The sequence below is a fragment of the Roseibium aquae genome (genome assembly GCF_008711285.1).
Lineage (GTDB): Bacteria > Pseudomonadota > Alphaproteobacteria > Rhizobiales > Stappiaceae > Roseibium > Roseibium aquae.
On sequence record NZ_VXDC01000010.1, the window covers coordinates 114,639 to 157,715 of the forward strand.

Annotated in this window: 44 protein-coding genes (1 of these 44 cut by a window edge); 21 read left to right on the forward strand and 23 right to left on the reverse strand. The window is 64.3% G+C overall.

Features of this window, described 5'->3' with window-relative positions:
* On the reverse strand, positions 1 to 1,210 hold the 5' portion of the coding sequence (locus F0184_RS20595) for an ABC transporter substrate-binding protein (protein WP_172972136.1). It extends 398 nt beyond the left edge of the window; only the first 1,210 of its 1,608 coding nucleotides appear in the window; the start codon lies at positions 1,208 to 1,210; its stop codon lies beyond the left edge, outside the window.
* A 126-nt stretch (positions 1,211 to 1,336) separates the two neighbouring features.
* Between F0184_RS20595 and F0184_RS16255 the strand changes: the two genes are divergently transcribed.
* A complete protein-coding gene (locus F0184_RS16255) occupies positions 1,337 to 2,236 on the forward strand; it encodes a LysR family transcriptional regulator (RefSeq protein ID WP_150497256.1) in 900 nt (299 codons plus the stop codon).
* A 363-nt stretch (positions 2,237 to 2,599) separates the two neighbouring features.
* On the opposite strand, the gene F0184_RS16260 is transcribed toward F0184_RS16255, so the two are convergent.
* The gene (locus F0184_RS16260; RefSeq protein ID WP_172972137.1) at positions 2,600 to 3,160 is read right to left on the reverse strand and encodes a TetR/AcrR family transcriptional regulator; all 561 of its coding nucleotides are present in this window, start codon (positions 3,158 to 3,160) and stop codon (positions 2,600 to 2,602) included.
* Between the two features lie 134 nt (positions 3,161 to 3,294).
* Here F0184_RS16260 and F0184_RS16265 point away from each other — a divergent pair, with 134 nt between their 5' ends.
* Together F0184_RS16265 and F0184_RS16270 are read left to right on the forward strand one after the other, a co-directional pair.
* Positions 3,295 to 4,173 carry an SDR family oxidoreductase gene (locus F0184_RS16265; RefSeq protein ID WP_150497258.1) on the forward strand — a complete coding sequence of 293 codons (879 nt, stop codon included), beginning with the start codon at positions 3,295 to 3,297 and terminating at the stop codon, positions 4,171 to 4,173.
* Between the two features lie 40 nt (positions 4,174 to 4,213).
* Positions 4,214 to 5,095 carry a nuclear transport factor 2 family protein gene (locus tag F0184_RS16270; RefSeq protein ID WP_150497259.1) on the forward strand — a complete coding sequence of 294 codons (882 nt, stop codon included), beginning with the start codon at positions 4,214 to 4,216 and terminating at the stop codon, positions 5,093 to 5,095.
* Positions 5,096 to 5,250: 155 nt separating this feature from the next.
* Here the strand turns inward: F0184_RS16270 and F0184_RS16275 are convergent, their stop codons facing one another.
* Entirely contained in the window at positions 5,251 to 6,201 is a 951-nt protein-coding gene (locus tag F0184_RS16275) for an AraC family transcriptional regulator (protein WP_150497260.1), read from the reverse strand.
* Positions 6,202 to 6,286: 85 nt separating this feature from the next.
* Here F0184_RS16275 and F0184_RS16280 point away from each other — a divergent pair, with 85 nt between their 5' ends.
* Positions 6,287 to 7,177, forward strand: a complete 891-nt coding sequence (locus F0184_RS16280; protein WP_150497261.1) for an alpha/beta hydrolase — start codon at positions 6,287 to 6,289, stop codon at positions 7,175 to 7,177.
* A gap of 379 nt (positions 7,178 to 7,556) precedes the next feature.
* Here the strand turns inward: F0184_RS16280 and F0184_RS16285 are convergent, their stop codons facing one another.
* A complete protein-coding gene (locus F0184_RS16285; RefSeq protein WP_150497262.1) occupies positions 7,557 to 8,240 on the reverse strand; it encodes a LuxR C-terminal-related transcriptional regulator in 684 nt (227 codons plus the stop codon).
* A gap of 132 nt (positions 8,241 to 8,372) precedes the next feature.
* Between F0184_RS16285 and F0184_RS16290 the strand changes: the two genes are divergently transcribed.
* From F0184_RS16290 to F0184_RS16300, 3 genes are read left to right on the forward strand one after another with little or no spacing between them, the layout of a single operon-like run.
* A complete protein-coding gene (locus F0184_RS16290; protein WP_172972138.1) occupies positions 8,373 to 11,072 on the forward strand; it encodes a vWA domain-containing protein in 2,700 nt (899 codons plus the stop codon).
* 3 nt (positions 11,073 to 11,075) lie between these two features.
* Entirely contained in the window at positions 11,076 to 11,942 is an 867-nt protein-coding gene (locus F0184_RS16295; protein ID WP_150497264.1) for a hypothetical protein, read from the forward strand.
* A gap of 25 nt (positions 11,943 to 11,967) precedes the next feature.
* Entirely contained in the window at positions 11,968 to 12,861 is an 894-nt protein-coding gene (locus F0184_RS16300) for a hypothetical protein (protein WP_150497265.1), read from the forward strand.
* 62 nt (positions 12,862 to 12,923) lie between these two features.
* On the opposite strand, the gene F0184_RS20925 is transcribed toward F0184_RS16300, so the two are convergent.
* Positions 12,924 to 13,397, reverse strand: coding sequence for a complement C1q domain-containing protein (locus F0184_RS20925; protein ID WP_244299251.1), 474 nt, complete (start codon positions 13,395 to 13,397; stop codon positions 12,924 to 12,926).
* Positions 13,398 to 13,446: 49 nt separating this feature from the next.
* Between F0184_RS20925 and F0184_RS16310 the strand changes: the two genes are divergently transcribed.
* Entirely contained in the window at positions 13,447 to 14,457 is a 1,011-nt protein-coding gene (locus tag F0184_RS16310; protein ID WP_150497266.1) for an OmpA family protein, read from the forward strand.
* Positions 14,454 to 14,933, forward strand: a complete 480-nt coding sequence (locus tag F0184_RS16315) for a hypothetical protein (RefSeq protein WP_150497267.1) — start codon at positions 14,454 to 14,456, stop codon at positions 14,931 to 14,933. The genes F0184_RS16310 and F0184_RS16315 overlap by 4 nt, the downstream gene beginning before the upstream one ends.
* A 412-nt stretch (positions 14,934 to 15,345) precedes the next feature.
* Here F0184_RS16315 and F0184_RS16320 read toward each other — a convergent pair whose 3' ends face one another.
* Both F0184_RS16320 and F0184_RS20600 read right to left on the reverse strand, forming a co-directional pair.
* Positions 15,346 to 23,769, reverse strand: coding sequence for a glycoside hydrolase family 94 protein (locus tag F0184_RS16320; RefSeq protein ID WP_150497268.1), 8,424 nt, complete (start codon positions 23,767 to 23,769; stop codon positions 15,346 to 15,348).
* Positions 23,770 to 23,783: 14 nt separating this feature from the next.
* Positions 23,784 to 23,960: a hypothetical protein gene (locus F0184_RS20600; RefSeq protein WP_172972139.1), complete on the reverse strand. Its 177-nt coding sequence runs from the start codon at positions 23,958 to 23,960 to the stop codon at positions 23,784 to 23,786.
* Positions 23,961 to 24,204: 244 nt separating this feature from the next.
* On the opposite strand from F0184_RS20600, the gene F0184_RS20605 reads away from it, so the two are divergent.
* Positions 24,205 to 24,471: a hypothetical protein gene (locus tag F0184_RS20605; protein WP_172972140.1), complete on the forward strand. Its 267-nt coding sequence runs from the start codon at positions 24,205 to 24,207 to the stop codon at positions 24,469 to 24,471.
* A gap of 107 nt (positions 24,472 to 24,578) precedes the next feature.
* The gene (locus tag F0184_RS16330; protein WP_150497269.1) at positions 24,579 to 25,310 is read left to right on the forward strand and encodes a Crp/Fnr family transcriptional regulator; all 732 of its coding nucleotides are present in this window, start codon (positions 24,579 to 24,581) and stop codon (positions 25,308 to 25,310) included.
* Here F0184_RS16330 and F0184_RS16335 read toward each other — a convergent pair whose 3' ends face one another.
* The 5 genes from F0184_RS16335 to F0184_RS16355 form a co-directional block, all read right to left on the reverse strand.
* Positions 25,311 to 26,084 (reverse strand): SDR family NAD(P)-dependent oxidoreductase, encoded by a 774-nt coding sequence (locus tag F0184_RS16335; protein ID WP_150497270.1) that lies wholly within the window; start codon positions 26,082 to 26,084, stop codon positions 25,311 to 25,313.
* Positions 26,085 to 26,251: 167 nt separating this feature from the next.
* Entirely contained in the window at positions 26,252 to 27,250 is a 999-nt protein-coding gene (gene arcC, locus F0184_RS16340) for a carbamate kinase (protein ID WP_150497271.1), read from the reverse strand.
* A gap of 1 nt (position 27,251) precedes the next feature.
* Entirely contained in the window at positions 27,252 to 28,253 is a 1,002-nt protein-coding gene (gene argF / locus F0184_RS16345) for an ornithine carbamoyltransferase (protein WP_150497272.1), read from the reverse strand.
* 30 nt (positions 28,254 to 28,283) lie between these two features.
* Positions 28,284 to 29,507, reverse strand: coding sequence for an arginine deiminase (locus F0184_RS16350; protein ID WP_150497273.1), 1,224 nt, complete (start codon positions 29,505 to 29,507; stop codon positions 28,284 to 28,286).
* Positions 29,504 to 30,832: a YfcC family protein gene (locus F0184_RS16355; protein WP_244299252.1), complete on the reverse strand. Its 1,329-nt coding sequence runs from the start codon at positions 30,830 to 30,832 to the stop codon at positions 29,504 to 29,506. Before F0184_RS16355 ends, F0184_RS16350 begins: the two co-directional genes overlap by 4 nt.
* Between F0184_RS16355 and F0184_RS20930 the strand changes: the two genes are divergently transcribed.
* Together F0184_RS20930 and F0184_RS16360 are read left to right on the forward strand one after the other, a co-directional pair.
* A complete protein-coding gene (locus F0184_RS20930; protein ID WP_244299254.1) occupies positions 30,785 to 31,123 on the forward strand; it encodes a hypothetical protein in 339 nt (112 codons plus the stop codon). The genes F0184_RS16355 and F0184_RS20930 overlap by 48 nt on opposite strands.
* Complete coding sequence (locus F0184_RS16360) at positions 31,116 to 31,925, forward strand: F0F1 ATP synthase subunit gamma (protein ID WP_150497275.1); 810 nt, start codon at positions 31,116 to 31,118, stop codon at positions 31,923 to 31,925. The genes F0184_RS20930 and F0184_RS16360 overlap by 8 nt, the downstream gene beginning before the upstream one ends.
* Positions 31,926 to 32,009: 84 nt before the next feature.
* Here the strand turns inward: F0184_RS16360 and F0184_RS16365 are convergent, their stop codons facing one another.
* From F0184_RS16365 to atpD, 8 genes are read right to left on the reverse strand one after another with little or no spacing between them, the layout of a single operon-like run.
* A complete protein-coding gene (locus F0184_RS16365) occupies positions 32,010 to 33,371 on the reverse strand; it encodes a F0F1 ATP synthase subunit alpha (RefSeq protein WP_150497276.1) in 1,362 nt (453 codons plus the stop codon).
* Entirely contained in the window at positions 33,361 to 34,110 is a 750-nt protein-coding gene (locus F0184_RS16370) for a F0F1 ATP synthase subunit B (protein ID WP_150497277.1), read from the reverse strand. Before F0184_RS16370 ends, F0184_RS16365 begins: the two co-directional genes overlap by 11 nt.
* Positions 34,107 to 34,352 (reverse strand): F0F1 ATP synthase subunit C, encoded by a 246-nt coding sequence (locus F0184_RS16375; RefSeq protein ID WP_150497278.1) that lies wholly within the window; start codon positions 34,350 to 34,352, stop codon positions 34,107 to 34,109. The genes F0184_RS16370 and F0184_RS16375 overlap by 4 nt, the downstream gene beginning before the upstream one ends.
* Positions 34,353 to 35,057 (reverse strand): F0F1 ATP synthase subunit A, encoded by a 705-nt coding sequence (locus F0184_RS16380; protein ID WP_150497279.1) that lies wholly within the window; start codon positions 35,055 to 35,057, stop codon positions 34,353 to 34,355.
* Positions 35,057 to 35,323: an N-ATPase subunit AtpR gene (locus F0184_RS16385; protein WP_150497280.1), complete on the reverse strand. Its 267-nt coding sequence runs from the start codon at positions 35,321 to 35,323 to the stop codon at positions 35,057 to 35,059. The genes F0184_RS16380 and F0184_RS16385 overlap by 1 nt, the downstream gene beginning before the upstream one ends.
* Positions 35,320 to 35,616 (reverse strand): AtpZ/AtpI family protein, encoded by a 297-nt coding sequence (locus F0184_RS16390; protein WP_150497281.1) that lies wholly within the window; start codon positions 35,614 to 35,616, stop codon positions 35,320 to 35,322. Before F0184_RS16390 ends, F0184_RS16385 begins: the two co-directional genes overlap by 4 nt.
* Positions 35,613 to 36,032 carry a F0F1 ATP synthase subunit epsilon gene (locus tag F0184_RS16395; protein WP_244299256.1) on the reverse strand — a complete coding sequence of 140 codons (420 nt, stop codon included), beginning with the start codon at positions 36,030 to 36,032 and terminating at the stop codon, positions 35,613 to 35,615. The genes F0184_RS16390 and F0184_RS16395 overlap by 4 nt, the downstream gene beginning before the upstream one ends.
* Positions 36,029 to 37,432, reverse strand: coding sequence for a F0F1 ATP synthase subunit beta (gene atpD / locus F0184_RS16400; RefSeq protein WP_150497282.1), 1,404 nt, complete (start codon positions 37,430 to 37,432; stop codon positions 36,029 to 36,031). The genes F0184_RS16395 and atpD overlap by 4 nt, the downstream gene beginning before the upstream one ends.
* Positions 37,433 to 37,611: 179 nt before the next feature.
* Here atpD and F0184_RS16405 point away from each other — a divergent pair, with 179 nt between their 5' ends.
* Both F0184_RS16405 and F0184_RS16410 read left to right on the forward strand, forming a co-directional pair.
* Positions 37,612 to 38,031 (forward strand): cupin domain-containing protein, encoded by a 420-nt coding sequence (locus F0184_RS16405; protein ID WP_150497283.1) that lies wholly within the window; start codon positions 37,612 to 37,614, stop codon positions 38,029 to 38,031.
* A gap of 72 nt (positions 38,032 to 38,103) precedes the next feature.
* Positions 38,104 to 39,678 carry an oleate hydratase gene (locus F0184_RS16410; RefSeq protein WP_150497284.1) on the forward strand — a complete coding sequence of 525 codons (1,575 nt, stop codon included), beginning with the start codon at positions 38,104 to 38,106 and terminating at the stop codon, positions 39,676 to 39,678.
* Between the two features lie 169 nt (positions 39,679 to 39,847).
* On the opposite strand, the gene F0184_RS16415 is transcribed toward F0184_RS16410, so the two are convergent.
* A complete protein-coding gene (locus F0184_RS16415) occupies positions 39,848 to 40,108 on the reverse strand; it encodes a hypothetical protein (protein ID WP_150497285.1) in 261 nt (86 codons plus the stop codon).
* A gap of 301 nt (positions 40,109 to 40,409) precedes the next feature.
* On the opposite strand from F0184_RS16415, the gene F0184_RS16420 reads away from it, so the two are divergent.
* The 5 genes from F0184_RS16420 (at position 40,410) to F0184_RS16435 (ending at position 41,822) form a co-directional block, all read left to right on the forward strand.
* A complete protein-coding gene (locus F0184_RS16420) occupies positions 40,410 to 40,598 on the forward strand; it encodes a hypothetical protein (RefSeq protein WP_150497286.1) in 189 nt (62 codons plus the stop codon).
* Between the two features lie 115 nt (positions 40,599 to 40,713).
* On the forward strand, positions 40,714 to 40,983 hold the full coding sequence (locus F0184_RS20695) for an SHOCT domain-containing protein (protein WP_206668362.1): 270 nt from the start codon (positions 40,714 to 40,716) through the stop codon (positions 40,981 to 40,983).
* Positions 40,984 to 41,145: 162 nt separating this feature from the next.
* Positions 41,146 to 41,319 (forward strand): CsbD family protein, encoded by a 174-nt coding sequence (locus F0184_RS16430; RefSeq protein WP_150497287.1) that lies wholly within the window; start codon positions 41,146 to 41,148, stop codon positions 41,317 to 41,319.
* Positions 41,320 to 41,436: 117 nt separating this feature from the next.
* Positions 41,437 to 41,577, forward strand: coding sequence for a hypothetical protein (locus F0184_RS20610; RefSeq protein WP_172972141.1), 141 nt, complete (start codon positions 41,437 to 41,439; stop codon positions 41,575 to 41,577).
* Positions 41,578 to 41,657: 80 nt separating this feature from the next.
* On the forward strand, positions 41,658 to 41,822 hold the full coding sequence (locus tag F0184_RS16435; protein WP_150497288.1) for a DUF3309 family protein: 165 nt from the start codon (positions 41,658 to 41,660) through the stop codon (positions 41,820 to 41,822).
* Positions 41,823 to 41,866: 44 nt separating this feature from the next.
* On the opposite strand, the gene F0184_RS20785 is transcribed toward F0184_RS16435, so the two are convergent.
* Entirely contained in the window at positions 41,867 to 42,013 is a 147-nt protein-coding gene (locus F0184_RS20785; protein WP_244299258.1) for a hypothetical protein, read from the reverse strand.
* A gap of 108 nt (positions 42,014 to 42,121) precedes the next feature.
* Positions 42,122 to 42,574, reverse strand: a complete 453-nt coding sequence (locus F0184_RS20790; protein WP_208998519.1) for a Crp/Fnr family transcriptional regulator — start codon at positions 42,572 to 42,574, stop codon at positions 42,122 to 42,124.
* A gap of 152 nt (positions 42,575 to 42,726) precedes the next feature.
* Here F0184_RS20790 and F0184_RS16445 point away from each other — a divergent pair, with 152 nt between their 5' ends.
* Positions 42,727 to 42,957: a hypothetical protein gene (locus F0184_RS16445; protein ID WP_150497289.1), complete on the forward strand. Its 231-nt coding sequence runs from the start codon at positions 42,727 to 42,729 to the stop codon at positions 42,955 to 42,957.
* Positions 42,958 to 43,077 lie beyond the last annotated feature (120 nt).

Consider the following 43,077-nt stretch of genomic DNA (forward strand, 5'->3'; position numbering starts at 1 on the left):
GCCCGAGGCTTTCCTGGATCAGCAGGGCCGTTGGCTCCATCCAGCTGGCCAGGTCGAGACTGATCGACATCTGCACCGGGAAACCGGCGGAAAAGCTGGACGCCGCCAAATGGGCCCGGGCTTTCTCCATATCCGTGACATAGGGAAAAGGGCGCGGCCAGGCGGTATCGGTGATCTCTGTCCCGCCCCCCCACATCGGAGCGCCACGGCCATAGGCGGCAGACTGGAAGATCGCCTCGTAGGGCATCGCGTAGGCGATGGCCTTGCGCACCTCGGGATCCTGGAAGGGCTCGAACCGCGTGTTGAGACAGGCGCAATGAATGCAGTTCTCGATCGGCGTCGAGAACACGTCAACGGTGCCCACCAATTCGGAGGCGTCGCGGTCCGGGATGTCGAAAGACACCTGCACGTCGCCCCGTTCGATCAGGGCACGGCGGGTCGAATTGTTTGGCACCTCGCGCATGATGACGCGCCGGATCTCCGGCAGCGGCCCTCCGACCCAGGCGTCGTTGCGGTCATAGACAATCTGCTGGCCCTGATCCCAGCGCGTAACGGTATAGGCGCCTGATCCAGCCGTGTTGGTGTGCAGGTATTCGGTCGCCCACGGGTCTGCCTCGGTCGCGTTGGCCTTCGCGACAGCGGAATTGATGATGAAAGGCACCGGAACGGCAAGGTTGGGCAGCGACAGCTTCGACGGATAGTCAAGCCGCAGAACGAAGGTGCGATCGTCCACCGCTTCGAACTGGTCCGGCCGGAAGAACCCGCCCGCGCGCATCTGGGTCGAGGGGAAGCCTCCGACCGATACCGCGCGGTCGAACGACCATTTCACATCAGCCGCGGTCACGGGGCTGCCATCGGTGAAGGTGGCGCCGGGCTTCAGTGTGAAGGTGAAGACAAGACCATCGTCGGAAATGACCCAGCTCTCTGCCAGTTCCGGGACGATGGTGTCGTAGTCATAGGACATTTCGCCGGTCGGCAACTGGCGCGACCCGAAGCCGACAAGCCGGTCATAGCAGTTGATCGCAACCTGATAGCTGGCCCGGTTGGTGCCCGTCCGATGCAGATCGAGGCTGTTGATCGTCTGGCCCGAGGCCACGACCATGGTGTCCAGCCCTTGCGCGGCCGCTTGCGTGGCCCAGGCGAAGGGTGTCATCGCCGCACCGCCGGCGGCTGCGGTCAGTTTCAGGAAATCTCTTCGGTTGGTGGTCATCGGTGGCAGCCCTCTCGGCGTCGGTCATTGATCCCGACCGGCAGGATGGCAGCTTGCGGGCAGTTCGAAAAATGCTATGTTTTCACCGATCTGGTGCATTCAACGCACCAGTCAGGAAAAGCCGCGATGCAGCACCTGGAGACATTCCGCCTGATTGAGGCGATCGCGCGCGCCGGCTCCATCCGCAAGGCGGCGGAGGATTCGAACATCACGGCTTCGGCCCTGAACCGGCGGCTGGCCCGGTTCGAGCGGGAATTCGGGTCGCAGATCTTCGAACGGCTGCCGCGCGGTGTGCGGCTGAACGCGGCAGGAGAACTTGTGCTGCAGCATTTCAGGGCGCAGCTCTCGGACCTGGCGCGGGTGCAAAGCCAGGTCGCCGACCTGCGGGGGGTGCGCCGGGGCCATGTCACCATCGCCTGTTCCCAAGCCCTCCTGCCGTTTTTCCTGCCGCAGCAGATCGCCGCCTACCGCACGGCCCATCCCGGTGTCACCTTCGCCGTCAACGTGCGCGATCGCGAGCAGGCGGAGGCGGAACTGGTCAGTTTCCGCAGCGATCTCGCCCTTGTCTTCGAGCCGCGCGTGCTGGTCGATTTCACTGTGCTTCACGCCGTCCCGCAGCCGGTCTGCGCATTGTTCGCCCCGGACCATCCCCTGGCCGGCCGGCCGGAATTGCGGCTGCGCGATTGTCTCGATCATCCGCATATCGCGCCGGCGCAGAAATATGGCGTGCGGGGGTTGCTGGATACGGCCGCCAAAGCCATCGGGCGGCGCGTGACCCCGGTGGTCGAAACCGAATCCTTCGAGCTGATCCGCTACTACGTGGTGCATGAAAGGGCCATCGGCTTCCAGATCCCGATTGGCCTGTCCTCGCAAGACAAGAGCCTGATTTTCCGGCCGATCTCCGGCCGTGACATGCCGCCGGGAAACCTGCTTCTAGGGCAGATGCGGGGGCGCGTGCTTTCAGTGGCGACATCGCGCTTCGCCGATCAGGTCGCCCTCGCTCTCGCCAACATGCCGAACGTGTGAGGGCGGTCGGTGCGTGGAACGGTTGAGAGCGCTCCGACCGCAACGGCAGGCCGCACACCGGCCGCTAGAACAAAGGCCAAGTCGGGCACCATGTTCGAGTGATGGTTGAGCCCTGTTTCAGGAGAGATCGAAAGCGTGTGGGGAAAACGTGTGTGGACGTTCAGGATCGGCGCTGACTAAATAATTGATTTTTTAAATATCAAGAGCTCGCGCAGAAGTGGCGGATGGGATGGGTCCGGGATCGGACGTTCTCCATCTCAGACTGAAGAATGAAAGGAACTTTCTCGTCGTCCTGCCCGCCTTTGCTGATGGCGTGGCGCGTGTCACCTCCGTCATCCGTAAGGGCCCCTCATCCCGAGTCCATCATCCCCGCTCGAAGACCGACAGCGCCAGTGTCAGCATCTCGCGGATGCGGGCTTTGTCTTCGCCCGAGGCGCGTTGGGTAATAGCCAGCGCGATCTGCTCGCCGAGGTACTTGGCCCCGGCCTCGACCGATAGCCCGTCGGGCCACTCCCCAGCATCGCGGGCAGCTTGCAGGAATCCCGCATAAGCCGCCTGCGCGGCGGCGTCGATCTCCTCCACCCGCGCCCGCGTTTCGGGCCCCAGCCGGTGCTTGCCCGCGCGCATCTTGTAGAACAGGCAGCCAGTTTCCATCCGGGGATCGTCGCTGGCGAAGTCGATCAGCGCGGCAAGCGTCTGGTGCAGCCCATGCCCGCCGTGCAGCACCACAAACACTTCCGACAGCACCAGTTCGGCATAGCGGTCGAGCACTGCGCGCGACAGCCCGTCCTCGCTCCCGAACTCGCGGTAGAGCGAGGGCTTGGAGATGCCCGCCATCTGGCAGATCGCGTTGACCGACACGTCGGCCGGATCGCTGTGCCAGTAGGCGCGCATCGCACCGTCGAGCACCCTCTCGGCGTTCATCGTTCGTGGCCTGCCACGGGTGGGTTTGGGATCATCACAATTCATTTTCGGACCATGCGGTATTTTATTCTTGACGAAGCGTACATAATATTCGTACCAGTCGGTAACACAACGCGCAATCAGGAGGGTCACCCATGCAGGAAACAAGACGGTCGATCGTCGTTACAGGCGCGAACAGCGGCTTTGGCGCGGCGGCCGTGCGGGCCTTTGCAGACCGTGGCGACCGCGTCTGGGGCACGATGCGCGACACGGGCGGCCGTAACGCCGCCAAGAAGGCCGAGCTTGAGGGCTATTCGCCGCGCATCACCATCGCCGAAATGGACGTCACGAGCGACGCCTCGGTGGCCGAGGGGTTTGCCACCATTCTGGCCGAAGGCACCGTCGACATCCTGATCAACAACGCGGGCATCATGTATATCGGCATGACCGAGGCCTATTCCGTCGCGCAGGCTGCGGAACAGATGGACACCAATTATTTTGGGGCTATCCGCGCGATGCAGGCGGTGCTGCCGTCGATGCGTGCCGCAGGTTCGGGCCTCATCATCAACACCAGTTCGATTGCCGGGCGGGTCTCGGTTCCCTTCTTCGGCACCTATTGCGCCACGAAACACGCGCTTGAGGCCTACAGCCAAAGCCTGCGTTACGAGGTGGCCCCCTTCGGCATCGACGTGTCGCTGGTCGAGCCGGGCCCGTTCCCCTCGAACCTGCTCGCCGCCGGCAAGCCGCCCGCCCGCGCGGATGTGCTGGCATCCTATGGCGACCTTGGGCAGGTGCCTGATGCCATGGTCGCAGGTTTTGCCCAGATGCTGGCCAGCGATCAGGCGCCCGACCCGCAACTGGTGGTCGATGCCTATCTGTCACTGGCCGATGCCGCGCCGGGCAAGCGCCCGACCCGCACGGTCGTCGGCATCACATGGGGCGTCGATGAGGTAAACGCCTTCACCCAGCCGCGCCAAGACGCGCTTTTGAAAGAGATGCAGCTCGACACCGTGCTCGGCGGCGTTGACGCCTGACCAACCCCCATTCCCACCCCCTGAAAAAGGAACCAATCCAATGAAAAAGACCCTTACTGCTGCCGCAGCCACCGCTTTGCTTGCCACCGGTGCCCTTGCCGATGACACCGCGTCCATCAAGCCGATTGTCGGCGCGTTTCTGGGCGCTGTCCTGCAAGGGGACGTCGACACGATGCGGGAATTGGCCAACCCGGATTACATCCAGCACAACCCCTTCATCCCGACAGGGCTTGAGCCCTTCATCGGCCTTCTGCCCGTGCTGGCCGAGGCGGGCACGACCGCCGAGAACATTCGCATGTTCGAAGACGGCAACTATGTCTTCATGCACAATATCTGGCGCAATGCCGCGCCGTTTGGTGCGGATACGATGGTGTCCTTTGACATCATCCGCGTGGACGAGAACGGCAAAGTCGCCGAACACTGGGATGCATTGCAGCCCCTCGTCACGGAAACCGCCGGCGGCAGAACCCAGACCGACGGCCCGACCGAAGTGACCGATCTGGACCAGACCGAGGCGAACAAGGCTCTGGCCGTCGCTTTGGTCCAAGATGTGCTGATGGGCAAGAACCCGGCCAGGATCACCGAGTACATCAGCGCGGAGAGCTATGCCCAGCATAACCCGAATATCGCGGACGGGCTCGAGGGGATCATCGCGGCGGTTGAAACGCTGACCGCGCAGAACAACATGTTCCAATACACCGAGATCCACGCGGTGTTGGGCGAGGGCAACTTCGTCCTGACCGTCAGCGAAGGCCAGTGGAACGGCACGACGAACGCCTTCTACGACCTGTTCCGGATGGAAGACGGCATGATCGTCGAGCATTGGGATGTAATTCAGCCCGTCCCGACCGAGGGCTTGGCCAACACAAATGGTATGTTCACCGGGTTTGAGGGCGTCGGCCCGGAGTCGATCGGGAAATAACTGCGGCGAAACCAGAATGCCCCGGCGCGCCCGCGCCGGGTCTTAACGTGCGCCAATCCCGCTGGAAAGCTCTGCACCTTATTCGATCCCGGTCGCGTTTGATGGCGGAGGCGACGGGACCGGGATCGGACGTTCTCCACTCTTCAATGCCTTCACTATCGGGAGCGGGCCACCCGCCAGGCCGAGGGAGATGCGCCGAACCTGCTTTGGAATGCGCGGCTGAAGGCCTCCTGAGAGGCGTAGCCGACCGTTGCGGCGATTCCGTCGATCGTGGCGGTCGAATGCTGGAGCGCCTCTGCAGCCCGATCCAGACGCCAGTGCCGAAGATAGCTCCCAGGCTGTTGGCCCATGACCTGACGGAATCGCTCCACGAAGCTCGATTTCGACATGCCCGCCAGGGTCGCCAGCCGCTCGTTTGTCCAGTCCTGTGCCGGGTCCTGGTGAATGGCCGCAACGGCGCGCGCGATCCGGTCGTCTTTCGCGGCCGCGAGCCAGCCGGGAAGGCTGTTGGCGGACTGCGCCCACCTTCGCAGGATCTGGATGAGAAGGAGGTCGAGGAGCCGCGAGACCATCACCGCCGCGCCCGGCCGGCCGGCCGCGTTTTCCTGCAGGATCAAGTCGCAGACCAGGTCGAGCCATTCGATGGGGTGGTCCTTCAGATCGCTGAGGACGATGACGGGCGGCAGCGGCTGGAGAACCCTGGTGGCAAGATCGCTATCGAAACTGAAACTCCCCCAGAACGCCTTCGTGGACGTCTCGGAAGGGCCCGCCTCCGTCACGCTCATGTCCGCATCGAGAAACTCGTCGATGCTCCGCGCGACGCCCCCTCCGTTCAGATCGACCCGGTGCGCATCGCCACGCAAGAGCAAAGCCAGTTCATTCGCGCGAAGTGTGACCGGATCTGCTGACCCGGCCCGGATGACGATTTCGCCGCTCTGAACATGGTGTAGGCAGGGCATGCGCGCGGGAAACATCAGGCTCTGCGGCCGCCTAGGTGCAAGCACAGCGGCGCGGTCCCCCCGCGCCCGCACGATGCTCAGCACCGCGGACAGCGGGTCCGCACCGCCATTTGGTGTTCTTGCTAGATCTTCCGCTCTTTCGATCATGGTGAGTCTCCTGCGGACAAAGCATCTATCGGATCATCGAAACAAGGAAGTGTCTCACTTCCAAGACATCAGAAGGAGAAACCCAATGACCGACGCAAACACCCTGTCCCGCCGCGAACAGACCGAAATCGACGCGGCCAATGCCAGCGGACGCCAACCCGTCCTTTTCGTCCATGGGCTGTGGCTACTCGCGGGCTCCTGGCAGCGTTGGGCCGAAATGTTCGACGCCGCCGGCTACGCCCCCATCGCCGCGGATTGGCCGGGCGACCCGGCCACGCCAGAGGCCGCACGGGCCAACCCCGAGGCTCTGGCGGGCAACTCCATCGGCACGATCCTGTCGCATCTGGAAACCATCGTCGGCGCCCTGGACCGCAAGCCGATCTTGATTGGCCATTCGATGGGCGGGCTCCTGGTGCAGATGCTCGCCGCCAAGGTCGGCGCGCCCGCCACGGTAGCTATCTCGCCCGCGCCGTTCCGCGGGGTGCTGCCGCTGCCGCTGGCCGCGCTGCGCTCGGGCTTCCCGGTCCTGTCGAACCCGCTGAACGCCCGCCGGGCCAAGCAACTGACCCCAGCGCAATTCCGCTATGGCTTTGCCAACACGCTGGACGACGCCGAGGCGACCCGTCTCTACGCGGAGCATCACGTGCCGGCGCCGGGTCGGCCGCTGTTCCAGTCCGGGCTGGCCAACGTCAATCCCTGGACCGAGGCGCGCGTGCCGCGCCGCGCCGAAAACCGCGGTCCGCTGCTGATCGTCGCCGCGGAGAAGGACCACACGGTTCCCGCAGCCATGAGCCGTGCGGCCTATCGCATCCAGAAGCGCAATCCCTCGACGACAGAGCTCGTGTCCCTGCCGCAGGCCGGACATTCGCTCATCATCGACAGCGGATGGGAGTCCGTCGCACGGAAGGCGCTCGACTTCATCGCAGCCCAAACTGGCGCCAGGGGCGTCTTTCCCCTGCGCGCCGTCGCATCGTAGGCGCTGATGCACAGACCAGCCGGGGCGGGACATATACCCGCCCCCGCCCACCCTGTCGCTTCCCGTGACATGGATTTGCGCTTTCGCATTCAGACGGCTGCGGACCAAAACTCCGCACCCAGCGACCCAAGTCCTCCCTCGACAAACTGGCATCCTTGCTCCCCGCGCAGGACCGCAAACCAAGCGAACTACGAGTGCAAAGGAGCCATGAACCAAGATGTTTCAATGGACGGTTAAGTTGAGTTTCGGGTCTTCGTTGCCAATATCGGCAAAGGTTCGATCCGGGTCGCGTTGGCGGAGGGGACGGGACCGAAATTCAACCTTCTCCGCTTTTCTTCCCCGGAGGATTTAGGCCCCATTCGGCCCTGAGACCCCATCATTAACCCGTGATGCGATAGAGCATAAGCGCCTGATCTCGTGTGAGCGCGCCGAGCTTGGTCCGGGCGTTCTTCATGTGCAGTTCCACCGTCACCTCGGCAATGCCAAGCTCACCCGCGATGGCCTTGGTGCGAAGCCCCTCGGCAAGCAGGTCCATGACTTGGCGTTCGCGTTTGGTCAGCCGCGCCGTCGCGGCGTTTTGCAACCTTCCACGAAGTGCCATCAGGGCCAGCCGCAGCTCAACCGACTTGTCCTGTCTGATCCTGTCGACCTCAACGCGGTTCAGCGAAGAGCCCAGATTCCAGCCTTCGCATCCCAAACTGTCTCTGCGCACCACCAAGGAAAAACCGGCCCGAAATTCGACATCTGCCGCCGCCCAGATGACCTTCCGCTCGTCTGGGACCAGGTAATGATGGTCACGCATGTAGTCAATGCCCGTGGAAACCGAGCCGGTCGCTGCCAGACAATATTTCGGGAAAGGATCATGGCGGGCCAGTCCCTCGTCGCGGTAGTGCCGCTCGAAAGCCGCCCCGAGGGTTGTGCGCGTCGTCACGTGCCCATTGGCGATGGACAGATGCAACACCTTGTCGAAGCCCCGGGCCGACAGCCAATCCGTCGCGACCGACCATAAAAGGTCTGGGTCTGTCTGCGTCGCAATCCTGTCAAGAAAATCCTCTGTCCTCATCAGCCGATGAAACACTAGAAACCTATGGCTTTCCACATATTGTTTCAGATTACCCCGCAGCTATGCTCGCCGGGCGCGGCATTGAGGTTTTTGCACATGTTTTCAAGATTTACGGCGGCTTTCCTCTGTCTGGTGGCGATCACGAATGCGGCAATAGCCCAGGATCGCAGCACCGTTCTGGTCCTCGATGGTTCGGGGTCGATGTGGGCGCAACTGCCCGAGGGTCGGTCCCGGATCGAAGTTGCGCGGGATGTTCTGGATGATTTCCTATCGGCGCGCGATCCGGCCGCGCCGCTCGGCATGATTGCCTATGGTCACAACCGGAAAGGCGATTGCAGCGACATCGAAACCATCGCGCCCACGGGGCCGCAGGACGGTCGCGCCCTCGGTCAGCGCCTACGCACGCTGATGCCGCGCGGCAAAACCCCGCTTGCCGATGCCCTGCGCCGCGCCGCGGCCGAAATCCCGGCTACCGCTGAAGAGGCCGATATCGTTCTGGTGACGGACGGGCTGGAAACCTGCGGCGGCGACCCCTGCGCCGTGGCGGCCGAGCTGGCGGCCCAGGGCATTCCGGTCCGCGCCCATGTCGTGGGCTTTGGCCTGACAGAGGGCGAAGTGCGCCAGATCGCCTGCATCGCCGACCAGACGGGCGGCCTCGTGCTGGCGCCCCAGTCCGGCGCCGCGCTGTCCGACGCCCTGCTGCGCACCACATCGGCGCCGGTCGACGCGCCCGCTTTGCCTGGCAGCGCCACAATCAACCTGACGATCCGCGCCGATATCGCTGGACGTCCCGACGCCGTGACCTTCCGCGCGGTCAGCGAGGCCATGGGCGAGACGCGCGAGCTGGGCAGGCTCGACTTCGCCACGGCGGGTTATCTGCCCGTCGAACTGGCCGGGGGCAACTGGCTGATCACGGCCGATGCCGGGAACGACGGCAATGGCGAGATCGTGGCGCGCATCGTCGCGGGCGAGAACACGACAATCTATGTGCCCTTCCGCGGGCTTCTGCCCAGCCTCGACATGCCGGCGCCGACGGGGGCGTTCCGGGCCGGGGTCAATGGTCTGATGCCCTATCGCATCACCGAGGAAGGTCTGGCGACGGGCGGCGGCGACTTTGTCTTCTCGCTGCTGCCGGTCGATGCGGCGGATACCGCTGACCGGCGGATCGACTATGCCACGCAAGACAGCCGCAAAGGCAGCCATGTCGGCACGTTCCGCACGCCCGCAGAGCCCGGCGACTACTTGCTGATATTCCACCGCAACGCGCAGATGCCCATCGACGAGGTGATGGAGCGCTTTGTAATCACAGTCGAAACCCGCCCTGAGGTCAGCCTGATCGCGCCGCCCGCCGTCGCGCCGGGCGCAAGGGTGCCTGTAACTGTCACGGGCGGCATGGGCAATTCCGACCGAATCGAGATCTGGAAGGGCGGCGCGCTCTATTCCTGGGACCAGAGCATCTACATTCAGGAATTCTTCGACAACAACTATGGTCTGGCGAAACCGCTGCTCGCCCCGTCCGAGCCCGGTGAATACGAGATTGTCTATGTCTTCTCGGAGCTAGACGGCGAAGCCGCGATGGCCGCCCGGTTGCCGCTGAGCGTGGGCGAGGTGCCCGAACTGGACGAGGCTTCCGTGGCACCCGAGGGCAGCGGTGGTCTTCAGCAGGCAGGCACCGATCCGGCCGAGGCGGGGCTGGGCGAGGACGTGGCCTTTGCCTGCCCTGCGGATAACGGCGTGCCCTGCTTTTTCGATGACCCCGCAACCGGGCTTGTCTTTGCCCTGCCGCCCGGCTGGATCACCGATCAGCCGACGCGCGAGGCCATGACGGCGGGCGGCAAGCCAGGCCTGGTGCGGGTGAATTTTTTCAGCACGAGCGATCCGGTCGAGACGATCACGCTGAACCCGCATCAATGGACGACGATGAACGGCCCGTGCATCGACATCCAGCCCGGCGCGCTCTGCCGCTTTAAAAGCGACAGCCCCGAGATGGCCCGCGCGATTGAGGTCCTCAGCCGCGGCATCCGCGACATGGGCCCGCCTGCGACCACCATCGCGCCCCCGCAAGCTGACGCGCAAGCTGGATCGGGTGACGGACATGGCGAAGACCCCGGCGCCGCCCGCGCCTGGAGCGACCACCCCTTCCGTTGCCTTCCCGGCGACAAGACGCAGGACATCTGCGACATGAAGGACGAGATCACGGGCCTGAGCTTCCTATTGCCCGAGAACTGGGTAGCCGAGGTCTTGGCCACGCCGGACGGTCCGCGCGCCGATTTCTTCGAGGTCGCCGGGGATGCCCGCTCGATCCATCTGAACCCGATCGACTGGCCCACGCCAGACAGCGGCTGCTTTTTCAGCCGCGCCGGCGAGCTTTGCACCGATATGGCGCTGATGGACGACACCCTGAACAATGCGATCAAGGTCCTGCGGCGCTATCTGCGCACCGGCGACGTGCTGCGCAATTGCGGCGAAGAGACCTGCCCCTATGCACTTCCCTGGCGGGGCTTTTCGGGCATGCTTCCGAACAAATGGGGGGTCGAGATGCCGCGCCTCCGACCCGATGGCCTGCTGTCGAGCTGGTATTACAGCTTTACGCCCGACCTCGACCTGCGGCTCATCGGGCTGAACCAGCCAGGCGGGGACAATTGCGTCATGGCCTTCGAGGGGGCCGAGCTTTGTGAATTCACGCCCTATGTCTCGACCCAGGAATTCGACGCGATCCGAAGCACGCTGCGCATCGTGCCGCCGCGCGCGCCTGGCGATTTCGGAACTCCAGCGCGCAAGGTCGATTTCAAGGATATCGACCGCGTCATCTCGATCATCAGGGAGAATTGAGCAATGAGACAGCTTCTCCTGGCCGCTGCGGCCTGTCTGGCTGCCACCACCGACGCCTTCGCCTGCAACACGCCGAACATCCTGATAGGCAAGGACGGCACCGCGGAATATGTCTCGCCCGAGACCGACCGGCGCGACGAGCTTGAGGTACTGGTCGGCGATGCCCCGTCGCCGGACTCGATGCTTGTCTTTGACGCCCGCGATGGAAACGCAATGTGGGTCGACAAAGCCGACCTCTCCCGGGTCGGCGTCGGCTTCAACACGCTGGACGGAACCCTGACCTATTCCGGGCCAGACGAGTGCCGCCCGCCCGAGCTTCCGATCAAGCTTCCCGAGGGCAATCCGATCCCCGACGCCCCCGAGCTTTTCCCTGACGGCGACCCGGACAAGCAGCCCATCGAGCTGTTCCCCGACGACGCGAACGAAGCCGGGCCCCGCAGCGGCCTCTGGCGGGCCGAGAGCGGCCCGTCCGAAATGGAGGGCTGCCCGGCGATGATGCGGAACGCCTTCCCCGGATCGCCGGGCGCGCTGCCGGGAATGACCAGCGAGGCCCGGCGCCTCGAGTTCAGCCGCCCGTTCCACCCCGACGCGCTCGAATTGTCGCGGACCGCGGGCGTCCGCTGGGCAGCGGATGGGGCCAACAGATGGGTGACAACCGATCTGGGGGCCGATGCTCTGCGGCAAATCCCACAAGGACAGGGCGACGGGTCGAAAATCGTCTGGACCCTGACAATGATCTCGCCCGAAGAGATCTCGTTCCGGCGGGTCATCGAAATTGTCCTGCCCGTCGAGGCCGCAGCCCTGATGGGCGTTTCGCCTGACGGATGCCGGGTCATGGGAACAGACCGCTGGCTCAGGGTCGGAGACTGACCGCAAACGGAAAGGGAAACCATCCATGATCACCAGATCGATTCTCTTGATGGCGTTGCTCGCGGGCGCCGCCCGGGCCGAGCCGGTGCTGCCCTGCCCTGGCACCTATGACGCCCGCTGGGGAAATGTCACCCTTGCTGCCGATGGCACAATGGTGCTGGCCGGCACGCCCGGCAGTTCGCGGATCACGCTCAGCCTGAACAGCTGCGACAGCGCAGACATCAGCGGCGACGGGCAATCCCTGACGCTAACCCGGCAAGGCCCGGATCACTTTCGCGGCGAGCTTGCCGGCGGCGGCGCGAACCGGCAGTTCGACTTTCAGTTCCTCGGCCCCGGTCAGGCCAGCAGTATCATGAATGCAGAGGGCGGCGGGCTGACGGGCCGGCGCGGCATGTCGCTGCTTCTTGTCGAACCGGGAGATCTTGACGATAAGGGCTGCTTCGATGCCCCCCCGGTGCCGACTTCCCTTCCTCGCGAGGCCGTCGCCGCCGAACTCTGGGCCAAGGAGCAAGGGCTTGTCCCCGCGCCCGGCCACGGGGCGCAGGATTACATCGACGCGCGGACCAGCTTTGATGCGCGGCGGGATGGCGTAGCGCATCGCGTCAGCTTTGATCTTGGCATCAATGGGGAAATCCTGCCCTCGAGCGGAGCAAAGGACCGCTGGCTCGCCCATTGCGACCCCGAGCTGTTCCTGAATCCGCCGCGCCAGATGCTGAATTTCAAGATCTTCGAACTGGCGCCGGGGGTCAGCGTGTTCGCCCAGATCATCGACATCCAGACCGGGCAGATCACGGCGCAGGCCGAAGGCCAGGCCGATGACACCGACGCCGCCGCGGTTGCCGCCGCAATGGCGCGGGCCAGTGCCGGTCTGGACAAGGCCAGCATCGGCCCGATGAGCGATAGGTTCTCGCGCCGTTAGATCCTGCGTATGCGCACGAAGCCCTCGGATCGGGGGGTGTCATCGGATCCTCCTTCCGCCGCTCAGCCGACCTTGCAGCCCCAGAAGGAGGTGTGACCGGCGGTGAAGTAGCCGTCCGCGACCCGGAAATACCCCTGCAGCTCGACGGTATCGCCTCCCGTCAGCGGCACCATCGTCTGCAGCCAGATCGCGGTGGCGAGCGAGACATGGGTGGCGGAGATTTCGCCGAGGTATCCGCGGATTTCGGTGGTGCCGTTCAGCACGAGCCAGCCACCTATCCGAGCCGACGTGCTTGCGTTAACCTTGTAGAGGAGCGTGGCGCCGAAGAGGTAGGTCCCGTCCACCGGCGCCACGAAATGGTTGTTCGCGTTGTCGAATGCGCTCTGATCGTTGTAGTCGGTGTTGTCGAGGCCGATCGACCCGCAGTCCTCCAACTCGATCTCTGATCGCGCTGTCGCCGCAATCAAAGCCGGGAGACGTGCCTGGGCAAAGGGCAAGCGCGCCTCCCGCAGGGACATCCGCAACAACCATTTCATCAAGCAGTCACCTTGAGCGGGTATTTCAAGCCTGAGGCATGGAATTGTGATGATGCGTGGTTTTTCCTTTCTGCTCGCGATGTTCATTTCTGGGCTTTGCTTTGGTCCTGCGGCAGCGCAGGCCCCTCCATCGGGCCAGCCGCTTGCCGACGTGCCTGGCGCTATAGAGCCTCAAGGTCTGCCGCGCATTGCCGGTGCCATCGTGATTGGCTTCGATCAGACCGGCTTTGATGCGCATGACCTCCTCCTGGCACCGCCCGGCGACGGGCGGGTGGAGACGGTAGAGGGACCGCGCACACGTCTGATCTATCTCATCCCCGGTGATCGCTCACCGCTGGAGGTGATGCGCAACTATCAGGCAGAGTTGAGCAACCAAGGTTTCGAGGTGGTCTTTTCATGCTCGCGCGCCGCCTGCGGATCTGCCGATCGGATGAACGAGGCGCTCTATCCGTCTGGGTCACGGCTCAAGAATTACGGCCAGATCACCGAATATGCCCTGCAATTTCCCCGTGACGACCACCAGTATCTTGCTGCCCGCAACCCCGTGACGGGCCGCAGCATCACAATCTGGGTCGCCTATGATACCTTCAACATTGACGAACGCTCTGCCAATTCCACCATGGCCCTCGTCGATGTGGTGGACGGCGAAGGCCTTGAGCAGCGCATGGAGGTGGTCGAGTCGGTAACGCGGGACGATCTCTCCGCCGCCTATGACGACCAAGGACGGATCACGCTCAATGGGGTCTTCTTCGCAACTGACAGCGACACGATGACGGCCGAAAGCGGTGCAGCGCTCACCGAGATCGCCGCCTTTCTCACCGCGCGCCCGGAAGCCAAGGCCTATGTGGTCGGCCATACTGACGCGACAGGCGATTTCGACTACAATCTTGACCTGTCGCGGCGGCGTGCGACCTCTGTGGTGGCCGCGCTCACCGGGCAGTTTGGCATCGCACCTGACCGACTTGCCCCCGCCGGCGTGGGCCCGCTCGTGCCCGTCGCGACCAACCAGACCGAAGAGGGTCGCGCCCTCAATCGCCGCGTGGAGCTTGTTCGCCGATGAAATACCTGCTGATCCTGCCGCTGCTCGTTGCCTGCAGCCCCGTCGAGGCCGAGATGCCCACCGCCTGCGAGCTGCTGCGCGGCGTCGACCCAGAGGCGCTTCTTGGTCAACCGGCCGAGATCGTCGAGATGTCCAACATCGACAACGATGCCGTGCACATGACCATGTGCAACGCCAATCCGGCCGAGGGCTATGAGGGGCTCGGGGTGCTCCTGCGTCACGTGAAAACCGATGACGGCATGACCCCGCAGGCCCGGATCGAGGCCTATGTCGAAGATCTCAAAACAACGATGACTGCCGACGTGGCCGTCGAACAGGTGGATGGCGTCGGTGATGCCGGCGGTATCTGGATGGATATGGGCGCTCAGCTCGCCTTCTTCCACGGCCCCTCACTGATCATCGCGACCGCTTCTGGCAGCACGCCAAAGGACACCGCCCGGATGATGGCCGAACGGATCGATGCGCAACTCGACTAGGCCCGGCACCGGCAAGCCGCAGGCGAATATTCAATCTGGCAAGCACAGTTCGACCTGAATTTATCGGCCCTGCTGGTCCAAACGGGTCCGGCGAGGCGGAAAAAGGGGGCAGGAAGCCCCTGGCGCGCCATTGAGCCGCCGTAGCCGCAATCCACCGGCCCCGCATTTCGCCAACCTGAAACCCCGCAGGCCCGCCGCCGCTGCGCTATGTGTGGGCTACGCAGCGCCAGGCCTGCTCAGCACAAGGGGGGCAATTTTAGATGCCGAGAGGGGGTCAAACTTCAATGCCGATTGACACTGATGTCGCAGCAAAGCCGAGGCCGGCAGGAAGCGGAATTGATCAAGATTGCCCTGCAATTCGTCTGGAATAGCGCATTTTTTCAGAGGCTCTGCCTTTCGACAGGCTCAGTCGTCAGACATTGATGGTGACGTCAAGGCTGTGCCTGCCCTCGGGTAAACGCAGCCTGAGCCGACCATTGTCGAGCGCCAAGGGCACGCCATCGAGCATGGCAGTGCGAATGCCAAGGCCGATCAGGCCTTCATTCTGGATGGTGATGGCAAGATGCGTGCCCCCAAGCCTGACTGATGCACGAACCGCTGGCCAAACCTTTGGGAAACAGGGGTCAAGCACAATCTCTGATCCTTCGCGGGTCAACCCCAGAATGCCCTCGATCCCTGCGCGGTACATCCAGCCAGCCGATCCGGTGTACCAGGTCCAGCCGCCCCGGCCTTTATGCGGCGCGGTGGAATACACGTCCGCCGCCACGACATAGGGTTCGACCCTGTAGCGCGCCGCGGCATCGGGCGTCAGGGCGTGGTTGATGGGGTTGACCAGCGCGAACAGCCCCGCTGCCGCGTCGCCGTCTCCCATCCGGCAATGTGCAAGGATCGCCCACATTGCGGCATGGCTGTATTGCCCGCCGTTCTCGCGCAGACCCGGCGGATAGCTCTTGATGTAGCCGGGATCGGGCGAAGAGCTGTCGAAGGGCGGCGCGAACAGCAGCGCAAGCCCCGGATCGGGGCGGATCAGATGCTTCGACATGCTGGCCATGGCTGTGGTGGCGCGGACAGGATCCGCCGCGCCGGAAAGAACCGCCCAGGATTGCGCGATGCTGTCGATGCGGCATTCCTCCGATCCGGCGGATCCCAGCGGCGTGCCGTCGTCGAATGTGCCACGGCGATACCAGTCGCCGTCCCAGCCTTCGCTTTCGATAGCCCGCAGCACTGCGGCCCGATGGTCGCGCCAGCGGGCGGCACGAGCCGGGTCGCGGATACCTGCATGGGGAGCCATCGCGTCGATGGTGGCGATCAGCAGCCAGCCCAGCCAGACGGAGGTGCCACGCCCGCCCTCGCCGACGCGGTTCATGCCGTCGTTCCAGTCGCCCGTTCCGATCAGGGGCATGCCGTTCGTGCCCGTCAGGTCGATCGCCTGATCCAGCCCGCGCGCGCAATGCTCGAACAGGCTGGCCTGCGTATCGGAGATCATGGGCAGGAAGAAATCGTCGTGCACGCCTTCGGGCAGCACCGGACCATCAAGGAACGGGATCTGTTCATCAAGGATCGCCGCATCGCCGGAAACCGCGATGTATTGCGCGACGCCGAAGCCCAGCCAGACGCGATCGTCCGACATCCGCGTCCGCACGCCCTGGCCGGAATGTGGCAGCCACCAATGCTGCACATCCCCTTCGGGAAACTGCCGCGACGCCGCACGCAACAGATGCGCGCGTGTCATCTCTGGCCGCAGCGCGGTCAGCGCCATGCCGTCCTGCAACTGGTCGCGAAAGCCGAAGGCGCCGCTGGCCTGGTAGAACCCGGCGCGTGCCCAGATCCGGCAGGCGAGCGTCTGATAGAGCAGCCAGCCGTTCAGCAGGATATCCATCGCGCGGTCGGGCGTCGTGACCTGCACGGCGGTCAGAAGGTCCGACCAGTGCTGCCGGACGGTCTGCAGGGTCACCTCCGGATCCGCAGCGCGGTGCCGCTCGATCACGGCGCGCGCGGCTCCGGCCGAGTCGGCCTGCCCAAGCAGGAACACGACATCCACGCTTTCGTGCGGTGCAAGGGTCACATGCCGTTGCAGCGCGGCACAGGGATCGAGGGCCGGCCCGGTGCGCCCCGACAGCGGCCCGGCGCCGATACCGGCGGGGCGTGCCATGCGGCCCTCGGGGCCCAAAACCTCGGATCGGTCGGCGCTCACGCTGCTTGTCTCCGCGCCCAGGTCGGCAAAGGCGACGCGTCCCGGAAACGCAAGTCCAAAGGGGTTTCGGGCGAAGATGGCCCCGGTCTCCGCGTCCCGGGTCGTGGTGATATGGCCCGCCGTGGCGCTGCGGGACGTGCCGAGAACCCATTCCGCGTAGGCAGTGACCGACAGACGGCGCACCCTCTCGCCGGTGTTGCGCAGCGTCAGCCGGGTAATCTTGACGGGTGCGTCCAGCGGCACGAACTGCACCATCTCTGCCGCGATGCCGTGGGCGGCATGCTCGAACCGACTGTAGCCGAAACCATGCCGCGCGACATAGGTGCCGCGCCCCCGGATCGGCAGCGCGGTCGGCGTCCACAGCGCACCGCTGTCGAGATCGCGCAGGTAGAGCGCCTCCCCGGCGGGATCGCAGACCGGGTCGTTCGACCAAGGCGTCAGCTGGTTCTCGCGGCTGTTTTCGGCCCAGACAGGACCGCTGCCCTCGGCCGAGACCGCAAAGCCGAAGTCCGGGTTCGCGATGACGTTGATCCAGGGTGCAGGCGTGGTGTGGCCACCCTTCAGGATGGTCACATATTCACGGCCGTCCTCGGCAAAGCCCCCGGTTCCGTTGAAGAACTCCAGCTCGATGTCCGGCGTTGCGCTGGCCGGTGAAGGGGCTGGCGTCGCAGGGTGCGGCGCTGCTGGCGACGTTGCCACCGGCAGCAAGGCGTCGATCTGGTCGCCGATGCCGCCCCGGCTGGCCAGCAATATCACGCGCGCGACAGCGTTCAGCAGTGCCCGCTGTTCGCCTGTGACCAGATCGGCGCGCAGGGTGTGGATGGCGCCCCGTGTCGCGCCTTGATGCGCGGCGCTGCGCGGGCGGGTCTGGGCCGACCGGACGGCTGTGTCGATGGCACCCTGCATGTCCTGCACGTAGGACGACGCGCGGTCGTTCAGGATCACCAGATCGACGTCCAGTTGCCGCATCCGCAGATATTCGTGCGCGGCCAGAACCTCGTGCAACGCGGCGACGTCCTCGGTATCGCTGATCCGGAACAGGACGATCGGCAGATCTCCCGAGATTCCCATTGCCCAAAGCATCGATTGCGGCCCCATCCCGGCGTCGATCTGGCCGGGCGTCGCCTGCAATCGCGGATCGTCGCGCAGAATCATGCCTCCGAGGCGCTGAAAATCTACCGCTGCAGCGTGGGTGACGCCCAGATGGCGCAATTGCACCTGGTTTTGTGTCCAAGACAGGGTCACGGCCCGCTCGAAGGCGGAAGCGTCGCGATGGCGGTCCACCTGATCCAGCAGCGCTTCCGGCGTTTCCGCGACCACGGTCCAGAAGGTCACGCGCGCCGTGCCGCCCGGGGGCACGACAATCCGGCGGCGCAGGGCAAGAACCGGGTCGAGGACCGTGCCCGTGGTGCCTGACAGCGGCCTGTCCGCCATCGTCGCGGTGCCGATATCGCGTCCCCGGCCAATGAAGCGCGCGCGGTCGGTCTCGTACTGGACGGCGGCGCTTTCGATGCCTTCGACCACGCCGATATGGGCGACCCAGACGTCCGGGTCGCTGGCGGAACGACGACGGCGCGTGGCGATGATCGCGCCGAGGTCCGCCATGAAATCCGTCACGACGAACAGCTTGGAAAACGCCGGGTGCGCCAGATCGGAAGCGTGAGGCGCCAGCACGAGTTCGGCGTAGGAGGTCAGGTCGATTTCCCGCGCGCGGCGCCCGGTATTCGTCAGCGTGACGCGCCGTGCCTCTGCATCGTCCTCGGCCGAAACCACGACTTCAGTGGTCATGCTGAGGGTTCCGTCGTGATGCGTAAACGTGGCCTGGTGTTCACAGAACACGGCATGGTGCCGGTCCTGTCCGGCCCCGGTCGGCTGCAGCGCGCCGGACCAGAGCGCGCCGGACTTCACATCCCGCGCGAAGATGAACGACCCCAGGGTCGCCTGCGACGGATCGGGCCGCCAGCGGGTGATGGCCTGATCGCGCCATCGGCTGTAGCCCCCGCCCGTGGGGGTCAGCATCACGGCATAGCGTCCGTTCGACAGCATGTGCCCGGTGGGGGACGTCTCGCCCGGCGCGTCGAACCGGCGCACGACCGGAGCGTCATCGCTCTCGACCCGCGTGACTGGGACATCCTCGGCGCGCGGTGGCATCGCGGTCGCATCGCGCGGCACGCGCTCCTGCAGCAGAAGCTCCACGGCCCGGATCATTGGTTCGGCGTGGAACCGTGTCCGCAGTTGACCGCCCTGAAGGGTGTTGGCGATGGCGGTGATCGTCATGCCCTGATGGTGCGCCATGAAGCTTTGCACCAGGGCGTGATCCGCCCCGGCGGGCAGGCGCTGCGCCGTGAAATCGACCGCCTCGTAGAACCCGAACCGGCCTTCAGCCCCAAGAGCGGCGAGACGCTCGAAGTTTTGCAAGGCGGCGTGCGGCGCGACCATCGTGGCCAGCCCGGTGGCATAGGGGGCGATGACACGGTTTTCGTTCAGCCCCCGTTTCAGACCCAGCCCTGGCACGCCGAAGTTGGAATACTGGTAGGTCATTTCCAGATCGCGGGCGTTGTAGGAGGATTCCGACACACCCCACGGCATCCCGTGCGCCGCGCCATAGGCCATCTGACGGTCCACGATCAGCCGGTTGGTCTGTTCGAGAATAGATCCGGCAGGCGCGCGCATGACAAGTGACGGCATGAGGTATTCGAACATGCTGCCCGACCACGAGATCAAGGCCGATCCCGCTCCCACCGGCGTCGCTGCACGGCCCAGACGGAACCAGTGCCGGGTGGCCACGTCGCCCTTGGCGATGGCGAACAGGCTGGCCAGCCGCGCCTCGGAGGCCAGCAGGTCATAGCAGTTGGGGTCGCGCGAATTCGTTGCCACGGAGAAGCCGATGGACAGCAGCTTCTTTTCCGGGTCGAGCAGGAAGGCGAAGTCCATCTGCATGGCCAGATCGCCGGCCAGGCGCTCGATTTCGGCAAGGCGCGGGCCGGCATCGCCCGCCGCATCCTCGACATGCCCCGCAATACAGTCCCGCGCCGCCCCGCACCAGAAAGCCAGATCAGATGCGGGTTCGCCCAAGTCGGCGGCGAGGTCGGCAGCTTCGGTCGCGAGGGGCAGCAGGATTGCGAAGGCCTCCTGCCGCGCATTGGCGTCGATCAGCCGGTCAAGCAAAGCGGATACTGCAACAGCCTCGGATGTCAGCTCCATTTGAGCCAGCGCCAGCGCATCGCCAAGCCCCGCGCGCCGTTCGGACTCTGCCAGCCGCGTTTCCTGCCACGCCCGACACGCCTGCGCCACGGCGATCAGGTGACCGGCCAGATTGCCGCTGTCCACCGACGAGACATAGGCCGGGTCCAGCACGCGCAGATCGCGGGTGTCGTGCCAGTTGTAGAGATGACCGCGGAACCGGGGCATCCGCTCTAAGGTCAGCAGCGTCTGTTCCAGGCGGGTGACGGCCGCGGCCTGTCCGATCCACCCCATGTCCCGGGCAACGGTGGCTGACAGCAGGTAGAGGCCGATATTGGTCGGCGACGTGCGGTGAAAGACCGTGGGCGTGGGAGTTTCCTGAAAGTTGTCGGGAGGCAGGAAATTGTCGGCCTCGGTCACGAAGGTTTCGAAATAGCGCCAGGTGCGGCGGGCGATCAGGCGCAGGGTGCGGGCTTGGTTCGCGTCGAGCGGTTCGGACACCTTGGCGGCCCATGGTTGGCTGACGCGCCAGGCCAGCGCGGGTGCTGCCAGCCACAGCAAAGCGAAGGGTGCGACAACCGGCCAGCCCGCCGGATTGAGCGCCACCGCCACACCGCAGGTGGCAAGGCCAAGCGCCATTCCACCCTTCATCTGCCGGTACTGCGCGCCAGGTCCCGGCATCACGTCCGCCCCTGCCGCAGCCGCCGTCACCCATTGCAGCAGGTGGCGCCGCGTCACCGCCATCCGGATCAGAGCGCGCACAATGGCATCCGCCATCTGCCACGCCGTATCGGCCAGGAAAGCCGTGTTGAGCGCGATCTGCGCCAGGGCGCGCCGCGCATCGGCCAGCAGCGCCGCAAGATGGCTGCGCGAGGTGATCCCTGCCCGGCCCGGCAGAACGGCAATCGGCAGGCCTACAAGATGCGGCAAGGCCAGCATCAAAAGCACCGCGACGGTCCAGGCGGCGGCCACCGGGACCGGCAACAACCAGCCCGCGAACAGGGCGGCAAGCGTCAGCGGTGCGACCAGCGCGCGGCGCAGATTGTCGGCCATCTTCCAGCGACCCAGCGGCGACAGGCCGCTGTCCGGCTGGATCAGCCACGGCAAAAGCTGCCAGTCGCCCCGCACCCACCGGTGCTGGCGGCGCATGGCGGTATCGTAGCGTGCGGGAAAGTCATCGACCACGTCGATGTCCGAGGCCAGGCCGGCGCGCGCAAAATCCCCCTCGAACAGATCATGGCTCAGCAGGGTGTTGTCCGGCACGCGGCCTGCAAGGCTGGCGGCAAAGGCGTCCACGTCATAGATGCCCTTGCCGGTGAATGATCCCTCGCCGAACAGATCCTGATACACGTTGCTGTCGGCGCTGGCGTAGGGCTCGATCCCGCCAGGGCTGGAATAGACGCGCTGGAACACCGAGCCTTCGGTGCCCGTCGGCAGCGCCGGCGTCACGCGTGGCTGAACGATGCCGTAACCCGCCGTGACGCGGCGGGCCACGGGGTCGAACACGGCCCGGTTCAGCGGATGGGCCATCTTGCCGATTAGACGCGCAACGGTATCGCGGAGAAGACGCGTATCGCCATCGAGGGTGATGACGAACTTAATATCCTGCGGGACGTGCGAATGGGGCAGGAAATTCGTGTCGGTGGCGCCGCGCAGCAGGTGGTTCAGTTCGGTCAGCTTGCCGCGCTTGCGCTCCCACCCCATCCACACGCCTTCCGAGGGATTCCAGAGCCTATGGCGGTGCAGGAACAGGAACCGTTCGCCGTGATCGGACGGATACCGCGCGTTCAGGCGCTTCATCGCCGACTCGGCCGTGGCGACGAGAGATGCATCCTGAGGTGTCGTCTGGCTGGCCGCATCCGGCCCGTCGGACAGCAGCGAATAGTGCAGCGCGCCGCCGGTGCTGGACAGGTGATGCACCTCGAGCTGGTCGATCTGCGCCTGAAGATCCTCGGCGTCACGCAGCAACACGGGCACCGCCACCAGTGTCCGCAAGGACGAGGGAATTCCGGTCGCCAGATCGAGCGTCGGCAACAGGCGTGGCCCCACGGTTCGGGTTATGGCCAGATTGACCAGCGCGGTTCCGACCTCGGACGCGGTGACAAGACCTGTAACCGCAAGGAGCAGCAAAGCCGGCCCACGCGCACCCGAAGCCCAGAGCGCCGCCGCAAGAACCGCTACGGAAACAAGCGCGACCGCACCAATGTAGCCAACCAGACCGAGCCGACCGGTTGCACGACCGACCTGCATCCGCAGGGTTGGCACAAACCCGATCTCGCGTTCCAGCGTCCTTCGACCGGGCCCGATCAGGCCGAACCCCGGATCGCCCTCGGCCCCGTCCGATCCCGGCGCGGCTGCAAGGGCAAGGGCCGCATCGGTGACGGAGATCTCGCTCAGCGCCGATCCGCGCGCCAGCACCTCGATTTCCGTCCGGTAGGTGTTGCGGGTTGCGAAATCCATCGCCGCGAAACCGGACCGCGCGCGCAGGCGGATGTCGATCAGGCTGACATCCTCGAAGAATTCGGCCCAGTCGATTTCCGAGGCAAGCCTCATGCTGGTCACGATATTGCGCATCGTGACGTTCGATGCCCCTTGCCGCATCTGGGCGTTCTGCACGACGGTCTCGATCGAGGATCCCTGATGGTACAGCCGGTCTTCCAGCCAAGCGTGGAGTGGCGTCTCGGCCGGGTCGAACCCTCGAAGCCGCTTGGCGATCTGGGCCGCGGCGATCTCGTCAAGCGGGCCGGTGGTGACGGACGCGGTCGCGGCACGAAGCGCGTCCTGTGGCGACACGACCGGGTCTTTGGGCGCCGCCAGCACCTGATCGACGATGTCGTCTGCCAACACCCGAAGGTCGTTGCCCCGGGTGATCTGCTCGGCCAGACGGCGCATGTTCTCAACCAGAACGATCCTCAGCGTGATCGCCACGGCCCAAAGTTCGCCGATGGTGAGCGGGCTGACCTGCTGGTAGGACTTCACGAACCGGGCAAGACCGGGACCGTACAGCAGGCTGTCGGTATGGGCGACATAGGCCCATGCCAGGCCGAATACGCGCGGATATCCGGCGAACGGACCGTCGGCGAGCTTGGGCAGTTGTCGGTAATACCCCGCGGGGAGATCAGCGTCGATCTGGCGCAACTGCTGGTCGACCAGGTGGAAATTGTCCAGCAGCCATTCGGCGGCGGGCGTGACGGGGCACCCGGACTGCAACGTCCGCGCGCAGGATCTGTAGGCCATGAGCAAACAGCGCGCGTTGTCCTTGACGCGCATCGTCAGCGGACGGACACGCGGGCCGCGCTTCGGCGCGACTGCCTGTGCCGCCGCCAGGGACAGGGCGTGATGCTCCAGCCTTTCGCTGCCGAAGATTTCCGATCGGATCGGAGTTGTGTCGCGCCACAGGTCGGGCGCGGGCCGGCGCCATCCGACGCTCTGGAACACGCGCTGCCGAAGGCTGGACATCGAAGGCCTGGCCCTCACACCACCTCACGTCCGGATGGCTTGAGGCTCTCTGTAACTGTCTGCGTCGGCTCACGGGCCAGAATTCCTGCCCTGTCGTCCAGAGCAGCGGGTGCGGCATCATCGGACTTCGTCGAAGGCCGCATGCGCCGGGTCATGGCCACCCAGTTGTCTTCAATCTGATCCCAGTTCATCGCATCTCCCTTCGAGGGTCGGTGACTGCGCTTTCGCGGATACGCTTCTGCCTGTCGCGCGGCACAGTCTCAGGGTGTGGGACAACGTCAGGTCATCTTGGGGGGCCGGTGCCCAAGGCGCGCTATCGCAGATCAGTGTCTGAGCATTTTCCAGAGCGAAGGCGGCGGTATCCCGCCGCCCCTACCGACGACGAACGGAATTCCCTCCCGCAAGAATGCCGTTGATCAGGGTGGCGACGGCGACGTGAAGCTCGGCCTTGCCGTCTTCGCCGGGGTCGTTCGCGTGCGCCGCGGCGGCATCGCGCAGGATGTCGACAATTTCATGTTCCGGCAGTATGTTGCGTCATTCAGCGCTAGCAGAAGCGACTCGCAGATCGCAAGGGCCGCGACGCCGGACACATCGGGAGTACTGGACATTGACTTGGCCTTCCGTGGGCAGATGTCGAATGTGAGGCGCCCGTTGACGGGCAACATTGCACCAGTGTCGCAGTTCCGTGGTACAATGGGTTGAGGTAGATCAGCGTCGCCGTCGGTAGTTTCGCCTATCACTCGTTTGCATCGCCATCGCCACGTTTGCCCGTGTCCGACCTTGGGCACTTACCTTCAGAGGAGCGCATAATGGATGCCCTTCACAGCCCATTCGCGCGCAAGCTCGGCGCGTTCGTTGCTCTGTCCGAAAAGGAAGTGTCGGCGCTCGACCGGATGCACGGCCGGCGGAAGGTCTTTCCCGCCGGAAAAGACATGGTGCATCAGGGACAGACCGATCAGGCGGCCTACATTCTGGCATCGGGCTGGGTCTGTTCCTACAAGATCCTCGCGGATGGCGCGCGACAGATCGTCGATTTCCAGATCCCCGGCGATTTTCTTGGCCTGCGGTCGGTGCTGTTCCGCACTTCGGATCACAACATCGAACCTGTAACGAAAGTAGAGGCATCCGAGGTGCTTGTCAGCGATCTGCTGGAAACCTTCAGCGAGACGCCACGACTTGCCACTGCGGTTCTGTGGGCCGCGTCGCGTGACGAGGCCATGGTGGTCGAGCATCTGGTGAGCATCGGTCGTCGGGATGCGAAAGAGCGTACCGCGCATTTCCTTCTGGAACTGGGCGCGCGGCTCAAACTTGTAGGCCTTGGCGCGACTTCCGGATATGCCTGCCCGCTGTCGCAGTACCTGCTGGCAGATGCCTTGGGCCTGAGCGCGGTTCACATCAATCGCGTCTTGCGTGAACTGCGCGAGCACGGTCTCGTGACGTTCCAGCACGGCCAGGTCGAGATTCACGATCTGGACGGACTGGTGGAGCTTGCGGATTTCGACAAGACCTATCTCGACCACGACGGCCCGCTGCTCAAGTGATCAGGCTGCGGTCATCCCGCCGTCCACCGTGTAGGCCGCTCCGTTGACATAGGCAGCGTCCTCGGATGCGAGGAAAGCCACGACACCGGCCACCTCGTCCGGTGTGCCATAGCGCTTCATAGGGATCGTGGCGGCAAAACCCTCATGCACGGCGGCCGCGGCACCGGGGCTGGCGCCTTGCTCGATCGACGTCATCATCCGGCTGTCGATGGGACCGGGGTTGGTGCAGTTCGCGCGGATGCCTTTTGCCCCCCATTCGACCGCCGCCGCCTGCGTCAGCCCAAGCACGGCGTGCTTGCTGGCGACATAGGCGCAAAGCCCCGCCGCTCCAGTCATCCCGGCCACGCTGGACGAATTGATGATGCTGCCGCGCCCGGCCTTTGCCATGACCGGGATGACCAGTTTCAGCCCGAGGAAGATGCCGGTCACGTTGACATCCACCACCTTGCGAAAACTGTCGGTCTGAAAATCCGGGATTGGCGCAACCGGGCCTTCGATGCCTGCATTGTTGAAGAATATGTCGATGGTGCCGAATGTCTCCACCGTTGCCGCAACGACAGCGCTGAATGCCGCCTCATCGGTCACGTCCGCCTCAAGCACCAGCAGTCGCCCCTCATCCGGGATTGCCGCGCGCAGCGGCCCGACATCCGCGCCCGCAATGTCGGTGGCGGCGATCAATGCGCCCCGGGCGGCCAGCAGTTTGGCGCTGGCCAGGCCGATGGCGCCTGCCGCGCCAGTGATCAGAGCGATCTTTCCGGTCAGGGAGTGGGGCATCTTCATTCCTTTTCAACAATATCTGCAACCCCATCGCGGCGGAGGCGATCGGTCCGTCCACCCGATGCAGGGGACCTGGGGGACAGGCGCATCGGGTGGAGCGGTTCGTTTCCCGCGGCAGAAACTGGGAATTGGTCCACCGCGAGGTCGTAGATCATGATCGATCATCAAGCATGGTCCCGCACTGCTTCAGGTTTGCCTTTCGACAATCGGGCGGATTTGTTTTCACCCGCCGGACGCGTTTCCCGCGCCAAAGAATCCAAGCGCACCTGCGTGCCGGCGCGTCCCTCGACGATTGCGCGCGCGTCCTGCAGGCGGCCGATTCCGGCCAAGGTGCCACCGGCGCGGACAAAATTGCAGGCGGCGGTGATCTTTGGCCCCATGGAACCAGCCGCAAAGTTCATGGTGTCCAGTGCATCCGGTGTGACACATCCGATGGCGGCCTGATCCGGCCCGCCCCAATCGCGAAACACCGCCTCCACGTCGGTCAGCATCAGCAGCACGTCTGCCTGCAAGGCCTCCGCCAGCAAGGCCGAGGTGCGATCCTTGTCGATCACCGCCTCGACACCCTCCATGTTGCCGTCTGCCCCGCGCACCACCGGAATGCCGCCGCCGCCTGCGCAGATCACGCAAACGCCTGCTTCGACCAGCAGACGGATCGGCTTGATACCCAGAATGGCTATCGGCAGCGGGGATGGAACGACACGTCTCAAACCGCCCTTGTATTCCTCGACCATCGACCAGCTGTTTCTGGTGCGAGCGAGCTCTGCCTCTGCGGCCGAATACACCGGACCGATGGGTTTTGTCGGACGATCAAAGGCAGGATCTTCGGGATCAACTTCCACCCGTGTCAGCAAGGTGGCGCAATCGGTCCCTTTGGGCAGGGCGTTCATCAATTCCTGCTCGATCAGATAGCCGATCATTCCTTCGGTTTCCGCGCCGAGGATGTCCAGCGGCCAAAGGGTTTCCGGCGCGTGGGCGGCCGCTTGCAACGCCATCAACCCCACCTGCGGGCCATTGCCATGCGCCACGATGATTTCATGATCTTGCGCGAGGTCGGCCAAGGCGGCGGCCGCGATGCGCACATTGGTGTGCTGCGCTTCCGGTGTGATCGGCTCGCCGCGTTTTAGCAGTGCGTTTCCGCCCAGAGCCACCACGATGCGCATGTCAGGCTCCTATCGTGGCGACGAGGACCGCCTTGATCGAATGCAACCGGTTCTCGGCCTGGTCGAACACCACGGATGCCGGAGATTCAAAGACCTCGTCCGTCACCTCCATGCAGTCGATGCCGTAGGTTTGAAAGATTTTCTCGCCGGTCGCGGTGTTGCGGTTGTGGAAGGCGGGCAGGCAATGCAGGAACTTGGTGTGCGGGTTGCCGGTCAGGTCCATCACGTCTTGCGTGACCGAGAAAGGCGACAGCAGCGCGATGCGCTCGGCCCAGACCTCTTCGGGCTCGCCCATCGACACCCAGACATCGGTGTAGATGTAGTCGCAGCCCTCGACGCCTTCGGCCAGCTTTTCGGTCCGGGTGATCCGCGCACCGCTGGTTTCCGCAAGCTTGTGACACTGATCGACCAGAGCCTGATCCGGCCACAGGCTTTGTGGGCCATAGAGGCGGACATCCATGCCGATGAGCGCCGCACCGACCATCAGCGACGTTCCCATGTTGCCGCCGGTATCGCCGACGAAGCAGAACGAAATGTCGGACAGATGCTTGTGGGTGTATTCGCGCATCGTCATCAGATCGGCGAGGATCTGTGTCGGGTGAAATTCGTCCGTCAGCCCGTTGTAGACGGGCACCCCGGCAAACTGCGCCAGAACTTCCGCATCCGCCTGCCCGAAGCCGCGATATTCAATGGCGTCATAGAACCTGCCCAGAACCCGCGCCGTGTCCTTCATCGTCTCCTTGGTGCCGATATGACTGCCCGAGGGCCCTAGATAGGTGACATGCGCCCCCTGATCGAAGGCCGCGACCTCGAAGGCGCTGCGGGTGCGGGTGCTGTCCTTTTCAAAGATCAGGGCGATGTTCTTGCCTTTCAGAAGCTGTTTTTCGGTGCCTGTCGCCTTGGCCTCCTTCAGGCTGGCTCCGAGGCGGAGCAGAAAGCGCAACTCGTCGGGCGAGAAATCCAGCAGTTTCAGGAAACTGCGACCATGCAGGTTCTGGGGCATCGAGTGGTCCTTTCGGGGCAATGGCGCAGATTAAAGGGCGTCTCGGATCAGCGGACAGGTCATGCAATGCGACCCGCCGCGCCCTCGGCCCAGTTCAGCTCCGGAAATGGTGATGACCTCGACGCCCGCCTTTCGCAGCAGCGTGTTGGAATGTTCGTTGCGCGCATAGCCGACCACGACACCGGGGCTGATGCACAGCAGGTTGTTGGCGTCGTCCCATTGTTCGCGCTGAGCTTCATAGGCGTCGCCCCCGGTTGGAACCGTGCGCAACGCCTTTATGTTCAGAGCGTCGGCGACCACCTCGATGAAGGCGCGCGTCTCTGCAACGACCACGACCTTGCCGTCGTCGCCGGGGCGCAGGGAGTAGGCCTGAATCAAGTCCGTTACCTCGGCGAAGACGGTCACCATATCGCGGTCGCAGAAGGTGAAAACGGTATCGAGATGCATCGACGACCGCTCGCGGGGAAACCGGCAGGCGATGACCCGTTCCGCTGCGCCGGCTGCGAACAGCGCCCGCGCCACCTGCCCAACGGCTTGCGGCGTGGTGCGCTCGCCCATGCCGATGAGCACGATCCCGTTGCCGACAGGCATCACATCGCCGCCTTCCAGCGTCGCAAGGCCGTGATTTACCAAGGGATCCCCGAACCATATGGGAAAACCGGCATCCTTGAAGTCGGGATGGAACCGGTAGATAGTGGCCAGATTCAGCGTTTCCAGTCGCCGGGCAGGCCAGAACATCGGATTCAGCGTCACGCCGCCATAGATCCAGCAGGAACTGTCGCGCGTGAAGATAGTGTTGGGCATCGGGGCAAGCTGGAAATCGCTGTCCCGCAGCATCGCCACGACCACCCCGGCCTCTGGGATTGGCAATTCGGCGCGGCTCATGCCGCCGATCAGGATATGCGACAGGGCCCCGGCGGGCATCTCCATCAGGCAGACCAGAAGGTCCTGAGACAACCCGACGCCCACCGAGTTGTCATTGATCCGCGCATCCAGCAGCCAGCGGCGCGCCTCGGGGATCGCCAGCACCTCTTCCAGCATCTCGCGCAATAGCACCACTTCGACGCCATGCGCTTCGAGTGCATCGACGAATTCCATGTGATCGACCCGTGCCTGTTTGACCCAGAGCACGTCGTCGAACAGCAGACTTTCCGCATTTGCGGGTGTCAGCCGGGCCATCTCCGTTCCGGGACGGTGGACAAGAACGCGGCGCAGTTGCCCCGCCTCGGAATGAACGCCATAGGTCAGTGTCATGTGGGGGTGCCTTCCAGCATTGTAGCAAGGCCAAGCGCGGCCATGACGATCAGGGTAAGGATGACCAGAAGCGGCCAGACAAAGCGCAGCCAGCGCTCATAGGGGACACGACCGATGGCCAGCCCTCCCATCACGACGGCGGATGTGGGGGTGATCAGGTTGACCATGCCGCTGGCGGTTGCAAAGGCGGTGACGACCAGTTCCCGCTTGACCCCCGCGAAGTCGGCGACAGGGGCGAGGATGGGCATCGACAGGACGGCCAGGCCTGAAGTGGAGGGCACGAAAAACGACAGCCCAACCTGCGTCCAGTAGATCACCAGGATGAACGCTGTCTGCGACAGGCCCGCCACGCTGGTTTCCGCTGCGTGCAGAATCGTGTCGGTGATGTGGCCTGCGTCCATGATTACGACGATCCCGCGCGCCAGCGCGATAATCAGCGCCACGCCAAGAAGGTCGCGCGCGCCGTTGACGAAACTCTCCACCAGCTTGGCCTCGCCCAAACGGGCGACGATACCGATGAGGACGGCTGCCGCCAGAAACAGCCCGCTCATCTCGGCCATCCACCAGCCGCCGATGGACACGCCCCAGATCATCAGGCCGAAGGTCAGCGCGAACAGGATCAGCACGATCTTGTGCAATCCGGTGAAAGTCGCAGCCTCCATCGGCGTCGAGGCAAGGAAATGCGCCTCGTTCGCAGCTTTCCTGTCGTAGACCAGCGATTTTGTCGGGTCGGCCCGCACACGCGCCGCATAGCGCATCACGAAGGCAACCGTGACCAGCCAGCATACCGCCAGAATGATCAGCCGCAGCACCAGCCCATCCGCAAAGGTCACGCCCGCCGCGTCTGACGCGATGACGGTCGAAAAGGCGTTGATGGTTGAGCCCAGAACGCCGACACCGGCCCCCAGCAGGATCACCGCCACGGCCGTCAGCGCATCGTATCTGGCGGCGATCATCACCGGGATCAGCAGGACGTAGAAGGCCAGCGTCTCCTCGGCCATGCCGTAAGTCGTGCCACCCAGCGCAAAGAGCGCCATCAGGATCGGGATCATCCAGTTCTCGCGGCCCCTGAGGCGGACCATCGCGCGGGCGATCCCGGCATCAATGGCCCCTGACGCCGTCACCACCCCGATGAACCCGCCGATGATCAGCACGAACAGCGACACGTCGATTGCCCGGGCCACATACTCGACGGGGTCGTAGAAGCCGGCGATCGGGGCGAGGATGACATCGAAAAAGCCCTGCGGGTCGACTATGCGCAGTTTCTGGAGATGGAGGTGTTTACCCGCTTCGGCGGCACCATCGAGCCGCGCGTGCAGGCGCAACTGACGCGCGGGACGCGGTTGCGCGCCGTGCTGCGCCAGAACCAGTACGCACCGATGCGGCTGGCCGAGGAGGTGGCGCTGGTGCTGGCGGTGCAGGAGGGGCTGCTGGATGAGCTGAAGCCCGGGGAGGTCGCCAGTTTCCGCGCCAGTCTTGCCAGGGCGCGGGAAAGAGGGGCGGGCGAGGTGCTGCGAAAGGTCGAGACAACGGGCAAGCTGGACGAGGCGGACAAGGCGGCGCTTCTGGCCGTGCTGCGCGAACTGGCCGCGTCTCAGATCGCCGACAATGTCTGACGCCGACCTCTCCGCCCGGATCGACGGCATCCGCCAACTAGGCAGCGTCGTACGGGCAATGACCGGAATCGCCGGGGCGCGCGCCCGCACGGCCCGCGCCCAGATCGCGGCGGTCGAGGGTTATGCCGCCACGCTAGAGGCGGCATTGTCGCAGGGTTTGGCCGGAGTGGAGCTGGAAGACCCCGAACTGACAGCCCGCCCGGCGCTTGTGGTGTTCTGCGCCGAACAGGGGTTCGTGGGCGGGTTTTCAGAACGGGTACTGGACGAGGTTGGCGCGATCCCGAAAGGCACCGATCTGTTCCTGGTCGGCAATCGCGGGACGGCGATTGGTGCGTCACGCGGGATGATGCCCGGATGGTCGGCCGCGATGCCGTCCCGCTCTGCCAGCCTGCCGAAATTCGCGGACCGCGTGCTCGCGGCGGTGTTCGCAGACGGCGATCTGCGCCCGGTGGCAGTGGTTCACATGATTTGGAACCGCGGGCAAGCGGCGGTGGAACGCAGCGACCTGTTTCCGTTTCCGCCTGCGGAAGGCACGCGCGCGCAGTCCGCCCCCCTCATCAATCTGGCTGCCGATGAACTCGCCGCAGCGCTCCGGCTTGATCAACTCCACGCGGTCCTGACCCGGGCCGCCCTCCATGCCTTCATTGCCGAGAACGAAGCGCGGATGGCCGCCATGTCCGCCGCATCCCGCCAGATCGAGGACGAGCTGGACGTGCTGGAAGCACTGGCCCGCAGGCAGCGGCAAGAGGCGATCACCGCCGAGATCATCGAGATTGCGGCGGGGGCCATGGCGGGCCGTTGACGCTCGGGCCATACCGTCGGCATCCCGGACCTAACCTGCATCAGCACGCCGCTTTGCCATCCCGGCTAGCCTGATCCCGTTACGTCAACCAAGGGAAGCCGCCTCATGCCACCTGTCGAAGAAACCGAGGCGAAAGCAGGGTTCCGATTCCCGTCCGCCTTCACCATTCTGTTCGCGCTGATCATTCTGGTTGCGGCCCTGACCTGGATCATCCCGGCAGGCGAGTATGCGCGGGTGGCCTCCGATGCGCTTGGCAAGGATGTGCCCGTGGCGGGCAGCTATGCGCGCACGGACGCCGAGCCGCAGGGACTTCGCTGCATCGCGCAGGGCGGGCGCCTGCGTCTTGCCGCCCACCCGGCTGACCGACACGCCCACATCGACGGCCGGTTTCTGCCCCTCCTGGAACAGGCGCGCATTCAGCACGATCTGCCCGTCGGTTATGGAGATCAGGTTCGTGGGGATATAGGCCGACAGGTTCCCGGCCTCGGTCTGTGCAATCGGCAGGGCGGTCAGCGACCCGCCGCCCCGGGCCTGCGACAGCTTCGCCGCGCGTTCCAGAAGGCGGGCGTGCACGTAGAAGACATCGCCCGGATAGGCCTCGCGCCCCGGCGACTGGCGGGTCAGCAGCGCAATCTCGCGGTGGGTGGCGGCGTGTTTGCTCAGATCGTCGATCACGATCAGGGTATGGCCGCCCTTGTCACGGAAATGCTCGGCCATGGTCATGCCGGCAAAAGGCGCGATCCATTGCAGGCCCGGCGGGGTCGCAGGCCCGGCCACCACAACGATGCAGCGGCCAAAGGCGGCATGGGTCTGCAGCGCATCGACGGCGCGGCGCACCGCCGACGTCTTCTGCCCCACCGCGACATAGATGCAGATCATGTCGGTGTCGCGCTGCGCGATGATCGTGTCGGCGGCCAGCGTCGTCTTGCCCGTCGCCGGATCACCGATGATCAATTCGCGCTGGCCCCGACCCAGTGCGAACAGCGTGTCGACCACCAGCACCCCGGTCTGCACCGGATTGACGACCAGATCGCGCTCGATGATGCCGGGGGCGTCGCGCTCGATCGGCAAGGTCGCCTCGGCGGTAATCGGCCCCTTTCCATCCAGCGGGCGGCCCAGCGGGTCGACGATGCGCCCGAGCAGGCCCGCCCCCACCGGCACGCGCACCACATCGCCCGTACCGTGCACGGCGTCACCCGCTTGCAGGGCGTGGGCGGCATCCAGCAGCACGCAGCCGATCCGGTCGGGTTCCAGGACTTGTGCAAAGCCGAAGGCCCCCGCGTCGAAGCGCAGCAGTTCGTCAAGCCGCACATCGGGCAGACCCGAGATCATCGCCACGCCATCGGCAATGTCCTCGACCCGTCCCCGGTGTTCGGCCACCGGGCCGAGGGCGGTGGACTGAACGCGCGTGGTTGCGTCCTTCAGCCAGAGGGTATCATGCGGCATCGGACAGATCGCCCTTTTCGCCAAGGGCTGCGGCAATCCGGTCAAGATCGGCGCGCCATGAATTGCGCAAGCTGAAATGCGCAGAGTGAATCTCATAACCCGCGATCAGCGCTCGATCGGTACGGAAGGTAAGGGCAGCATGCGCGCCAAGGACGTTTGCTATGGCATCGGCGATCCGGCCCTGCGCTGCGCTGTCCTGATCGGCTGCGCTAACGACCTCAAGGTTGACACCCGCCAACGCGGTTCGCTCGGCATCGGTCAGTGCTCTAAGGCCCTGCACCAGCCAGCCCAGAAACGCCGCATCCGTGGCCGGGCCATCCAGCCGCGCTGCAAGCTGTGCTGCGATGGTCAGTGCGAGGCCCTGTGCCTCTGTCATTGCGTTGGCTTTCAAAGTCTCGGCGGCGCGGACGCGGGCGGTTTTGGCGGTATCGCGCAAGGTTTCCACTTCGGCCCGCGCCTCGGCCAGCAGGCTTTCGCGGGCAGCCGCCGTATCCTTGCAGGCGATGGCCAGCATCGCGTCACGCTCGGCGGCCAGCCCCGCCCGTGCTTCGGCAACCTCGGCCAGTGCGGCCTCGGCCTCGGTCCGTTTGGCCTCTGCCTCGTCCAGCAGCGTCGCTGCGCTCGCCTGACGGTCGGCGATCAGTGCCGCGACGGGCTTCCAGAAGAACCGGTGCAGCAGCCAGATAAGGACAAGGACATTAGCCGTCTGAAAGCCAAGGGTCCACAGATCAAACGTCATGGCATCATCGGGTTGGCGAACAGCAGCAAGAGTGCGATGACAAGGCAATAGATCGCTGTCGTCTCGATCATCGCCAAGCCCACGAACAGAGTGCGCGAAATGGTGTTTGCGGCTTCTGGCTGCCGCGCGATGGCGTCCATCGCGGCGGCCACGGCCCGGCCTTCGGCCAGGGCCGGGCCGAGTGCGCCGAACGACACTGCGAAAGCTGCGCAAAAGATGCTGATCAGGGGGACATATTCCATTCAGGACTCCTCAATTTCGGGGGCGGTTTGGGGTTTGCCCTTTTCGACGGCGGACGTGATGAACACCATCGACAGAACGGCAAAGATGTAGGCCTGCACGGCGCCCGTCAGCAGATCGAGCACCATCAGCGGGATCGGCACCAGCAGGGCAGCCAGCGAGCCGACGATGGCGATCACGAAGACCCCGCTCATCACATTGCCGAACAGCCGCACGAACATCGAAAAGCTGCGGGTGACACTTTCCAGCATGTTGAGCGGGATCATCACTGGATTGGGCAGCGCAAAACCGCGCAGGAAACCGCCCACGCCGCCGCCCCGGACGCCGAAGACGATGATCGACAGGAACACGATGGCAGCCAGCGCGGCGGGCGTTTCCATCGTGGCGGTCGGCGGTGTGACGCCGGGGACCAACGAGGACCAGTTGGCGATCAGGATGAACAGGAACAGCGTGCCGACAAAGGCGCGGTACGGGGCCGGCGCGGCCCCGGTCACATCGTGGATCTGTTGATCGACCGTGGCGACCAGCAGTTCCGCCATGGCCTGCGCCTTTGACGGCACCAGGGTCAGGCGGCGGCTCAGCAGGGCCGCGCCCAGCACAAGAACCGCCATGATCGCCCAGGTCACCACAACCGACGCCATGATCGGCACCGAAAACGAAACTGGACCCACCATGAACAGCGGCACGGATTGCAGTGGGTTGTCCATCACACGGCTCTCCGCATCACGGCAAGGCGTCCGATCAGCAGGCCGAGTGCGGCTGCCAGCAACGGCCCGGCTCCCTGGATCGCCGCGACGATCAGCACCCCGCCAAGGCCTGCCATCCGCAACAACACCAGGGCCACACCGAACAGCGGTCCGCCCCGCCGCCCCGACAGCATCAGATCGGCGCTCTGCCGCACCATGCGGAAATAGATCAGGCCGATCAGCACTCCGCCCACCAGCCACGGCGCAAGGATCACCAGACCGCTCATGCGCTGCCGATCCAGCGCCAGGCGAACCAGCCACCAAGCCCAAGGCCGACCATCAGCAGCGGTGCCGTCCAGAACAGCCCCGTGTCGAACCGGCCGTCCAGCCAGCGGCCCAGAGCGATCCCGCCCAGCATCGGCGCCACGATGATCCAGCCTAGGACGCCGATCTGCGCCAGCCGCCGACCGACCGAGGCTTCGCCGTCGCGCTCCCAGGCCGCGCGGCGGGCCTGATGGGTGCGCACTTCGCGGATCAGGGGATCGTCGTCGTCGGTCCTGCCTTTTTCCGGTTCGCTCAAACCCCCGCCCCCCGGGATTTCGGCTGCAACCTGGCCAGCATCTGCCGCATCGCACTCAGGTGCAGGCGGGTTGTTTCCACATGCTCGACCCGTTCCTCATCCATCTCGGCGTGGAACCGCTCCAGCACTTCGCGGTCGAGCGTTGCCAGATCGTCGCCCGTCACCGCCTCGCGGGTGGCGATGGCAACATGGCCCGCGCGCATCGTCAGGGATCCGCCGCGCACGGCGCAGAAGCGGGACGCGCCCTCTGGCGTTGTCCACGAGACGACCGACACCGCGAGCCGCGTCAGGAAATCGGCATGCCCCGGCAGGATGCCGAAGCTGCCGCTGGCATCCATCGCGCGCAGGCTGCCGGCCGGTTGATCCACGACGATCGCGAGCGGGGTCATGATGCGCAGCGTCATGGAGCGGGTCACGCGGCGGCCTCCTTTGCCCGCGCCTCGGCAAGCGCGCCGACCATGTAGAGCGACGTCTCGGCCCAACCGTCCGCCTCGCCGTCCAGGATCGCGCGGCACCCGGCGAGCGTGTCGGCGCGGGCAACGGACTGGCCCGGCGTGCCGGTAAAGGCCTCGGTCACCGCAAAAGGCTGGCTCAGATAGCGTTGCAGACGCCGCGCGCGGGTGACGATGGTCTTGTCGGCACTGCCCAGTTCATCGACGCCCAGAAGCGAGATGATGTCCTGCAACTCGGCAAACCGCGCCAGCATCTCGCGCACCTCGCTGGCAATCGTGTAGTGGTCATCGCCCACGACAGCGGGGTCAAGCAGGGTGGACGAGGAGGCCAGCGGATCAATCGCCGGATAGAAGCCTTGCCCTGCCAAGGCACGGCTCAGCACGATCACGCAATCCATGTGGCCCGAAATCGTGGTCACTGCCGGATCGGTGAAATCGTCGGCGGGCACATAGACGGCCTGGATCGAGGTCACCGCCGCCCCCGCCACGGATGCGATGCGTTCCTGCAACCGGGCCACTTCGGTGGCCAGTGTCGGCTGATACCCCACGCGCGAGGGCAACCGGCCCAGCAGGCTGGATACCTCTGCCCCCGCCTGAACAAAGCGGAACACGTTGTCCATCAGCAGCAGGACGTTCTGGTGTTTCGTGTCGCGAAAGTATTCCGAGATGGTCAGCGCGGTCAGCGGCGCCCGCCACCGCGCCCCCGGTGGTTCGTTCATCTGGCCGTAGACCAGCACGGTGCGGGGCAGAACGCCTGACGCGGACATTTCCGTCAGCATCTCATGGCCCTCGCGCGACCGCTCGCCAATGCCGGCGAACACCGAGATGCCTTGGTATTTCTCGACCATGGCGTGGATCAACTCCATCACCAGAACCGTCTTGCCGACACCCGCACCGCCGAACATGGCCGCCTTGCCGCCCTGCGCCATCGGGGTCAGGAGGTCGATCACCTTGATGCCGGTCTCGAACACCTCGGTTGTGGTGCTTTGTGCGGACAGGGGCGGTGGGGCGGCATGGATCGACCGGCGCGGCGTGTCCTCGGGCAACGCCTCGCCAAGATCGCGCAGCCCCCCCGTCACGTCCAGAAGCCGGCCGAGCACCGCAGCCCCCACCGGCACCGTGATCGGTGCACCGGTCGCGCGCACGGACACGCCGCGCGCCAAACCCGCCGTTGCCTGCAGGGCCACCGCGCGCAGGGTCGTCAGATCAAGATGGCTCTGCACCTCGAGCATCAGCGGGCCGGGTCGGTCCCAGTCCACCAGCAATGCCTCGTTCAGGGCAGGCAGTGCGCCGGGGCCATAGCGCACATCGACCACCGCGCCGCGCACGGCATGGACCCGGCCATCGGGTGTCTCTTCGGGCATCGGGGCTCCTTCCGGCGTCACGTCACACGCGGTCCTTTGCACATTCCCCGGTTGTGACCCGAAGGACCGGGCCATGCACTGATGTGCGTTAGGGACAGCACGGCCAATAGCGCCTTAGCTGTAGGTGACTTGGCGTCCGACCGAACCCAGCCAGAGTCAGGTATGAAGAGGAGACTGCGATGAAGGGCTATGTTGCCGACATCGAGAAGCTGACCGAGAAGAACGACGATTTCCGGCAGGTTCTTTACACCGGGGCGCATCTGCAACTGGTGCTGATGACGCTGAAACCCGGTCAGGACATCGGGACCGAGACGCACGACACCCATGACCAGTTCTTTCGCATCGAGAAGGGCAAGGGTTCTGCGGTGATCGATGGCGTGACTCACAAGGTCAAGGACGGCGGTTGCGTCATCGTGCCCGCCGGGGCGGTCCACAACGTGACCAACACGGGCGACAAGCCCCTGCATCTCTACACGCTCTACGGCCCGCCTGAACACATGGACCATCTGGTTCAGCAGACCAAGGCGGAGGCAGATGGCTCGTCCGAAAGCTTCGACGGGATACCGACCGACGTTCCGTCAAGGCACATTCTTCTCTGATGTTTACGAGACCGGCGCCGCCACCGAAGCGGTCGAGCCAACCTTGACGCAATTCATCCAACAGGAACGAAAATGACCCCTCAGCGACACGCCTATATCATCGGCAGCGGCATCGGCTCGCTCGCTGCGGCTACATTCATGATCCGCGATGGAGGCATGGCGGGTGACGCCATCACCATTTTCGAGACGCAGCCCGTGCCCGGCGGCAGCCTTGATGGCTCGGGCACAGCGGAAGGTGGATACTCCATGCGCGGCGGACGCATGCTGACCACGGACAATTATGAATGCACCTGGGAACTGTACAAAACGATCCCTTCACTGACAGATCCTGCCGTAACGGTGTACGAAGAAACGGTCGCCTTCAACACGCCCGTCACCGCTCATTCTCAGGCCCGCCTGATCGACAGGAACCGGGCCATCGTGGATGTCACGACAATGGGTTTTGACATGAGCGACCGGGTTGAACTGCTTAAACTCACCGAGACAAGCGAAGAAAAGCTTGGCGACAGCCCCATCACCGACTGGCTGTCTCCGCAATTCTTCGAGACGAATTTCTGGTTCATGTGGCAGACGACGTTTGCATTCCAGCCTTGGCACAGCGCAATAGAATTTCGCAGGTACCTGCACCGCTTCATGAAGGAATTCAGCCGGATTGAGACGCTGGAAGGCGTCAAACGCACTGTCTACAACCAGAATGACTCACTTGTGAAACCGCTCGTGGCCTGGCTTACCAGCAAGGGCGTTCAGTTCAGATGCAACACCACCGTCACCGACATGACCGTGGAAACGCGCGACGGCCAGCTCACTGTGTCCGGTCTGACGGTCCGCACGGACAACAAGGACAGCGTCGTCGCCGTCGACAAGGACGATCTGGTAATCCTTCAGAACGCCTCGATGACGGATGCCTCCAGCATCGGCTCCATGACAGTGGCACCGGAAAAGCGTACCAAGGCCGACAGCATGGGCTGGGTGCTCTGGGAGCGTCTTTGCGAGGGCCGACCGGAGTTTGGCAACCCCGCCGCCTTCAACAGCAGCATCGCGGAGAGCAACTGGCCGTCCTTCACCGTCACCCTGCATGACGCGGTTTTCTTCAACCGGATGGAGTCGCTGTCGGGCAACAAGGCCGGAACCGGCGGCCTGGTGACCTTCAGGGATTCAAACTGGCGGCTGTCCATTGTGCTCGCCCACCAGCCTCACTTCGCCAATCAGCCCACCGACGTTCAGGTCTTCTGGGGCTATGCCCTGCATGGCGACCGGATCGGAGACTTTGTCGCGAAACCGATGGCGGACTGTTCGGGCGAAGACATCCTGCAGGAACTCTGCGGGCACCTCAACTTTGACAAAGCCGACGTGTTCGCCTCGGCCAACTGTATTCCATGCCGGATGCCCTATATCACCAGTATGTTCATGCCGCGCGCGCCGGGCGACCGCCCCCAGCCGATTCCGGTCAACAGCCGCAATCTCGGGCTCGTCAGTCAGTTCGTCGAGATCCCGGAAGATGTGGTGTTTACGGTCGAATTCTCGATCCGTGTTGCTCAGATTGTTGTCTACCAGATGCTTGGAATTGAGAAGAAAATTCCGCCCGTTTCGCGCCATGACACATCGCTGAAGGTCAAATTCGATGCGCTCGTGAAGGCGTTTCAGTAGACCCCTGCCGAAAGGGAATGCGCGCGGTGCTGTCCGCCGCCGCCAGGGTGATCGCGGCAGTCGGGTGTGGGTTTCTACTTTTAGCGGCCTTCGCGCCTTCGTCTGCTGGTCGGACCCGAACTTGCGGCGGCTTGGGATCGGCATCGGGCTTCTGGCGCTTACTACACTGTTACTGCGCCTTGCACGGGGACATTCTGCCGAACCTCAACCAGTCGCCGTCGTGGCGCCGAATGAGCCTGCGCCGCCTGCCGATCCGATCACACTCGCCGTCTTCACCGTGGCGTTCGTCCTTGGCCCCCGTCTGGCGGATCGCTGGCGCGGCCGATCGCCCATCTTCAACTCCGGAAAAGGGCAGCAGCGCAAGATAGCCAGGCGCCGCGCCGGACAGCCCGCCCATCAACCCGACCAGCGCGCCTTGGGTTACAAACACGAAGATGATGAACCCGCGGCCCACCCCCCATTGCGCGCATGTTCTCCCACAGTTCCCGACGCCGCCGACCTGACTCGAGTGCGGAACCGTGCCGCATGCCTTACGTGCGCGCCTTTCAGAGGAGCAGCCTAACTTGGATCAGCGTATAAAGGATAGGACGGTGCGATAGTATGAACGTTCACCGGACACCGGTGAACGTGTACCCAGTCCGAGTGAGCCAGAGACACGCGCGGCAAGCTGTCTCTCGTCCCCATGTCCCGCGTATTTCTCGTTCCCGGATCATCCGAGAAAGGACAAATCCATGACACCCGAACAGAACAAGACCGCCGACAAGATGAAGACCGTGAAGGCCGCATGGGACAAGGCGACCTTCGGACCGAAGAAGGATGCGGCGTTGAAGCATTACCAGGCGGCTGAGAAGGCACACACGGCCAAGAACGACGCCGACACGAACAAGGAACTGGACGCTGCGACCCACGCTCTCGCGTGACGTGATGGTTCGGCTGCCCGGCTATGCGAGCCGGGCAACCGCGCAGGAAAGGCTGGACCCGAGGGACTTGTTCCATCCCGCGCAGGTCTCGAAACACCCACCAAGGAAAGCGATCATGTCACTGACCTTTGCCGCAGCCACACGGCTACGCGCGATTTCCACGCTCGCAACACTGACGCTCGCAACGACTGCGAATGCGCAGGCGGTCGAACAAACTCAGGGATCGGCCCCTCGTGATGGTGGCGGGATGATGGGCGACAGCTGGGGATGGGGTATGGGGCACGGCAGCTACGGAATGGGTGGCTATGGCTTTATTGGCGTACTTGTTCTGGCCCTGGTGGTAATTGCGGTTGCCGTCCTGGCGTTTCGTCGCCGCCAGCCGTGATGAACTTCGCGCGGCGAAACATAGTGACGCGAGGCCCGGGGCGGCGACCTCATTTTTGGGTCCGATGCAAACCTGTATCAGCACGAAGCGATTGGAAAACCGGTTAGCTGGAACATGCCTGCGGACTTAAGGCAGGCAGGTTTACATCGAAGGGAGAACACCATGGATAAGGATCAAGTGATCGGTTCCGCAAAGGTCATCAAGGGGAAGGCCAAGGTTGCGGTCGGCAAGAAGATTGGCGACGCGAAGCTCGAGGCAGAAGGCCAGGCCGACAAGATCGAAGGCAAGGTGCAGAACGCTGTCGGCAGCATCAAGGATGCAATCCGTGACGCCTAGAGGCCTGGTAGTGCGCGCGCGCCTCCATTTGGAAGTGAAGGTTCCGGCATCTCGACTCCTGTCCTCCCGCAGTTCCGCCTTGCGCGGGCGTTCCACTAGCCCGCGGGGAAGATGTCAATGAACCGGACCTCTCTGCTCATCCTGATCGCGGTTCTCGCGGTTTGCGCCGTCGGGGCTGGCTATCTGTACTATCAGGAACGCCAAAGCGGCATCGATATCGAGATCAACGAACATGGCGTGACCATCGACGGAAACTGAACTGGCCAGCCTCGAAGCGAACACGTCACAACGGAGGCTCTTCGCAGGGCAAGGGGCGCCCCACCAACGGAGAAAGAGCCATGTCACTCGGTACGATCCTGATCATCATACTTGCCATTTTTCTGCTCGGCGGGTTCAGCGGACGCTTCGGCGGCTATGGCTATGGCTTCGGTCATGCCGGTACCGGTGTTCTTGGCACTGTCCTGATCATCGTTGTCATCCTGATGCTGCTTGGCCGGATCTGACCGAATTCCAACGCGGCCCGACATCAAGGCAGAAGTGGCCCTCTCTAATCCATGTAGGATGGATCGAATTGTGCGAAATCGGCCAGTTGGTGATAGTTGTCGAACGCGACGAACCCGTCCCGGAAGGTGACCATTCCACCTTCGCGCAGTTGGCGCAGCACCCGGTTGACATAGACGGCACTGAGCCCCACCGCGTCGGCCAGAAGGTATTGCGACAGCGGACAGGCATAGCCTGCCTAGCTTCCCATGCCGACCAGGGCAAGCCTGGCGCCAAGTTCCAGAAGGAAATGCGCCATACGTTACATCGCATTTCGGCGTCCAATATCCACAAGATGCTCGACCACCATCGCCTCGTCCCGGGACGCTGCCCACAGAATGGCCGTCGCCAGCCGGGACCTTTGCGCAAAGGCGTCCAGAAGGTCGGCGACCAGAATTTCCGTCACCTCGATGTCCGTCACTGGCTCGATATTGTGATCCGACACGTGCAAAAGCACACTGCACAGCCCCAGGAAATCGCCGGGGATCTGGAAATCCACGATTTGCCTCTGCCCGTCTTCAAGCAGCTTGTAGGAACAGGCCCAGCCAGAGGCAAGAATGTAGGCGGCCTGGTCCGATTGCCCCTGATGGACGAGATCCCGGCCCGAGACGAAGGTGCGGCGGCGTTTGTGCAACGATGCAAGCACGGCAAGTTCGGCGTCCAAAAGGGCGAAAAATGGGCCAAGCTTGCGGACAAGTGGATTGGTTTCGGGCATTTGTCCCCCTCCGGCACGTGCCAAAGTTCTACCCAACGAACTCTTACCGATGACTGATATCGATCAGCACAGCATAACGGATTTCTTGCCAATCTACTCCACAAGCAGCAGGCGCATCCCGGCGTCGCACGTGTCGGAAAGGTCAAGTACCAATGACGGACGATCAGAAGCATTCAGGGATGGCGGCCCTTTCGATTTGCCAAGCCCTGCTGCTTGCGCTGAATGATGCGCAAATCCTACCTGAGAAAGAGATCATGGGTGTTCCCTCTGATGCTGCCGCCACCCACGACAACGCCCGCGGTTCTGCGGCCGATACCGAGAGCCACCGGGCCGTCGCGGCGCTGATCCGTCGGATCATCGCCGGAGGAAACTCGATCTGTTGATTTTCACTGAGAACTGACCCGGTAAGGCCCGATTTTTTCACTGAGAACTGACCCATGTTTAAACCCACCCCTGCGTGATTTCGGCGGGGGACGACGGAGTGATAGACATGGCGTTGTTGA

What these genes read in the sequence shown, in the direction of transcription:
- F0184_RS16255 (WP_150497256.1), top strand. Translation starts at nt 1,337, where the DNA reads ATGCAGCACCTGGAGACATTCCGCCTGATTGAGGCGATCGCGCGCGCC.
- F0184_RS16260 (WP_172972137.1), bottom strand. Translation starts at nt 3,160, where the DNA reads ATGAACGCCGAGAGGGTGCTCGACGGTGCGATGCGCGCCTACTGGCAC.
- F0184_RS16265 (WP_150497258.1), top strand. Translation starts at nt 3,295, where the DNA reads ATGCAGGAAACAAGACGGTCGATCGTCGTTACAGGCGCGAACAGCGGC.
- F0184_RS16270 (WP_150497259.1), top strand. Translation starts at nt 4,214, where the DNA reads ATGAAAAAGACCCTTACTGCTGCCGCAGCCACCGCTTTGCTTGCCACC.
- F0184_RS16275 (WP_150497260.1), bottom strand. Translation starts at nt 6,201, where the DNA reads ATGATCGAAAGAGCGGAAGATCTAGCAAGAACACCAAATGGCGGTGCG.
- F0184_RS16280 (WP_150497261.1), top strand. Translation starts at nt 6,287, where the DNA reads ATGACCGACGCAAACACCCTGTCCCGCCGCGAACAGACCGAAATCGAC.
- F0184_RS16285 (WP_150497262.1), bottom strand. Translation starts at nt 8,240, where the DNA reads ATGAGGACAGAGGATTTTCTTGACAGGATTGCGACGCAGACAGACCCA.
- F0184_RS16295 (WP_150497264.1), top strand. Translation starts at nt 11,076, where the DNA reads ATGAGACAGCTTCTCCTGGCCGCTGCGGCCTGTCTGGCTGCCACCACC.
- F0184_RS16300 (WP_150497265.1), top strand. Translation starts at nt 11,968, where the DNA reads ATGATCACCAGATCGATTCTCTTGATGGCGTTGCTCGCGGGCGCCGCC.
- F0184_RS20925 (WP_244299251.1), bottom strand. Translation starts at nt 13,397, where the DNA reads ATGAAATGGTTGTTGCGGATGTCCCTGCGGGAGGCGCGCTTGCCCTTT.
- F0184_RS16310 (WP_150497266.1), top strand. Translation starts at nt 13,447, where the DNA reads ATGATGCGTGGTTTTTCCTTTCTGCTCGCGATGTTCATTTCTGGGCTT.
- F0184_RS16315 (WP_150497267.1), top strand. Translation starts at nt 14,454, where the DNA reads ATGAAATACCTGCTGATCCTGCCGCTGCTCGTTGCCTGCAGCCCCGTC.
- F0184_RS16320 (WP_150497268.1), bottom strand. Translation starts at nt 23,769, where the DNA reads ATGTCCAGCCTTCGGCAGCGCGTGTTCCAGAGCGTCGGATGGCGCCGG.
- F0184_RS20600 (WP_172972139.1), bottom strand. Translation starts at nt 23,960, where the DNA reads ATGAACTGGGATCAGATTGAAGACAACTGGGTGGCCATGACCCGGCGC.
- F0184_RS16330 (WP_150497269.1), top strand. Translation starts at nt 24,579, where the DNA reads ATGGATGCCCTTCACAGCCCATTCGCGCGCAAGCTCGGCGCGTTCGTT.
- F0184_RS16335 (WP_150497270.1), bottom strand. Translation starts at nt 26,084, where the DNA reads ATGCCCCACTCCCTGACCGGAAAGATCGCTCTGATCACTGGCGCGGCA.
- arcC (WP_150497271.1), bottom strand. Translation starts at nt 27,250, where the DNA reads ATGCGCATCGTGGTGGCTCTGGGCGGAAACGCACTGCTAAAACGCGGC.
- argF (WP_150497272.1), bottom strand. Translation starts at nt 28,253, where the DNA reads ATGCCCCAGAACCTGCATGGTCGCAGTTTCCTGAAACTGCTGGATTTC.
- F0184_RS16350 (WP_150497273.1), bottom strand. Translation starts at nt 29,507, where the DNA reads ATGACACTGACCTATGGCGTTCATTCCGAGGCGGGGCAACTGCGCCGC.
- F0184_RS16360 (WP_150497275.1), top strand. Translation starts at nt 31,116, where the DNA reads ATGTCTGACGCCGACCTCTCCGCCCGGATCGACGGCATCCGCCAACTA.
- F0184_RS16365 (WP_150497276.1), bottom strand. Translation starts at nt 33,371, where the DNA reads ATGCCGCATGATACCCTCTGGCTGAAGGACGCAACCACGCGCGTTCAG.
- F0184_RS16370 (WP_150497277.1), bottom strand. Translation starts at nt 34,110, where the DNA reads ATGACGTTTGATCTGTGGACCCTTGGCTTTCAGACGGCTAATGTCCTT.
- F0184_RS16375 (WP_150497278.1), bottom strand. Translation starts at nt 34,352, where the DNA reads ATGGAATATGTCCCCCTGATCAGCATCTTTTGCGCAGCTTTCGCAGTG.
- F0184_RS16380 (WP_150497279.1), bottom strand. Translation starts at nt 35,057, where the DNA reads ATGGACAACCCACTGCAATCCGTGCCGCTGTTCATGGTGGGTCCAGTT.
- F0184_RS16385 (WP_150497280.1), bottom strand. Translation starts at nt 35,323, where the DNA reads ATGAGCGGTCTGGTGATCCTTGCGCCGTGGCTGGTGGGCGGAGTGCTG.
- atpD (WP_150497282.1), bottom strand. Translation starts at nt 37,432, where the DNA reads ATGCCCGAAGAGACACCCGATGGCCGGGTCCATGCCGTGCGCGGCGCG.
- F0184_RS16405 (WP_150497283.1), top strand. Translation starts at nt 37,612, where the DNA reads ATGAAGGGCTATGTTGCCGACATCGAGAAGCTGACCGAGAAGAACGAC.
- F0184_RS16410 (WP_150497284.1), top strand. Translation starts at nt 38,104, where the DNA reads ATGACCCCTCAGCGACACGCCTATATCATCGGCAGCGGCATCGGCTCG.
- F0184_RS16420 (WP_150497286.1), top strand. Translation starts at nt 40,410, where the DNA reads ATGACACCCGAACAGAACAAGACCGCCGACAAGATGAAGACCGTGAAG.
- F0184_RS20695 (WP_206668362.1), top strand. Translation starts at nt 40,714, where the DNA reads ATGTCACTGACCTTTGCCGCAGCCACACGGCTACGCGCGATTTCCACG.
- F0184_RS16430 (WP_150497287.1), top strand. Translation starts at nt 41,146, where the DNA reads ATGGATAAGGATCAAGTGATCGGTTCCGCAAAGGTCATCAAGGGGAAG.
- F0184_RS20610 (WP_172972141.1), top strand. Translation starts at nt 41,437, where the DNA reads ATGAACCGGACCTCTCTGCTCATCCTGATCGCGGTTCTCGCGGTTTGC.
- F0184_RS16435 (WP_150497288.1), top strand. Translation starts at nt 41,658, where the DNA reads ATGTCACTCGGTACGATCCTGATCATCATACTTGCCATTTTTCTGCTC.
- F0184_RS20790 (WP_208998519.1), bottom strand. Translation starts at nt 42,574, where the DNA reads ATGCCCGAAACCAATCCACTTGTCCGCAAGCTTGGCCCATTTTTCGCC.
- F0184_RS16445 (WP_150497289.1), top strand. Translation starts at nt 42,727, where the DNA reads ATGACGGACGATCAGAAGCATTCAGGGATGGCGGCCCTTTCGATTTGC.